Genomic DNA, 56253 nt, shown 5'->3' with positions numbered 1-56253 from the left:
TCCTTCTTTGTTGGAACAGTAATGTCCTCCCCGATTGGAAGCATAATGTCATAAATCGTTGAAGGGATATGTGCCGGAGTGATCCCAGCCACATCCCCAAAGCGACCGGAAAGGACCCCAATCTCCGCTTTTCCGCTGTTGATTGTAGGAATCAAATCCCTTGTAAGGCTGCAATATGCAGGCGTTGTCATCTTTTCCTGGCGAGGAAGATTAAGCCATAGCTGAAATCCCAGCATTCTTTCTGACTCTTTCGGCATCTCCTGATGTAAAATGCCGCGGCCGGCTGTCATCCATTGGCACTCTCCCGAGCAAATTGTTCCTTTATTTCCCAGAGAATCCTCATGATCAATTCTGCCGGAAATCAGGTACGTAATGGTTTCGATTCCCCTATGTGGGTGCATGGGGAATCCGGCAAGATAGTCAGAAGGGTCGGTAGAATCAAACGAATCCAACATTAAAAAAGGATCGAAATCTTTAACATCGTTGTTCCCGAGTACACGAACAAGATGGACCCCGGCGCCATCCACAGCTCTTTGTCCACGAATCTGCTTGATGATTTCCCGCTTAATCAAATCGTATACCTCCTTAAATTTCATATGCTCTGTGTCAAAAGCCGAAATGTATCTACAGAGCTGAACTAAATTCTTACGGTTCCTGGTGCGCAATTCGAGCAAATTTTATATCACAGCTTGTCTACATTAACAAGCAAGTTTTCGTAGTGGATTCCTCCCTACATTAGATATAAAAACAGTTGAAATTTACAAAATGCTGGTATAGTGTATTGGATAAGGTAAATGCATTAATAAGAAAAAGATATTGCGTGCATGGAGGAATATTTTGAAACAATTACGGACGTTATGTGTAATGGGCACATTTGACAATCACTTTAATGAAGAAATATGCTGCATTAAAGAAAAATTGAAAATACAAGGTATCACTATTGATGCATATGAACCCCATATATCGTTTGGCATCTATACAAATCTGAATGACGCAAATTTATTCAAGTGGATTTCCACAGTCGCAGTGCAACACAAAAAATTTGGGATTTGCTTTAACCATTTTGGATTTTTTCCGGATTCCCGCCTGTGTTTTATAGCTCCCTGTTCCAACTATAACCTTCTAAAACTCCATTCAGATATACATGGGAAATATGATACCTGTTGCACGGATAAAGGGTGTCTATATTCGCTTCAACAAAAAAACTGGACCCCGCATATGACAATCGCTTCAGTTGATCCCGGACAGGAACAGAGTTTGCTTTCAATTCTTTGGGAAGGTTTTTCATCACTTACAGCGGAACTTACGCGGTTAAAAATAACTTCGTCTGATACGAGCGAAGCTGCTGGGGCATTTGACTTGCAAGCATTGTGAGTCCGAGAAGCTAAGAAGGAATATGAATTCCATGAAAAATGCCGGCACTGCTTACTATGAATCTCTCCCAATTTCACATTATACCTATTAAGGTGGAGCATTTTAAGGCTTTGAAATACTCATTATGTTTATAATTGTGCCCGCATCAACAGGCGGCCTTCGGAAGAATTACTTCCGAAGGCCGCCTCGCTTTATGACCAAGAGCTTTGTTACCTACAGGAGGAAAGAAAAAGGATTGGGCTACTCATCCTCCACGTACTCCATCAGATCGCCCGGCTGGCAGTGCAGTAACCGGCAAAGAGTGTCAATCGTTTCTGTGGTGACAGTGCCACCGCTACGTAACTTTTGCATGGTGCTTTCTGGAAGCAGCTTTTCTTTACGAACTCGATATGTCGTGTATCCTGCCTCCAAAAGCTTTCCAAGGATGTCTTTGTAAACAATCACGAAATCCACCTCCTCTTGCCAGTATATCAGCTTTTATGAACATTTGAAAGTAGACAATATGAACGATTTAAGGTTAATAATTTGTAAGAACAATCAATTGAATATCAACTCTATATCGTGTATATTATGGTTATAGAGGATCGAATGAAAATTAGAGAGGGGTAATCAAATGGAACGTCTTTTCAAATATCATGGCACAGTATCGAGCATGGGCTTTAGCAGCAAGGGATGCTGCGTAGCGGATCTGATTCTGGGCGACATTACAGATTGGGACAAGCCCCCGGTACGTGTGGAGGCGCACGGTGCGCTGGCAAAATACATCAACGAGATTGAGATGACTGACGCCGAGGAGCGTTATATCCAGTCTGATTGGTACTATGACAGCAATCTGTACCTCTACCGTATTGAGGTTCCGAGCAGCGATGGACATGTCCCGGCAAAGGTCATCATGCAGGCAGACTTCCTCTCCAGCGAGCTGGTGATCTTCGGGCCGAAGGATTATATTGAAACGGATTCGCCGGAGCCGATGACGCGAGAACTGCACGCTGTGTGGCTCCACTGGAAGATCGATCACTGATCGAATGCCGCCCCTGAAGATTACGAGGATTGAGAGTCAGCCTGACCTACCGGGCAAACGTGGAGAAGGAATCTTCTTATGAGAGAGCAGACTGTAAAGAGCGGCGCGATCAATGGGCACCATTTTGAACTGAAGCGGCGGCACCCGGATCTGCTTCTGGCCGGAGCTGCCCCGTACATCCTGTATGTGGATGATGCATTTTACTGCACCAGCGAATCCCTCCATGCAGCGGACGACGAGATCAAAGCGCTCCAATGATGTCGCTTCTTCTATGCACGGTCGGCGCAGGAACGCTGATTGCGTGGTTATTCCGCCTTCTAGATTATATCGACCGGCCACGCCGCAAGGCAAGGCGGTAGATCACCGCAAGCGCAGAAGCAGAGTGGAAAAGATATTTTTCCTAATTTTTTTCAATTCCACATATTTCTTGCTATTTGTCCAGTTTGGCGTTAAAATGACGGGGTACTGCAAAGTACACACGGTTATTACGCCGAAGACGCGTCTTTCTGAAGGATTGCGTTGGTCGAATGACCCCCATCGGCGTTGTAACATAAATGTTTGAGGTAAAGTAAAAGGCCCTCCCCTTTCGGAGAGAACCCTTCACCTCAAACACCACTGCACCTTGAAAAAATCCAAAGTGCTTTATTCGATAATAGCCGTTGCACCGGCTATTGTCCACAATTATAGAAAAGTTGTTGCGCGAAAGCGCATTCTTTCTGGTTGTGTATAAACTCATGCTTTGGCCATACAGCGAAGAATTTAAACAAGACAATCGACGGGCCGTACCGCGAGGACGGCCAGCACTGGGAACGACGCCGGGCGAGGCGCAACGATTCCTAACAGGCAATCACGCCTAGAGATGAGCGTGACCTGAGAAGCTGCGATGAAACGCCGATTGATAATGATACTTCCTCACGGCCCCGCACAGACTTGACGGGGAGACTGCATCGGTGTGCAGATCTATGCGCCATCACTATGGCGGTTTCTTCGCTGTTTTTTCCTTTGGATAAGAATCCGAGGCAAAGGCACAATCCTTTGTACCTTTGCCTGAGATTCATTCTGGAGGTGACACCCGGATTTGAACCGGGGGTGAGGGTTTTGCAGACCCTTGCCTTACCACTTGGCTATGTCACCGTAGACTCTTATTATTATATGCGATCAACTCAAAAAAGTCCAGTAAAACCGCAAAATATTTTAAGGGAACCTGAATGCCCACACTCGTGTGTGGGCATTCAGATTTGGAGCGGGCAACGAGGCTCGAACTCGCTACCTCCACCTTGGCAAGGTGGCGCTCTACCAGATGAGCTATGCCCGCAAATGGTGCCTTCGATCGGAATCGAACCAATGACACGAGGATTTTCAGTCCTCTGCTCTACCAACTGAGCTACGAAGGCATATGCGGGAAGTGGGGCTTCCCGCAGGAAAATGGCGACCCGGAACGGGCTCGAACCGTCGACCTCTAGCGTGACAGGCTAGCGTTCTAACCAACTGAACTACCGGGCCATAAACTTTCCAAGAACTGCTCTTGCCGTCAGACACATGCCCAACATCCCCTAAACTTGTCCAAATACACTTGGCAAATCGGCAACGCAGACTGCATACTCCATTTAAACCCTTTGAATTTTAAATGGTGGGAACAACTGGACTCGAACCAGTGACCCCCTGCTTGTAAGGCAGGTGCTCTAACCAGCTGAGCTATGCTCCCGGATATCGTCCGCGTTTGTCAGACGGCAAAAGTTATTATACAAAAAGGACCCCGTTCTGTCAACCGAAATCGCGAAAATTTTTAAAAATATTTTTAAAATCGTGTAAAACCCTTGCGCGGTCAGCGTTTTGCTGAGGTGAGCAGTTCCTCTAATTCCGCCTTTGTGAAGGTTTGAACCCGATCACAGAAGCGGCAAGTCAACTCCGCACCGCCTTGCTCGTCGATCAAACTGCGCAGCTCCGCTGCGCCCATAGAGATCAGCGCCCGCTCCATACGCTCTCTGGAACAGGTGCAGCGGTACTCCACCGGACTCTCTTCCAAAAACTCCAGTTCAAAATCCGGCAGTGCCGCCCGCAGCATGTCCGCAGGGTTCGGATATTTCTCCATCAGAGCAGTGACGGCTCCGGCCGCCATCAGGCTTCCCTCCACCTTGGAGATCGTCCCCTCTCCCGCGCCGGGCAGAAGCTGAATCAAATAGCCGCCCGCTGCTTTCACGCTCTGATCCCGGTCCACCAAGACCCCAAGGCCGCAGGCCGTTGGAATCTGCTCGGACTCCACAAAATAAGCCGCCAGATCCTCAGCGATCTCGCCGCCCATCAACCCCACGCTGCCCACATACGGCTCTTTCATGTTCAGGTCCCGGATCACGGTCAGCGTACCCTCATGGCCCACGGCACTGCCCACGTCCAGCTTGCCGTCCGCCCGCAGGGGCAGATCTGTCGCCGGGTGATCCACGGTCCCTCGAACGTTGCCCTCGTTGTCGGACACGGCCAAAACCGTTCCCAGCGGGCCGCCGCCCTTAAATTGCAGCGTCACGCTGGCTCCGTCGCTCTTCAGGGCGTTGCCCATCATGGACGCGGCCGCCAAAGCGCGGCCCAAAGCCGCCGTGGCCACAGGCAGCGTGCGGTGAATATTTCTGGCCCGCTCCGTCAAATCGCGGGTGGAAACCGCCGCGGCTTTCACAAAGCCGTCGGCGGAAATTGCTCTTACGATCTTGTCGCTCATGTGTCGCTCCTCTATCCTTTTTCAGCGGTCTTCGGCTTCCGGCAGCGGAAGATCACGCGGTCCTCGTCAGGCCGGGGCGCGGTCTGGCGCAGGTCGCCGGTAACCCGGATGTCTCCAAAGCCCGCTTTTTCCAGCATGGCCCGCAGCTCGGCCTCCTCCCACGCCCGCTCCCGGTGCTCTTCCCAAGTGCGGTCCCACGTTCCGTCGGGGCGCAGGCGAAAAAGGTCTACCCCATAGGTGCAGACCCTCGTCTTCTCTGAAAAGCTCGTCCGCCATATGCAGTATGCGTCGTCCGTCTCGTCGATATACAGTTCCCCGTCCATCCGGCGCAGCTTATAGGGCGTGTTCACGTCGAACAAAAACACCCCGTCGGGGCGCAGCCATCTGTAAACGCGATTCAGCGTCTCCTGAAGGGCTTTCCCGCTGGTCAGGTAGTTCAACGCATCCAGCGTGGATACAACGGCGTCTACCGGCTCCAAAAGCCGCAGACGGGGCATAGACTGATGCAGCAGCAGCGGGCGCTGCTCTTCCGGCAGCGTTTCCGCCTTTTGCGCGGCTTGCGTCAGCATCTCTTCCGACAGGTCTACGCCGGTCATCCGATAACCCATTGCCGCCAGAAGGCAGGTAATCGTCCCAGTGCCGCAGCCTAAGTCCACCACGGTTTCCACCGGCTGCCGTTCCTTCTGCAAAAGCCGGTTCAGATACGCCGCCCGTTTCCGGTAGCCCACGTCCACCGTCAGCTCGTCATACGACCCCGCGAGAGACTGATAACTGCTCATTCCTTCTCCAGACGCTCAAAAACCTTTTCGTAGCCGCCCACGCCATAGCTCAAAGAGCGGTTTACCCGGCTGATCGTGGCGCTGGATGCGCCGGTGCGCTCCAGAATATCGTTATAGATCATTCCATCATGCAGCAGTGTTGCCACTTCAAAGCGCTGCTCCATGGCCCGCAGCTCCGAAACGGTGCACAGGTCCTGAAAGAAGTTGTAGCACTCCTCCTCGTCCTTTAGCAGCAAAATTGCCTTATAAAGCTCTTCGCTCTTTTCCTTTTTTCCAATCTTGACCATTGCAAGCTCCTTTCCGGAAATATGCGGCAGTCCGCCGCGCTTCCATCGGGTCGATTTTACTATTTTACAGCATGAAAGTAAAGGGGGTCACACTATTTTTCCAAACTTTTGAACAGGCTTCTCTTTCTTTCGTCCGGTTTTTGCGATATCTGCGCATCGTCACCTCCCCCGCTCCGGCGGCATACTCTGGAGCAATGATAATCGGGCCGGCGGGTAAATTCTGTCGGCCCCCGGACCTGTGAAGGAGGCTGGCATGCACGATCAGTTCAATCTGGAACCGTTTGTCGCCCGGCGAGAATGGACGGTGGACGGCATTCCGGTGCTCACCGCGGAGCTGTCTCTTCCCCGCCCCGTGGGTGAGACGGGACGGGCCGCCCGGCGGCTGGACCGGTACTATCAGCTCTATGCCCGGTCATATCTCCGCTATTGCGAGCGGTGGCTCTTTCCCCAATCTGCGGAGTCCTGCCGCGTGGCATTGGAAACCAGCGCACCCCTGCCGCAGGACTCCGCCCAGCTCTCTTACCGCGTCACATGCAACGGCGGCGGGATTCTGAGTTTGTATACAGAATCTTCGGAAATCTGCAACGGGCGGACGGAACGGCGGCGGCACGGCGACACCTGGGACCTGCTCACCGGCTATCCCATTCCCCTGTCCGCCTGTTTCCCCCGAAAGTCCCCTTGGCGCAAAGCACTGCTGCGCCGGACAGAAGCGGAGGTTGAGCGTCAGGAACGCGCGGGCGTGGCCCGGTACTACGAGGGCTGGAGGCGGCGGCTGCGCCGGAATTTGAATGTGGAGAATTTTTATCTCTCGGAAACCGAACTTTTCTGGTTCTGGCAGATGTTTACCGTGGCCCCATCGGCCGAGGGTATTCCGGTTTTTTCCATGCCCTATGGCGAAAACGATTGCTTTTTCCCCGGAATCCGTGATAAAATAGAAACAACAAACGAGGAAACAGCATCGCGGGAATCTTAACTTCCCGTTGGAAGGAGCATGGATATGGAACACAAAATGGTGTTAAACATTGGCCGCGAATTTGGCAGCGGCGGTCGGGAAATCGGCAAACTGGTGGCTCAAAAGCTGGGCATTCCCTATTACGACAAGGAGCTGATTGTGCTGGCGGCAGAGAAGTCCGGCCTCAGTCCGGAATATCTCACCAGCCTTGACGAACAATCTGTCAGCAGCTTTCTATACTCCTTCTCCGGGGCCAATTTCTCCATGGGAATGCGGGTAAACAGCGTCAACGTTCTGCCCCCCGCTGACCAGCTGTTTTTGTCCCAGTCCGAGGTCATTCGGGACATTGCCAAGCAGGGCGGCGCGGTAATCGTGGGCCGCTGCGCGGACTATGTGCTGCAGGAAAAATACAACCATCTCAACGTCTTCATTCAGGCCCCCCTGCGCCAGCGTGTGCAGCGGGTCATGGAGCGTCACGCTCTGGAGCGAAAGGCGGCGGAAAGTCTAATCGCCAAGACCGACAAGAACCGCGCCAACTACTATCTCCATTTCACCGGCGAAAAGTGGGGCGACCGGAAGTGCTTTGACCTGATTCTCTCCAGCTCCATCGGCATTGAAGCTGCGGTGGACATCATCACGAGCTACTATCTGCAGGTGGAAGCCGCATCGGAAAAGTAACCGTTTTCAGGAGGCCGCGCCATGCGTCTGGAAACCAAACGTCTGCTTCTGCGCCCATGGCGGGAGAGCGACGCGCAGAGTCTGTTCGACTATGCAAAAGACCCCCGGGTGGGCCCCATCGCGGGTTGGATGCCCCACGCCAGCGTGGAGTACAGCCGCCAAATCATTCGGGAAGTCCTCTTGGCAAAGGAAACCTACGCAGTGGTTCTCAAACGTGAGGGCGACCGGGCCGTGGGCAGTATCGGCCTTCTGCGGGGCAGAGCCAGCAACCTGCCGCTGCTGGAAAAGGAAGGGGAACTGGGCTTCTGGATCGGTGTGCCCTACTGGGGGCAAGGGCTGATTCCCGAGGCCGCCCGCGCGCTGATTCGCCATGCCTTTGAGGATTTGGGTCTTGAGGTTTTATGGTGCGGATATTTTGATGGAAATGAAAAATCCCACCGGGCACAGACCAAGTGCGGCTTTGTTTTCCACCACACCGTCCCGGATGTCTATTGGACTCCTATGGACGACATTCGGACCGAACATATCACCTGCCTGACAAAAGGTCAGTGGCAGGCGCGGCGGGCGGATGACTAATTCATTAAAAAGGGCAGCGGCTGGTCCGCTGCCCTTTTTCCGTCCCTTTCCGGTTGCATTTTTTGTCGAAACTGGTAAAATGACCGTATGCAAAGGCCGTTTCATTCCTATCTGTTGCAAACCCGTCATACGGTTTTATGGCGCTGCTGTCAAAACACCGGAAGGCGTTTCTGGGAAGAGCAGGATGACAGCGGCCGTCTCAAAAGGAGGACACCCATGGAAACCAAAATACAGCTGGAAAACGAAGCCCCACCCTGTGAGAAAAAACCCCGCTTTCGTCCCATCCGATCCCTGAGGCTGGTGATTTTCGGTGTGGCGCTGTGTGCTGCGGTGGGCGTTGTCTGCTTTTTTGCCGGGCGGGCCGGAGGCGGTGCAATCCGGCAATCTGTGGAACTGGACGCGGTCGTGCTGGAAAATCAGCTCAGTGAGATCAGCGAGCTGGCCAGCGTCAGCTGGTCGTATACGAACATGGCGCAGTTTGAAAGCAGCAACGAATTTTACGGGATGACGCTGCCGTTCACCACCAAAAAATTCATTCTCACCTATGACGGCGAGATTAAGGTGGGCGTGAATCTGCAAAAGGCGGTTGTGGACGTATCCGGTACGGAAGTCACCGTCCATCTGCCGGATGCGGAGATTCTATCCCACGAGATCGACGAGGACAGCGTGGAGGTCTTTGACGAGAAAACCTCCATCTTCAACCCCTTCACCGTGGAGGATTTCACCGCCTTTCAGGCGGACCAGAAGGCTGCCATGGAGGAAAAGGCCCTTGCCAAAGGGCTTTTGAAAGAGGGGCGGGAAAAAGCCGTCAGCAGCGCCAAGCTCCTTTTGGAAGCGGCTCTGCCGGAAGACTGTACGCTCCGCGTCAGCTGATGCGGAACATCCGCCGCAAGTCCGTCCGTCTTCGCGCGGTTTCGATCAGATGAGACAGGTGCTGTCCGCAGTCCTTTCCCCCTGCACCGCAGTTTCCGGCGCGGACGAAATTACGCCGAGGATTTTCGCTTCTACACTTCGATGATAAAAGCGGACGGCTCTTCGCAAACGCGGAGAGCCGTCCTTTTCCATCTATTATCAGTGGCAGTGCGGATTCCCCCGCATTCATTCAGCGCAGGAATCTGCGCAAGACGCTCAACAGCTCCTGCTGCTGCACAGGTTTGGAAAGATGGGCATTCATCCCCGCCGCGCGCGTCTCCTGCCGGTCCTTTTCAAAGGCGTTGGCTGTCATGGCAATGATGGGAATATCCGCCGCGTCCGGCCGTCCAGAGGTACGAATGGCTCTCGCCGCGTTAATGCCGTCCATCACGGGCATCCGGATATCCATTAAAATCGCGTCGTAATGCCGAACGTCGGCACTGAGATAGCATTCCAGCGCCGTCTGCCCGTTTTCCGCATGGTCAATTAACATCCCGTGGCGGGTGAGCATCTTTTTTGCAATCTCGGTATTAATCGGATGATCTTCTGCCAGAAGAATCCGTTTTCCTTCCAAGCAGACCCATGCGGCAGTTTCGGGGGGTTCCTCCTCTGCGTCGTCAATCGGCTGGCCCTTGGGCACCGTGATCTGGACGGTAAATTCACTGCCTTTCCCCAGTTCGCTTTTCACGCGGATTGTACCGTTCATCTGCTCCACCAGATTCTTCACAATCGCCAGCCCTAACCCCGTCCCCGACTGAGGGTTCTGATAAATGTTGTGTTCCTGTTCAAAGGGGTCAAAGATGCGTTTCAAGAAATCCCTGCTCATTCCGCAGCCCTGATCCCGGAACACCATGGTGCTGGTGACCTGATTTTCCCCGCAGAGGGCATGGTTCACCGTACAAAAGATTTCCGAGCCGGGCTTTGAGAATTTAACGGCGTTGCCCAAGATATTCACGTAGATCTGTTGAACGCGCAGCGGATCAATCACGACGAACGGTGCGGACGCACCGCTGATATCCATGTGAAAGCGGATATGCTTTTCCTCCATACGAGGAACCATCAAATCCCGAATTGTGCGGAACATCTTCTGCGCATTTACATTTTCCGGGTGCAGCTCCACGCGGCCCGACTCGATGCGGCTCATATCCAGCACATCGTTAATCAGACCCAGCAGATATTCGCCCGAGGTCTGGATTTTCGTCAGCATCTCCACAACGCCGGCCGTCATCGCATCTTCTTTTGCCAACTGGGTAAGGCCGAGGATGGCGTTCATGGGGGTGCGGATTTCATGGCTCATGCGGGAAAGGAACTCGCTTTTCGCCTGATTTGCCCGCCGGGCCTCTTCCAGAGCGGAGCGCAGCGCCTCGTTTCGGCGGCGCTCCTTGGCAAAGACATCCGTGGTATCGGTCATCGTGCAGCAAACTGTACCGCTGTCCCTGTCCAGCCAGTCAAAGGCATAGCGCAGCCGCCGAATATTTCCGGAGCCGCTGCGGCAATCGGTATAGACCACGTATTCCGTATTTTTCTCCAGTTGGGCGCGAACCTCCGTAAAACGCAGGCGGTCCAGCGTGTCCTCCATGTCGTCTCCGGCATAGGAATCCCGAACCGTACCCAGGATGGACTCCTCCACATGCGCGATCTCATGAATGAAATTCTGGCCGTCCTGAGAGGAGAAAATCCGCGCGGTATCCGACGCCAGATCAATCCGCAGGATCATCAGATATTCCCGGCGGATCACCGTGTCCATGATCTGCTCCATGGATTTCTGATCGTCGATATCAAAGGAATAGATATTGGCCTCCACGTCCCCGGTAGCGGGGTTTCGGGCCATATCCACCCGCAGCGTCAACCAGCGGCAGGCCCCGTTAATCCAGCAGCTCCGGTCAACGGATATCAGAGAAGTACCCCGCTCATAGGCGTCCAGAAGCGCCTGTCGGTTAAAGCGGGTAAAGAACATCTCCGCCTGCTCCGCATTTACGGCCCGCTCCTTCATTCTTCGGAACATGGCGTCTGCCGTACCGTCCATTTCCGCCAGCAGATTCGGATACAGGGCGGGACCGGGAATGCAGGTGTTTTTCGTCAGATTCATCTGCGCGGATGCCACAGCGTTGGGCAGCAGCGCCTGAATCTGCTGGTTCTGCCGCTCATACCGCTCCATCTCTCGGTGCCGCTCCGTACAGATCACACCGGTACACAGCACCTTTGTTCGATTCCCCTCTCCATCGTGCAGCGCGGTCATTTTGATCTCAATCCACTGCACCGTTCCGTTTGCCTGCCGCTCCCGCACCTCGCAGGCGGCATGTTCTCCGCCCGCGTCGATGATCTCAAACGCCCTGCGCAGCTCCGGCACGTCTTCTTCAAGGGTAATGTTCTGGGCATACCAGGAATCCGGGTAGTTTACCATTTTCTCGGGCAAATTGTACATTTTGCAGGAAAACTTGCTCTGATACGCAATTTGCTGCTCAGGGTAATAGATCCAATAGTCCACATTGGCGTGGGCCATGGCCGCCTGCAGCGTGCGCTCGTCCTCCTCCAGATGCTCTTGCAGCTGTTTAAGCGCATTTACATCGCTGAATACGCCGTAATAAGTCCGGCTGTCATTCTCCGTCTGGGCCAAAGCCGCCTGCAGAGACATCCAAATATAGGTCCCGTCCTGCCGGCGCATTCGAAAAGTTTCCTGCACATGCTGCGCACCCTGTCGGCAAAGGCTGATCTGTTTCCAGAAAGAGTCCCGGTCATCGGGATGGATCTCCCGCACCTGATGAGGGTCCCTGTCTTCGGGCGGGGACGAATAACCCAGCATCTGATAGAAGCCTGTGTTGAAATGGAGCATCTCGAAATCGTTTGCTCCGTCCACCCGGAACGAGCAGATGCCCCCCGGCACCAAATCCAGCACGTTTTGAAGCTGCCGCTCCCGCGCCTGAACCTCTCCGATCAGGACCCGGCGTCTGCGGTTGTCCCGCAGCACAATGACCAGCAGCGCAATTAGCAGGATGAAGACGCCCGCGCCGCCAAAGAGAAACTGCTGATACTGGTGCATGGCGTCCCGCACAGGGTCGTTGAGATATTCTGTACCTCTGGGCAGGGCACCGCGCGAAATTTGGCAGCGATCCATCACCTGCTTGTCAAACCGGGAGATCACCGGCATTTTTAAAAGCTCCATATCCGTGATGGAAGTCTCTCCGTCCAGAATCCGACGGGTGTACTGCCCGATCTGATCGGCCATATCCTCCACAGAAACCACACACCCGCCCAAAAAACCGGTTCCAAGACTGGCGGCGCTGGCAGAAAAAATAGGGCGGGGCGTCATGGCCGTCAGCATTTCTGCCGCCTGCAAATCGCTGTATGTATTTCCGCTGCCGTCAAGCCTCACCTGCGCGTAGATCAAAATTGTATCCTCGCCGTATCCCCCCATCACCTGACGGATTTCGTCCTGCTTCCTTGTACTCAAATCCAAGCTCTTGAAATCCAGCTGAGGGAACGTACTCTCCAAGCAGTAAAAGGTCCCCATCATCCCCCGTGCAGCGTCGGTTCCGTCCCCGATGCAAACCACCTGCTTTGCATTGGGATATAGGCGCGTGGCAAGCGAAATTGTCTCCCGGAACGGCAGAGAGCTCTCCGCGCCGGAGATCAGCTTGTCCTGTGCGGCGGTGGCGGCCAGAAGCGGCTGGCGAACATCCAGAAAGAGAATGGGCATACCAGCAAAGTAATCGTTTTGATATTCCAGCGCGAACTTCAGCGCCGCGTCTCCGCTGACGATTACCGCATCGATGGTGGGCAGCAGCCGCCATGTATCCAGCCTGTGGCGCAGCGCCAAAGACGCCGCCCGCTCGCTCTGGTTGCGGGTATCCATAAAGAGATATTTCACGCCGGCATCGCGGCCCAGCGCCCCGGAAATCGCCTCCAGTTGAATGGGGACGCTTTCCAGTTCATAGGAATAGGAGCCGATGTACAGCACCTGATGGTCGTCGTCCACGGCGTGGGCGCCGGGAGCGTATAAAAAAAGCAGCACGGCAAGGAGCGATAAGCATATCGCCCTCCGTCGTGCTGCAATCCAATCTCTCCGTCTGCCGCCCATATCCTTCCACCTCTCCCCGAATACATGGCTGCATCCGCCAAACCATTGAGTAGTATACTCTTTTTCAGGGAGCTTGGCAAGGAAAGTTGTCAATAACCGCCAAAAAATGATTTAGAATGACACTCAGAGTACGTAAAAGTACACCGCCGCATAGTGAAAAAGCGATCCCGCCAGAATCAGCAGATGGAACAGCTCATGAAACGTCCACTCCGCAGAAATATTGGGCTTTTTAATCGCGTAAAACACCGCGCCCAGCGAGTAGCTTACGCCGCCCAGCGCCACCAGCGTCATGCAGGGCTGGCCTACCGCCGCAAAATCCTTGGCCACGAACAGCACCGCCCAACCCATGGCAAGATAGACTACCGTGGACAAAACGCGGGGTGCATTGATCCAAATCAGCTTCATCAGGATTCCCGCCAGCGCCACCGCCCACAGCGTGATGCAAAACCGAACGCCCGTGGGCTGGGGCAGCATCACCATGGCAAATGGCGTGTAACTTCCGGCAATGAGGACATAGATCATGCTGTGATCCATCTTCCGCAAAAATCGTTTTGCTCCGGCGGTGAACTCATTGCCGGGATAGTAATGATAGACCGCGCTGGCAGTATACAACGCCAGCGCCGACAGGCAAAATACCAGCGCCGCCCAAAGCGTGGCCGCCGGAACGTTCAATCCCACGCCCCGCACCGCCATCACGATGCAGCCAACCAGCGCGCCCACCGCACCCAGAGCATGAGTTTCAAAGCTGACACGGTCCTGTGCTTTCGCCACTAAATCACGCATAAAACGAGACTCCCTTCGGTTATCTGTTAAATATCATTTTCAATATTATATTACATCATTTGAAAAATATTTCAAGTAGTTTTTAGAATTTTGTTTCGTCAATTTTCACAAAACACTGCCTAAAAATTTTTTTGCCCGCCTGCTTGCAATTTATGCGCAGGTCCGATACAATAAACTGACAAAAGAAAAATGATAGCTGGAACGAAGTGCTCTTGCGCACGGGCTGACACCTATCATTTCTTTTTGATGGGTGTTTCAAACCAAAAAGGGTTTGGAGCGCCTTTTCTTTTTATCAGACAGAAAAGCGGGAATATTGAAATAAGACAGGAAGACAGGAGGTTTTTGAAATGATTTTACTGGCAAACGGAAAGCTCATCACCCGTGATGGGGCAGGCACAGGGTTCTATCCGGACGGCGGCGTGGTCACCGACGGAGGAAAGATTGTGGCCGTGGGAACAACGGCGGAGCTGAAGGCACAGTATCCTCAGGCGGAATTTGTGGACGCCAAGGGCGGCGTGATTATGCCCGGCCTGATCAACGCACACACTCATATCTATTCCGCTCTGGCCCGGGGCTTGAGCATCGCCGGGAACAACCCCACCAATTTCTTTGAGGTACTGGACGGCACTTGGTGGGCCATCGACCGGCATTTGGATATGGAGGCCACGAAGGCTTCTGCCCAGGCGCTGGTGATCGACTCCATCAAGCAGGGCGTCACCACCATTTTTGACCACCACGCCTCCTTCTGTGAGATTCCCGGCTCCCTAATGAAGATCGCCGAGGTCACGCAGGAATACGGGATGCGCGCCTGCCTTTGCTACGAGGTGAGCGACCGGGACGGGGATGAGAAATCCATCCAGTCCGTGCAGGAAAACAAGGACTTCATTGACTACTGCGAGAAAAACCCCAGCGACATGCTCAAGGCCCTTTTCGGCGGTCACGCCCTGTTCACCATCTCCGACAAGACCTTTGACCGCATGGTCGCCGCCAACAACGGGCGGGTGGGCTTCCACATTCATGTGTCCGAGGGTATGAACGATGTGTATGACTCCCTGCAAAATTATGGCCGCCGCCCTGTCCAGCGGCTACAGGACCACGATATTCTGGGGTCGAAGACGCTTTTGGGTCACTGCATCCATGTGAACACCGCCGAAATGGACATCATCAAGGCAACGGACACCATGTGCGTCAACAATCCCGAGAGCAACATGGGCAACGCCGTGGGCATCTCCCCCATTTTGCAGCTTTGCCAAAAGGGCATTCTGGTGGGCATGGGTACCGACGCCTATACCAACGACATGCTGGAGTCCTTGAAAGTGGCGCTGTGTTCTCAGCGGCACAACGCCTGCGCCCCCAACGTGGCTTGGTGTGAGGTGACGGATATGCTCTTCCGCAACAACGCGAAAATTGCCAACCGCTCTTTTGAAACGCCTCTGGGTGTTTTGAAGCCCGGCGCGGCGGCAGACGTGATTGTTATGGACTACAAGCCGTACACCCCGTTTTCCGACGAAAATATCGATGGTCACATGCTGTTCGGCATGACGGGCCGCCAGTGCCAGACCACCATGATCAACGGCAAGATCGTCATGAAAGACCGCGTTCTGACCCAGATCGACGAGGAGGCTGTCAACGCCCACGTTCTGGAGAGTTCCAAGCGTCTGTGGGGGCAGCTTAATCACAGAGAGTATTAATTTTTATCAAATTGATGCTTTGTATTAAACAGACTGTATTTATTCGACGCAATACAACAAATTGTACAAAACTTAGCTGGGGCGCAGCCCATGGCAGGCGTGGCAGACAAGCCAAACTCCCCAGTTGAATCATGAGGAAATCTAAAAACGGAGGTAAGAGACATGAGCGAATTAATGACCCCCATTCCCTTCCGGGAACTGATGACTTGGATCACTACGGAGCACCAGAACGAAGGCTCTGTGTTCGGCGTCCATCGCCCCTATCGTGCCGGGACGAAAACGCTTCCCATTTTCGGAGAGAAAATCGAAACCCCCTTCGGCCCCGCCGCGGGACCTGCCACTCAGCTGGCCCAGAACATCATCGCCGGATATTACGGCGGCGCCCGGTTCTTTGAGCTGAAAACCGTTCAGAAGATGGACGGTGCGGAGCTGGCCGCCTGCGTCAACAAGCCCTGCATTTTGGCCAACGACGAGTGCTACAACTGCGAGTGGTCCACGGAGCTTTATATCCCGCAGGCATTCGAGGAGTATGTGAAAGCATGGTGCGCCTGCAAGATGATGGCTCACGTATACGGACTGGGCGACCCAGACGGGTTCGTATTCAACATGTCCGTGGGCTATGATCTGGAGGGCATCAAGGGAGAGAAGATCGACACGTTCCTCAACGGCATGATCGACGCGTCCGGCACGTCTATTTTCCGGGAGTGCATTGCCGTTTTGCGGCAGATGTTCCCCGGCGAGGAGGCATTTATCTCCACCATCACGCCCCACGTCTCCCGCAGCGTCACCGTCTCCACGCTCCACGGCTGTCCGCCGGACGAGATCGAGCGCATCGCCAGCTATCTCATCACAGAAAAGCACCTGCACACCTTCGTAAAGTGCAATCCCACCATTCTGGGCTACAAGACCGCCCGGACGGTTCTGGACTCTATGGGGTATGATTATATCGCCTTTGACGAACACCACTTCAACGAGGATTTGCAGTATGCCGACGCGGTGCCCATGTTCCATCGGCTGATGGCTCTGGCGGCGAAAAACGGGCTGGAATTCGGCCTGAAGCTTTCCAACACCTTCCCCGTGGACGTAAAGGGCAAGGAACTGCCCAGCGAGGAGATGTACATGGCGGGCAAGTCCCTCTTCCCCCTGACCACCATCATGGCAGCCCGCATCTCTAAAGAGTTCAGCGGCCGGCTGCGCCTGAGCTATGCCGGCGGCGCGGACTTTTTCAACATCGACAAGCTGTTTGCCTGCAACATCTGGCCCATCACCATGGCCACCACAGAGTTGAAGCCCGGCGGCTATCAGCGCTTCAAGCAGATCGGCGAAAAGCTGGAGAAGCTCACTTACGAACCGTTTACCGCTGTGGACGTGGGCGGGATCGAGGCGCTGAGCCTTGCCGCGCAGAGCGACAAGTACCATGTCAAGGCCGTGAAGCCTCTGCCTCGGCGCAAGCTGTATGAAAAGGTTCCTCTGCTGGACTGCTTCACCGCGCCCTGCGAGGGCGGATGTCCCATCCAGCAGGATATTCCGGAATATATCGAGCTGTGCCGTCAGGAGCGGTATGAGGATGCTCTGCGGCTCATCACCGAGAAGAACCCCCTGCCCTTCATCACCGGCACGATCTGCGCCCACCGCTGCATGAACAAGTGTACCCGCAATTTCTACGACGATCCGGTGCAGATCCGCGCCGCCAAGCTGGTGGCGGCGGAAAAGGGCTACGACGCGCTGATGCGCGGTCTGAAAGCCCCCGCCCCCGCCGGGAGCGGCGTGAAAGCCGCCATTATAGGCGGTGGCCCGTCCGGTCTGGCCGCGGCATACTTCCTGGGCCGCGCGGGCGTTCCCTGCACGATCTTTGAAAAGGCTGACCGCCTTGGCGGCGTGATTCGGCAGGTCATCCCCGGCTTCCGCATCAGCGACGAAGCCATCGAAAAGGATATCCAGCTGGTTTTGAAGATGGGCGCGGAGGTCAAGTGCGGCGCGCCCGCACCCTCTGTGGCAGAGCTGCAGGCACAGGGCTATACCCACATCTATTTTGCCGTGGGCGCATGGAAGGCCGGAACGCTGGCAATGGACGGAAACGTGGTCCCCGTTATCGGCTGGCTGCTGGACTTGAAGGCCGGGAAAGAGGTTTCTCTGGGCCATGTGGCCGTGGTGGGCGGCGGCAACACCGCCATGGATGCGGCACGGGCCGCCCTGCGGGCAGGCGCCAAATCCTCCACGCTGGTCTATCGTCGGACGAAGAAACAAATGCCCGCCGACGCGGAGGAGCTGGAGCTGGCCATTGCCGACGGCGTGCAGTTCTTGGAGCTTGTGGCCCCCGTGGAGCAGAAGAATGGAACGCTGCTGTGCAAGAAGATGAAGCTGGGCGAGCCGGACGCGTCCGGGCGGCGTGCGCCGGTGGAAACCGGTGAAACCGTGGAGATCAAATGCGACACCGTGGTTTCCGCCGTGGGCGAGAAGGTGGACAGCCAGCTGTTCGCGGACAATGGTATTGCGGTGGATGCCAAGGGCATTCCCGACTTCAAGACGAACCTTCCCGGCGTATACTGCGGCGGCGACGCTATGCGCGGCCCCGCCACAGTGGTGGAGGGCATTGCGGATGCACAGGGCTTCGCCAACGAAGTGCTGAAAGCGGTCCACACCGCTGCATACCCGGTCAATTCTTCCGCCTCCCGCCAAGACGCGCTGGCAAAGAAGGGCATTCTCTGCGAATCTGCCAAGTGCGAGGGCGAGCGGTGCCTCAGCTGCAATGTGGTGTGCGAGTGTTGCGCGGACGTATGTCCCAACCGGGCCAACGTGTCCGTCGAGACACCCGACGGGCGGCGGCAGATTCTGCATGTGGACCGGATGTGCAACGAGTGCGGCAACTGCGCGGTGTTCTGTCCCTATGACTCCGCGCCTTATCGGGATAAGTTCACCCTGTTCCACAGCAAGGAGGACTTTGACGAAACTCCCAACGCCGGCTTCCTGCCGCTGGGTGAACGCAAGGTGTTGGTCCGGTTGGACGGTACTGTTTTTGAAGCGGATCTGGATGAAAAGAACGACCTGCCTGCGGGCATTGAGTGTCTGATCCTGACCGTGTTCAGCAAGTACGGATATTTAATGGGATAAACCCCATTCTCTCAGAGGATTTCCTGCCCAACCTTTGCGGTCGGCATTGGAAAGTGCAGTTCACACAAATTAAACCCGGTCCTCTTCCCTTTCGGGAAGAGGACCGGGTTTTCGCTTTTGGAAACCGTCTTATGGGCTTTGCCGCGTATCCCATTTTAAGCAGCGAGGTTTGCATCCCGTCAGATTTTAAAGCACAGTTCGCACAAAAAGGAGGAACCGGGCGTCGGAGCGCTTGCTCGCTCCAACGCCCGGTTGAGGGATTGTGCTTCCCAAGCGGCGGGTCTACAAGCCGCCGCTCGAGTTCACAAAGCACACAATCTACTGGCGGCGTTCCGCCGCTCAGGGGGCCAGAAATCCCGGCAGCCATGTAGTCAGCGCGGGAATAAAGGTAATCAGCATCAGCACCACGATGGAAATCAGCAGCGTGGGCAAAATCGCTTTCAGCGTGCGGGACAGGCTGGTTTCCGCGATCTGATTGGAGATCAGCAGGCACAGCCCCACGGGCGGCGTCACAAGGCCAATGCACAGGTTGAAACTCATGACGATGCCAAAGGTCAGAAAATCAATGCCAAACGCCGTCAGCAGCGGAGTCAAAATGGGGGTCATCATGATAATGGCGGCGTTGGCCTCCATCAGCATACCGATCACCAAGAACAGCAGGTTCAACAGCAGCAGGATGACAATTTTGCTGCTGGTAATGGCGCTGAAGCCATCCAGCATCTGCTGAGGCAGGCCCGACGTGACCACCACGTAGCTGGATGCCTTGGACAGACCCACCATGACCATGATGGTGGCGGTGGACACCGCGCCGTCCACAAACAGGCCCGGCAGTTCCTTCCATGTCAGGTCCCGGTAAACGAACAGGCTGATAATCAGTGCGTACAGCACAGCTACTGCCGCTGCCTCCGTGGGCGTGAAGATGCCACTGAAAATGCCGCCCAGAATAATCACAGGCATCAGCAGCGCCCACACCCCGTCTTTAAAGGTCCGGGCCACTTGACGGGCAGGTATTTTCTTATGGGCAGGCAGATCGTGGCGCTTGCCGTAAACCAGACAGTAAACGATCAGGCTGCCCGCCAGAATGATTCCGGGAATCACCGAGCCGATAAACAGGGACGACACCGACACGTTGGTGATGCTGGCATACACAATCAGCGTAATAGACGGCGGGATAATCGGCCCCAGAATCGAGGCGATGGAAGAGATCGCCGCCGCAAAAGTGGGTGGATACCCCTCTCGCTTCATCGCCGGAATGGTGATGCCGCCAATGGCAGAGGCCGTGGCAACGCCGGAGCCGGAGATGGCACCGAACAAAGAAGAGGCCAGCACCGTCACCATGCCAAGACTGCCCTTAATGCGTCCAATCAGGGCGTTGGCAATGTCAATGAGCTTGGTTGTAATGCTGCGAGACATGATGTTGCCCGCCAGAATAAAGAACGGAATTGCCAGCAGCGATGCGGAGTTCATGCCGGCAAACAGCTTTTGGGGCAGCACCAGCATGGGCATTCCCGCCATATTCAGCGCCACCAGCGTACCGATGCCCAGAGCGATGTAAATGGGAATTCCGAGGAAAGCCAGCACCAGCAGCAAGACGATGACAACAAGACCAACATTCATTCCTCCTCCGCCCCCTTCCGCAGTGCGTCCACATTTTTCAAAACAACTTCAACAGAAGTTAAAATCATCAGCACCACGCCCGCCGGAACAGCGGCGTAGGGCACGGACATAGGGACCTGCAAGCCCACGGAGATATTGCTGCCGCCGGTACGTACCAGCCCCACGGAATAGACCAGCAGAAACAGCAGAAACACAATGCCTACCAAGGTGGAAGCGATGGTAAAAACACATTTCATCCGGGGCTTCAAGCAGTTGATCAGTACGTCGATCTGCAAGTGGCTGTTGCGCCGTACGGCGATAGCGGCCGCGATCATCACCTCAAAGATGAAGAGGTAACGAGCCAGTTCCTCGCTCCATGTATTGGCCGCCGAGAACACATAGCGCAGAACCACCTGATACGCCATGACCATCAGCATGGCGGCTACTGCCAACGCCAGCAGAAACTTTTCAATTTTCTCCAGAACATCCAGAAATTTTGAGTAGCCTTTCAGCATAGGAGCACCTCTTTCTCTGTTTCCGGCATGTCACTTATCCGGCGTTGTCCATAGCCTTGATCTGATTGACCCAGTCGGCCAGATCGGGATAGTTCTTTTCAGCAAAACCGTCAAACGCGTTAGAGAACGCCTTGGTATCCACCTCAATGATCTCGCAGCCCTTTTCCCGCAGCGTCTGCTCGGCGGCAGTATCCTTTTCGGACTGCACCTCGCTGATCTGCCGGCCGGCATACTCGGCGGCCTCCTTCACAGCGTCTTGAATCTCCTGAGGCAGAGAGTTAAAATAGTTGCGATCCATCATAAACAAGTTGCAGGAATAAACATGGTTGGTCTTGATCCAGTATTTGCAAACCTCATCGAAGGAGTAGTTCAGGTCGTCCACCATGGGGTTTTCCTGCCCTTCCACGGTTCCCTGCTGCAACGCGGTGTAAACCTCGTTCATCGCCATGGGCGTGGGGGACGCGCCGATCCATTGCCAGGTCTTGACGTACACGTCCAGATTGGGTGCGCGGAGCTTGAAGCCCTTAAAATCCTCCAGCTTTTCCATTCGCTTAGTGGCGGTAACAATGCGCGCACCGCGATAGGCCCCGCCCAACAGCTTGAATCCGGCAGCCTCTCCGATGGCAGTCTTCATCTCCTCGCCCAGATCGCTGGACCAGACGTTCATAAAGTGATCGTAACCGCTGTAAACATAGGGCATTGCGTCAATGTTGGCCAGTGTGGTGAAGGGGGCCAGTGTCCCCACGGACTCGCAGATAATGTCTGCAACGCCTACGCTCATGCCCTCCAGTACCTCAGTGGTGCTGCCAAGACTTGCCCCGCCGTACAGCGTCACGTTGACCTGTCCACCCGTCAGCTCGTTGACCTTGTCCGCAAAGATAGCCGCCGCGTCATAGGCGTTGTCTCCTTCCGTGGAATTCAGGGCACATTTCCAATTGTACGCGGCGCTGCCGCCGGAAGCTGCTGCGGAGCCGCCGCTCACTGTGGGCGCGGAGCCGCCGCATCCGGTCAGCAAACCGCTCAGAGTCAGAGTCGCGAGGATACCCGCCAAAAGTCTCTTTTTCATCGTAACTTCCTCCTTAATATTCGGTCTCTCTTTTTATTGGAGCCTTGCGGGGGAGGGGGATTCCCAAGTGTTGCTGCCCACGGTCACGTCCATCTTGTCCTCATAGTATTTGACCATGGCAGCCTGATCCTCGTCGATATGACCGTTGTCGTTCATCCAATCCATAACTTGGAGCACCACGTCGCCCATGGGCAGGTCCACGCCCAGCTTGTGGGCATAGTGCTTGACGTTGAGGATATCCTTGCGGTGAACCGCCACCCGCGCGCCTGGGGTGTAGTCCCGGCGGATAATCATGGGGATCTTGTTGTCATACAGCGGTCCGCCCACAAAGCCGCAGCGGGTGGCGTCAAAGGTGGTTTGCAGATCGATGCCCGCCTTGGCGGCAAAGGCATATGCCTCGCAATAGGCCACCAGCATGGCACCCGCCGCTAGATTGTTCACCAGCTTGGTAATGTCACCGCTGGCCGCGCCGCCCGTGTAAACCGGATGCCCCATGTACTTGAGGATTGGCTCCACTGCGTCAAACGCATCCCTGTCGCCGCCGGTCATGATGGCCAGCGTGCCTTCTATCGCCATGGGATTGCCGCCGCTGACGGGCGAATCCAGCAGATACATACCCGCTGCCGCCGTCTTTTCGTACAGGTCCTGAATGATGTCGGGCGCAGTAGAGCTGAGATCCACAATGATATTGCCGGCTTTTCCATACCGAATGGCCTGTTCCACCGAGTTGATGATGATGGCATGGGTAGGAAGCATCTGCAAAATCACGTCACAGGTCTTGTAAATCTTCACCGGATCGTCCACCGGTGTGCCTCCGGCCTGACGAAATGCCTCCCGCTGGGCTTCCGCCACGTCAAAGCCCAGAATCGACTGACCGGTGCCTTTTACGATATTGCTTGCCATGGGCAGTCCCATGACGCCCATACCTAAAAAACCGATCTTCTTCATAAACACATCTCCTACGCGTAACCCGTAAATTTCATTTAAAATTTTAAATTTAAAATCTTTAATTTGGATTCTAGGCTTCATTGGAACAAATGTCAATTCTTTTCTCTTGTTAAAATTAAAACTAGCGAGTTTGCCCAAAACATTTTTTTTTTGGATACTTTGTACGCTGTTGTTTTTGAAATTTCTCTTCTTCAGCTTAAAAGCCGACTGATAAAATGGTGGCTCTACCGAAATTTCTTCAGAGTAAAATGCAATTGCCGCCGGATGTTTGTCAAATTCTTGACATTGCTAATTTTTATGTTACTATATTAGCAAAACCAAGTTGCTATGGAGGCTTTATGGATTATCCCGAGTCACTGCAGGACTATGCGCTGGACGAGATCAGACGGCGCATTCAAACCGGCGTGTACCCTGTCAGCTCCAAACTGGCGCCCCAGAAGATTGCCGCAGATCTGAATATCAGCAGTACCCCCGTTGTGGCTGCTTTGAACCGTTTAGTCTCTCAGGGACTGGTGGAGCGAATTCCGCGCCGGGGCTTCATTGTCAAGCAGTTTTCCACACAGGATATCCGCAACTATTTTGACACCCGCATCATGATGGAGTGCTGGGCCGTCAACACGGCCATTCAAAATGTGGACAAGTTTCCGGATTTGATTGCGCAGCTGCAGGAAATCGTTGACCAGTTTGACAACATCTCCCCCACCGACCTGACAACGGCACGGGATCTTGAAACTCGATTCCACCTGCTGTTGATTCAAATGGCTGGCAACGATCAGCTGACTCGGCTGTATGAATTCAACTGGAGCGTTGGCAGTGTCTTTTTTGTTTACAGTGTAGGACGGGTCACGCCGGAGGATTTTCAGATTTCCCTGCGGGAACACCGCAAGATCCTCAACGCTCTGCTTCAGCGGGACGAGGCACGCCTGTTGTCCCTAATTCGGGATCATCTGCGGTTTTTGAACAAGGCCATCGGCTGGTACAAGTGAGGTTCCGTATGGAGCCGCTGTCCTCACAAAAAAAGCTCCCCACATCAGGTGCAAACCCGATGCGGGGAGCGTTCATTTTTATAGAAAAGTTTTGTCTAACACGCAGATATGTCCGAAAAGAGGCAGGGACTCTTTCGCGGGGACCGGCTGCTACCCGTCTTTCTCCCAACGCAGTCGGAGACAGCCCAACGCAACCCATGCTGCCGCCAGAACCAGAGCCAGCAGTTCCATGCCCACAGAGCCTCGCCCAATGATGGACACACTGGTGTTGGACGATTTCCCGCTCCACTCAGCATAGTATCGCTGAACCCGCGGCATCCAATAAGCATACCGCACCAGTCCCGTCATCCCCCAGCACAGCGCTGTCATCGCCCATTGGGGCAGAATCCATCGGCGAAAGCCCTTTTTTAGCAGAGGCAGCGTGAATACTACCGCCAGAACCAGCAGCAGCAACGCAAAACGAGGTCTGGCCTCCTCAATCTTTCCAATCGGGGGCGGCGTCAGATAGGCCAGAAACCAATATCCGCAAGCCAGCAGCGGGATCGCCGCGCCAATCGCCTGCCGCCAGCGGGGGCGCTGGCAGTAAGCCCGCAGCCGCGCGCCCTCGTGCTCCGGGGCGGAAAGGCCGCCCCGCCTGACCACTGCATATTGGGTTACCGCTGTCAGCGCCAGCGCGGGAAGCAGAGCCGCACCGAAACCCCACAGAAGGTTCGTCTGGAAATTTTGGAAGAACTGCATCTGTTCCAGTGCGTTTTCCCCATAAATCGCCCCCATGGCAAGCCAGCCAGCAACCAGCGACACCGCACGCACGCACAGCGACAGATTTACCGACGCATCCATGATGAGGTTCGCGCCGAGGAACCAGCGGCTCTGGTAGGTATAGTAGCGCTGGAGGTACACACCGTACGCCATGCAGCCAAGGTACGCCAGATAGCACACCGCCGACGGCATGAACAAATCCAGCAAAAAGAACAGCGCACCCCCGCCGAGGGCAAAGGCAAAGGACAGCAGATTCTGCCAGTCCGTCTGCGTTAACTGCCGCACGGGTCGTTCCCCGTCCAATAAATCGTCCACTGTAACGCCCAGTGCTCTGGCCAACGGGACCAGCAAGTCTACGTCGGGGTAGCCACCGTCCGTTTCCCAGCGTGAGATCGTCTTATTGCTCACGCCAATGGCGTCGGCCAGTTCCTGCTGAGTCAAGCCACGCGCCTGACGAAAACCGCGAAGCTGCTCCGCAAATTTCCGAGGCATCTCCTCACTTCCTTTCTTCATGAAAAGTATACCATAGGCCCTGTTGTGCCGCTACCCCACAAGGCGGGAATTCTGTCCCGTTTTCCGGGAAAGTGCTTGCATTGCAAGGAAATTCGGCCCCTGCCTTTCGGTTTTCCCCGAAGGCAGTTTCCCTGCGAGGATTGGTCTGCGCAGACGATCCGCCTGCGCAGACTTGGGGGCACATTCTTCCCAAATCCGAAACATGTGATCGTAAAGCGCCGGCGTCCATAAAGCGGACGCTGGCGCTGAATCAATTATGGGATGTTACCGCCTGCCATGCAGGCGAGTGATTTCATAAAAAAGCAAACTGCCGAAAAAGTCCAATGGACCTTTTCGGCAGTTTGAAAGCATTCAAATCATCTGAATGGCACGCTGTTAAAGCAATGCCTTTTCAGTGGATTCTTACTTCTCCTCGACTTCGATAACAGCGCCGGAACCAACGGTACGGCCACCCTCACGGATAGCGAAACGCAGGCCTCTCTCGATAGCGATCGGGGTAATCAGCTCAACGTCCATCTCGACGTTATCGCCGGGCATGCACATCTCAACGCCCTCGGGCAGAGAGATCACGCCGGTCACGTCCGTAGTACGGAAATAGAACTGAGGACGATAGTTGTTGAAGAAAGGAGTGTGACGGCCGCCCTCGTCCTTGCTCAGAACGTAGACCTGGCCCTTAAACTTGGTGTGGGGATGAATGGAACCGGGCTTCGCCAGAACCTGGCCACGCTCGATGCCGGTACGGTCAACGCCACGCAGCAGAACGCCGATGTTGTCGCCAGCCTCAGCGTAATCCAGCAGCTTGTGGAACATCTCGATGCCGGTAACGACGGTCTTCTTCTTCTCCTCGGCCATGCCGACGATCTCGATTTCCTCGCTCATCTTCAGGACGCCGCGCTCCACACGACCGGTAGCAACCGTGCCACGGCCAGAGATGGTGAACACGTCCTCGACGGGCATCAGGAAGGGCATATCTTCCTTACGGTCGGGAGTGGGGATATAGTCGTCAACCGCGTCCATCAGCTCCTTGATGCAAGCATACTCGGGAGCGGCAGGATCGGTGGACTCGCAGACCAGAGCATTCAGCGCGGAGCCCTTGATGATGGGCAGATCGTCGCCGGGGAACTCATACTTGCTCAGCAGCTCGCGGACTTCCATCTCAACCAGCTCCAGCAGCTCGGGATCGTCGACCTGATCGCACTTGTTCAGGAACACGACGATGGCGGGCACACCCACCTGACGGGCGAGCAGGATGTGCTCGCGGGTCTGGGCCATGGGGCCGTCGGAAGCAGCGATAACCAGAATTGCACCGTCCATCTGGGCAGCGCCGGTGATCATGTTCTTGATATAGTCGGCATGGCCCGGGCAGTCAACGTGAGCATAGTGACGCTTGTCGGTCTCATACTCAACGTGGGCGGTGTTGATGGTGATGCCGCGCTCTTTCTCTTCGGGGGCCTTATCGATGTTGTCATAAGCCTCGAACTGGGCCTTGCCCTGCAGGGACAGCCACTTGGTGATAGCAGCGGTCAGCGTGGTCTTGCCATGGTCAACGTGACCGATGGTGCCAATGTTAACATGGGGCTTTGTTCTTTCAAATTTCTGCTTAGCCATTTGAAAATCCTCCTATCAAATTCAAAAATCCTTGCGGGCAGCGCAGTTTTTATTCAGCACTGCTTATTTTACCGTAAAACGCGGGGAAAATCAATCCCCAATTATTCGGCCTTGTTCCCGTTTCGGGCAGCCACGATCTTCTCCCGAATGTTCTTGGGCATCTCCAAATAGTGGCTGGGCTCCATGGTGTACTGGCCACGGCCCTGCGTACGGGAGCGGAGGTCGGTGGCATAGCCGAACATGTCGGCCAGAGGCACATGCGCATCGATCTGCTGTGCACCGGGACGGGCTTCCAGCTTCACGATCTGTCCGCGGCGGCTGTTCAGATCGCCGATGACATCGCCCATATACTCGTCGGGCACGATGACGCAGACCTTCATGATGGGCTCCAGCAGCGTGGCGTCTGCCTTGCGGCAGGCCTCCTTAAACGCCATGGAACCAGCGATCTTAAATGCCATTTCAGAGGAGTCAACCTCGTGGAAGGAGCCGTCATACAGCGTAACCTTCACGTCCACCACGGGGAAGCCGGCGACCACACCAGCATTCAGGGCGCCCTGAATACCGGCATCGACAGCAGGAATATACTCCTTGGGAATCGCACCGCCAACCACCGCGTTGATGAACTCATAGCCCTTACCGGACTCGTTGGGTTCCACACGGATCTTAACGTGACCGTACTGGCCCTTACCGCCGGACTGACGAGCATACTTGGTGTCCTGCTCGACCTTCTTCTTGATGGTTTCCTTGTAAGCGACCTGAGGTGCGCCCACGTTGGCCTCCACCTTGAACTCGCGGAGCATACGGTCCACGATGATGTCCAGATGCAGCTCGCCCATACCGGCGATAATGGTCTGGCCAGTCTCTTCGTCGGTCCAAGTCTTGAAGGTGGGGTCCTCTTCCGCCAGCTTAATCAGGGCCATGGTCATCTTTTCCTGACCGGCCTTGGTCTTGGGCTCGATTGCCACGCGGATAACGGGCTCGGGGAACTCCATAGACTCCAAAATGATGGGAGCTTTTTCATCACACAGCGTATCGCCGGTGGTGGTGTTCTTCAGGCCGACGGCGGCTTCGATATCGCCGGCGTAGACCTCTTCGATATCCTCCCGGTGGTTGGCGTGCATCTGCAGGATGCGGCCAATGCGCTCCTTCTGGCCCTTGGTGCTGTTCAGCACGGTGGAGCCGGTGGTCAGATGACCGGAGTACACCCGGAAGAAGCTCAGACGACCCACATAGGGATCGGTCATGATCTTAAATGCCAGCGCGGAGAAGGGCTCGTCGTCGCTGGGCTTACGGTCCTCTTCCTCGTCGGTCTTGGGGTTCACACCCTTGATGGCGGGGATGTCCAGAGGAGAGGGCATATAGTCTACGATGGAATCCAGCAGCTTCTGCACGCCCTTGTTCTTGTAGGACGTACCGCAGGTGACGGGAACCATCTCGTTGTTGACGGTGGCCTTGCGGATGGCCGCGCGGATCTTCTCCACGGGCACTTCTTCGCCAGCCAGATAGCTCTCCATAATGGACTCGTCCACCATGGAAACAGCATCCATCAGCTTTTCACGGTACTCATTGGCCTGATCGAGCATGTCGGCGGGGATATCCTCCACGCGCAAGTCCTTGCCCAGATCGTCATAGTACACATCGGCCTTCATTTCCACCAGATCGATGATTCCCTTAAAGGTATCTTCGCTGCCGATGGGGAGCTGAATGGGAACAGCGTTGCACTTCAGCCGATCTTCGATCATCCGCAGGACGTTATAAAAGTCCGCGCCCATGATGTCCATCTTATTGACGTAGATCATGCGGGGAACCTTATAGGTATCTGCCTGACGCCACACAGTCTCGGACTGGGGCTCAACGCCGCCCTTGGCACACAGAACGGTCACAGAGCCGTCCAGCACGCGCAAAGAGCGCTCCACTTCCACAGTGAAATCCACGTGGCCCGGGGTGTCGATGATATTGATGCGGGTATCGGGGAACTGGTTCTTGGACCCCATCCAGTGGCAGGTGGTGGCGGCGGACGTAATGGTAATACCGCGCTCCTGCTCCTGCGCCATCCAGTCCATGGTGGCAGTGCCATCATGGGTCTCACCGATCTTGTAGTTTACGCCGGTGTAGAACAGGATACGCTCGGTAGTGGTCGTCTTGCCCGCATCAATGTGGGCCATGATGCCGATGTTGCGGGTATTTTCGAGTGTGTTTTTTCTCGGCATAGTCTTTCTCCTTAATAGCGGAAGTGCGCGAATGCCTTGTTGGCCTCAGCAGCCTTATGGACTTCCTCACGCTTCTTCACGGCGGCGCCGGTGTTGTTGGACGCATCCATGATCTCGCTGGCCAGACGCTCCGCCATAGTGCGCTCACCGCGAGAACGGGCATAGGCGGTCAGCCACCGCAGACCCAGAGTCTGACGGCGAGCGGGACGAACTTCCAGGGGGACCTGATAGGTTGCGCCGCCAACACGGCGGGCTTTGACTTCCAGGCTGGGCATAATGTTCTCCATAGCCTGTGCAAATACTTCAACGGGGTCCTTCTCGGTCTTCTCCTTGATCTGATCAAAGGCCGCATAGACCACCTTCTGGGCCACGCCCTTCTTACCGTCCAGCATCACGCTGTTGACCAGCTTGGTCACCAGAATGGAACCGTAAACGGGATCGGGCAGAACCTCTCTTTTGGGAACGTTACCTCTTCTCGGCACGATACTTCCCTCCTTCATAATAATATGATGTCATAGGTACTCAAAAGGCAAATCTGCCTTCCGTGAATGCCTGCCAAAGAGGTAAAATATATATAAACCTGTTCGGCAAAGCTTTCAGTTTGCAGTCCTTACTTGGACTTGGGACGCTTGGCGCCGTATTTGGAACGAGCCTGCATACGGCCGGAAACGCCCTGAGTATCCAGAGTACCACGGATAATGTGATAACGGACGCCGGGGAGATCCTTGACACGGCCGCCGCGGATCATGACGACGGAGTGCTCCTGCAGGGAGTGACCCACGCCGGGGATATAAGCGGTGACCTCGTAGCCGTTGGTCAGACGAACACGGGCGATCTTACGCAGAGCGGAGTTCGGCTTCTTGGGGGTGGCCGTTCTCACCGCGGTGCAGACGCCTCTCTTCTGAGGGGAGGGCAGATCGGTGTTCTTGTTCTTCAGGGTGTTCAGGCCAAACTGCAGTGCGGGGGATGCGGACTTGTAGGAGGCCTGCTCCCGTCCTTTACGGACCAGCTGGTTAAAAGTAGGCATATTGTTCTCCTTTCTACTAAATGTTCTGGCTGTGGAACACACAGCCTTTATTTTTTGCGGAAAGTCGGCAGACTATTCCGAAAAAAACGAAATTTTCCATCCTTATTTTAAAAGGACGGCCACAGCGGCGCCCACGCTGATGCGGCAGGCATCGCCAAGCTGCGCCATCGTGCACGTTTTCTCCACGGGGACGCCATTTTCGTCGCAGCTTTTTGCAAGGGATTCCAGCAGCTCCGGATCCGCGTCGCAGGCCAGAAACACCTTGGCGGCCTGCCCCTGAGAAATGGCTCTGCGGGATTGCTTGATGCCCACGACCCTGGACTTTCCTGTTAATTCCTCCAGCACGCGGTAGATCCCTCACATTCGCATGGCAAAATTCGCGGAATATCCGCGCAGGTTGAAATTGTACCATGATTTATGAGCACAGTCAAGCGTTTGTTCGGAATCTCTGCCGAATTTTTTCATATTCCGCCTTCTGCGGTTCAAAAAGGTGACACAGTACGGGAAATCCCCCGCAGCCAGTCGGCCGCGGGGGATAAAAAAGCTGAAAATCAGCGCTTGCTGAACTGAGGCGCGCGACGGGCGGCCTTCAAGCCGTACTTCTTGCGCTCCTTCATACGAGGGTCGCGGGTCAGGAAACCGGCCTTCTTCAGGATGGGACGGTTGTCCTCGCTGGCCAGCAGCAGAGCACGGGCGATGCCGTGGCGCAGAGCGCCGGCCTGACCGGACACACCGCCGCCGGTAACGGTGGCGACAATGTCCATCTTCCCGGTGTTTTCAGTGGCCTCCAGAGGCTGACGAACCACCATCTTCAGGGTGTCCAGACCGAAATACTCGTCGATGTCACGGCCATTGATGGTGATAGAACCAGTGCCGTTGGGGAACAGGTGAACGCGGGCGACAGAGGACTTTCTCCGGCCGGTGCCGTACAGATAGGGCTTCTTAGACTGATACATTCTGTTCTTCCTCCTTATTCCGCGTCGAGCGCCACGGGCTTCTGGGCCTGCTGCTCGTAGTTTTCATCGGCATAGATGTGCAGACGGGTCAGAGAAGCGCGGCCCACGCTGTTCTTGGCCAGCATGCCGCGGACAGCCTCGCGCATGGCGAGCTCCGGCTTCTCCTTCATCAGGATGCGGTAAGGAGTTTCCTTCAGGCCGCCGATCCAGCCGGAATGAGTCCGGTAGAACTTCTGGTTGCCCTTGTCGCCGGTCAGCACAGCCTTACCTGCGTTGATGATGATGACAAAGTCGCCGCAGTCGGCATGGGGAGTGAAGGTGGGCTTGGTCTTGCCGCGCAGGATGTCAGCAGCCCGAACGGCCGTCTTGCCCAAGGGCTTGCCGGCGGCGTCCAGGATGTACCACTTGCGCTCAATATTGGACGCGTTCGCCATAAAAGTGGACATATTTTTTCCTCCGTATATGAAATTCTTGATTTTCTTTACAAACCTGATGGTTCAGGGTAAAATCAGAGCAAGATTATTTATACCACCTGATGTCTGCAATGTCAACACGAATTTAATTTATCTCCACCATTGCTTTTGTTTTCTTTGTTTTTCTTTTAATATCTCTCGAATTCTAACTTTCCATTTTTATTTTTTTACACAGAAAAACGGAGGCGGCGTACCGCCTCCGCTGGGAATCGGACACCCTATATCATATGTAACCGCTACAAGATCCACTGCACCAGCAGCAACAGGATGAACCCCGGCAAGCCTAAGACCCCCACAATCAGGGCGTTCCATAGGTTCAGCCCCAGCGCAATGCCGGTCCACGGGGCCGCCAGCCCCGTCAGGTACAGGGCAAGGAACCCCAGCAGCGTGTTGGCAAGCAGCTTGAGTGCCAGCCGCAGCGGCGCTTTAAAAATGCGCAGAAGGGCCGCCAGCAAAAAGACCGCCAGCAGCCCCGCGATTACTTTTTGACTCAGGTCCATGTGGCGGCCTCCTCCGTCTTTGCCATCGCCGCCGTATCGGGGCAGCGGGCCTTGATCGCGCGGATCAGGTAATTGCACCGGGCTTTGGCAGCGCTGATTTGAAAGATGCAGGATTCCACCAACTCCGGGTCCGTGGCCAGATCAAACTGGCGGTACGCCAGAGACAGCTCGCCCTGCGCCATCCGCAGCTCCGCTTGCAGGGCCTCCAGCATAGAGTCCTGCGCGGGACGTTTGGAAAAGAACGCGCTCTTCATACGACTCCCCCATTTCCTTACGCTCTATATCTTACGGAGAGTTTGGACAATTATTCCAATTTCTATACAGGAGAGTACCATATGGAACATGAGAATTACATGCGCCGGGCATTGGCCTTAGCTCAAGAGGCGGCAAACGCCGGAGAAGTGCCGGTGGGCTGCGTCATCGTCCGGGACGGATGTATTGTGGGCGAGGGGCGCAACCGCCGGGAGGAGCTGTCCGCCGCCGCCTCCCACGCGGAGATGGAGGCCATCGCCGCCGCCAACCGGCATCTGGGCAGTTGGCGGCTGGACGGCTGCGCGCTGTATGTGACGCTGGAGCCTTGCCCCATGTGCGCCGGGGCGATTTTGAACGCTCGTATTTCCAAAGTATTCTATGGCGCGCGGGACCCCGCCTTCGGCGCTTGCGGCGGCGTGACGAATCTGTTCATGGAGGACTTCCCCAATCCGCCCGCGCTGGTAGGCGGCGTACTGGCGGAGGAATGCAGGGCCGTGCTGGCGGCATTTTTTCAAAAGCTGCGAGGCGGCGAAGATACAAAACGGTGAAAATTTGTTGGACAGGCGCGGGATTTAAGACTTTTGTAACAATTTCGGCTGGTTTTGTTAATAGAACTCCTGTATCTTAATACTTGCAAGAGACAAAACTTCTTTTCATCCAATCTTCCAAAGCAAAACAGGCCAGCCTGCCGGCTGGCCTGTTTTGCTTTTTCATTTACAAACGTGCATTGTGTTTCGGCCCTGCCATGCGAAAGGCGCAAACCAGCCGCCTTGGAACCTTAATCGGCAAGCAGCTTCATCCGTTGGATTCTTTCACATCCGCACCGCGCCTGCCTGCCGTGAACTGTGCCGCACATGGCAAAGCTCAGAGCGTCTCCGCCAGCGCCGCCGCCCGGGCACAGGCTTCCGCCACAAGGGCGTCCGCGTCCGCGCCGTCCAGATCCAGCCCGTCCGCCGCCACGCAGTCCAGCGCTCCGAAGCCGAAAAATTTCTGGATGGCCCGCAGATAAGGTAAGGCCTGCTCCATGGGGTCGCCGGGCGCATATGCCGCGCCCCGGGTGGTGAGGAACACGCACCGCTCCGCCCGGCAAAGGCCGCGCAGCCCCTCTTCCGTCCCGCGGAAGGTGATTCCCTCCACCGACACGTTTTCAATGTAAATTTTCAGCAGAGCCGGAAAGCTCATGTCCCAAAACGGCGCGGCGATCACCACCAGATCGGCCGCCGCCAGCTGCCGCGCCCGGTCAAACCGCACATCGTCGATTTTCCCGGTCTGAAGCAGTTCTTCCCGTCCCGCAAAAAATTCGCCGCTGAGTGGACGCAGGTCCTCCCGCATCAGATTTACCGTGGTCACCTTCCAAGTTTTCGGCAGCGCGGCAAGAAACGCCTCCGCCACCTTCCGCGTGCGGGACTGTTTGCCCCGAATGCAGCAGTCAATGTACAACGCCCGCTTCACAGCACCCTCCGTTCCTGCCCGCCGCCAGAGGCGGCTTTCCTCTTTGGCAGATTTCATTTTATTTTATATAAATAGTATACTAACCCCGAAAAGCCCCGTCAAGAGGGATCGCGCACATTGGCACAAAGTCCGCACCGGCGAGGAAGCCCCCTGCGCCTCGCATCACATCATTCGGCAAGCAATTCTTTCGTGGTCGTCCGCTCTCGTTTTTTCTCTTGACAGGTTCAGTCTATTGTTATAGACTGCATATAGTCTATGATAATAGACCAAGGAGGCCGCTATGACATATAAACTCTGTGACAGTGAGTATCGGTTCATGCAGGTGGTGTGGGACGCCGCGCCGGTTTCCTCCCCCGCGCTGGTGGAACTGTGCCAAGAAAAGCTGGGGTGGAAGAAATCCACCACCTACACCGTCCTGAAAAAGCTGTGCGGCAAGGGCTTGCTGAAAAACGAAAATACGCTGGTGAGCGTGCTGGCCCCGCGCGAGACGGTGACCGCCGAAGCAGCGGAGGATTTCGTGGAAAAGGCGTTTTCCGGGAGCCTGCCGTCGTTTTTGACCGCGTTTATGGGCGGGCGAACGCTCTCTAATCAGGAGGCGGAGGAGTTGAAGCGTCTGATCGACGCTCATAGGGAGGGTGCGCAATGACAGCTTTGACGGCGTTTTTTCAAGCCTTGCTGGACTTGAGCCTGACGGCTCTTCCGGTGATGGGAGCGGTGCTGCTGGCGCGGTTTTGTCTGCGCCCCGCGCCAAAGAAGTACAGCTATGTTCTTTGGGCCGTGGTGGCATTCCGACTGGTGTGTCCCGTGAGTCTTCCCTCCCCCATGAGCCTGTTCAACTCCGCGCCCGTGCAGACTGCGCAGGAGACGGCGCAGAGCGTCATCCGGGAGTTTGGACAAACGGCGATTCCCCTTCTATCGGATCACACGGCCCACTCCACCCCCGCTGCGCCGCAGAACGCGCCGGAGGCCATCACAACGATGCCCGTCTCCCCCATGGAGGTTCTGGCGCTGCTCTGGGTGGTGGGCCTGAGCGCAATGCTGGTTTGGGTGGTGATCTCCGATCTGCGAATCCGGCGGAACGTGGCACAGGCGGTGCGGCTGGAGGACGGCGTTTTCCAGTGCGACGGGTTGAAGACTCCCTTTGTGCTGGGGTTTTTCCGTCCAAAGATCTACGTTCCCTTCCGTATGGAACCGGGAGAACTGGCGCACATTCTGCTTCACGAGCGGACGCACCTGCGCCGGGGCGATCTCTGGTGGAAGCTGCTGGGATTTGGAATTCTCACGGTCTACTGGTGGAATCCGGCGGTTTGGCTGTGCCACAATCTGTTTTGCCGGGACATGGAAATGAGCTGCGACGAGGCGGTTTTGCGAAAGCTGGGGCCGGAAGTAAAACAGCTTTACTCCCTGTCTCTCGTCTCCTTCGCCGCCGGACGGCGCTTCCCCGCAACCGGGCCGCTGGCCTTTGGGGAAAACGACGCCAAGCCCCGGGTGAAAAACATCCTGCGCTGGAAGCGGGCGGCTCCCGCCGCCGCGTTTTTAGCGACGGCGCTGTGCCTTGTCGCGGCGGTGATCTGCGGCACGAATGCGCCGGTGGGCAGGGGCTGGGCCCAGACATCAGGAACTGTCAGCGCGGGAGGACGGACGGCGCTGGAATTTTCCTATTCCGTACCCGGAGACATCAACTCCTGCCTTTTTTACGAGGATGTATACGACCACGGGGAACTGGTTGCCCGAAACCCAGTGTGCTATTTTGATTTTAACGCCGAGACAAATCACGCGCCCCGGCGGGGAACCGCGTCTCTCGCCGGGTATATGGACACCGGATTTTCCAGCGGCGGGTGGCATTTCTCACTGCCGATTGACGGTGGAAACGCGGGCTACCCCTATCCTTCGGCACTTCCTCAGCGGGACTATTGTGCGCTGGTCGGCCCGGCCTATCCTGGTCAGAACGGGGACAAAACCCGCCGTGCGCTGAGCGAGCTGGACGTTGTGGGCGTGCTCAAACTGTCCGACGACGACGGGCGGCTTTCCGGAACCGGTTCCGTCTTTGAAAGCTTCTCCCCCGCCGCGCTGTTTGCCGATGGGTTCACAGACGTGGCGGCAGTCCTTCGAGTAGAGTTTTCCCGTCTTGGCGGCGAGGAGCTGCGGCAGGAGTTTTTATCCAACGGCCCCGGAGCCGGCGCCGCGCAGGACGGCAACCAGATCACGGTGAAAGGCGCCTCCGCCGGCGTAGGCGTGGATTTCGTGGCGGAGCTTGCAAAACCGGTGCGGTCTTGGGCCATCTATGAGGACGTCTACGACCATGGCGTTCTGGTTTCCAGCATACCCCGAATCTCAGACGGCTTTTTGGAAGACGGAACCGGCATCACCTCCCGGAATTTTTCCGGAACTCTGACCTGTGAAGTCTCTTATGACGGGACAGGTACGAATTTCGGCAATGCGCTTCATTGCAGCTACGGTGAAACCGGCTCTCCCGCTATGGCGGAGTGGACGGTCGGTCTTCCTGCGGCAGGGTATAACGGGGCGGGCATGATCCCCGGCTATATAGACTCGCTCGACGGCAGGAAATCCCCCACGAAAAAGACCTTCTCTCTGGCGGATGCCCACGAAGCTGTTCTGCTCACTTACCTTTTTTCGGAGACAAGCACCGGCTTCACGGCCTATCAGGCCGGGAAAGATCCCACCCAAATCAACGACGGAGCGGTGCGGTTCCGGCTGGTAACCTCCGTGGAGAGCGGCTCCGGCTCGTTATCCAGCAGCGCCATGCGGCTTTACGCCCTGAAAAATCCCTACATAGGCGATGCCGCGGCAGATGGAAAGCTGTTGAATGCGCTGGGAATCGGCGATTTCGGCGACTACAAGCTGGAACTGTTCACCGCCGAACGCCCCTATATACTTCAGATCAATTTCCAAAACGAACCGTCCAACCCGGACGCATTAGACGCAGCCATGTTTGAACCAGCCACACTGCTGCTGGCTCTGATTGACAATCTGGAAGAAGTCCGCTGGACCTACCCGAAGACACAAGACGACAAGCCCACGCTTGTCACTGTCTATTTTAAAGAGGACAACGCCCTCTGCCCCGCCGGGATGACAACCAAGGACTGCGGTGCAAACCTTCAGAATCTACAAACGCTTCTGGACTATCTGGGCGTGGAGACTAGCGTGGCGAACAGCGGGTCCTGAGCAAACGCGAGAGATTTCCCCATAAAACCATGTGGTATTTCATTTTGCGCTCTCTGCTCACTCCAATGAAATCCCGAACGGCAAAAAGCAGCCGCCATCCTTTCGGATGGCGGCTGCTGCATATTTTCTATTTTCACTTTTCCGCAAGCGAAGCAGATCGCTTTTGGGTACTTTTGCAGTTTCCCCGGCTCACAGCTCCTTGACGGTGTAAAATACGGCCAGAATGAAGACCACAATTCCCAGCGTCCACAGGGCATAATAGGCAATTGTGGCACTAAAGAGGGACAGCACGGTGGCAATGGCGGAAAGGCCGCAGGTGGCGAAGAGAATCGTGCAGTCCGCGTCCTTAGGGAGAATACGGACATTGCCCAGCATTCCGTCGGCCCGCTCGATCTTCCGGGCGGTCAAAGCAGCGGCAGCCAGCAGAACCAGATACACACACGCCCCCACAATTACATAGGTCTTCCAATAGATATTATCCACCCCGTGGCGGCAGACCCAAGTGGCAAACAATCCGGTTCCTAAAATCGTCATAGCATAGAAGCAGTCCCGCGCATACAAGCACCAAAGAACGCCCAGCAGCATCACCGCCGCCGTGACCACGCAGAGGATCGTCGTACCGGAGGGATAGACCGTTTTAACAAGCCAGTTGCCCGCAGAAAAGAACATTCCCGCAAAGATCACGGTCCAAGCCAGCGTCCGCTTCCACCCCGCCGTCTTCCGCCAGACAACGGCTAAAATCACGCCCAGCACAAGGACGGCGGCTCCGATTCCGATCATGGTGGGCATAGCTGCGTCCCAGCCCAGCATCTGATCCACATTGCCGTTGATATAATATTTCCGGACCATCAGCAGATAAATTTCCGCCAAGCATCCTCCAATGAAAAATTTAAGCGCACCGTTCAGGGGCGCGTTGTCCTTCTTGAGTTCGTCCGCTTTGTTCTTCTTCGGCATTTATTGCAACCTCCATGGGCAATTTTAGAATCAGCGCAAATATGTGCCCGCGCATATCGTGTTATTTTAGCAGATTGTTTGCGTTTTTGCAAGGGCTTTCCGTAAAAAAGGCGGCAAGGGGCGGCTGTGCCGCTTGTCCGGCGAACAAAACCGTGCTATACTGATAATTCACGGAACATTCGTCTTTTTTCCAAATTTTTAAAGCGAGGGAAACGATTCATGAAACGATTTTTAGCTGCCGTATTCTGCATGGCGCTTTTTTGCAGTCTGACGGGCTGTAAAAGCACCGGAGAAAGCTCGGCGGAATTTTATGCTATGGACACCACCATGAACGTCACCGCCTACGGTACGGGCGCGAAAAGCGCCGTGAGCGAGACGCAGGCAGAGGTGGACCGGCTGGAGGCCCTGCTCTCCCGCACCCGGAGCGACAGCGAAGTCAGCGCCATCAACAGCGGCGCGGCGGACGCGCCGGTGGCCGTCAGCATTGAGACAGCGGGGCTTTTGAACGCCGCTTGGAGTTACAGCCACACCACCAACGGCGCGTTCGATATCACCATCGCCCCTGTGGTTTCCGCATGGGGTTTTACCACGGATCATTATCAGGTACCGACCCAGCCGGCGCTGGACGCGCTTTTAAACGCCGTGGATTACACGGGCGTTTTGGTAGAGGGCATTTCAAGCAGTTCTGCGCGGGTGACGCTGCGGAAGGGGCAGGCCGTCGATCTGGGCGGCATCGCCAAAGGATACGCCTCCGACTGTGTGGAGGCGATTCTGTCCGAAAACGGTGTGGAACGTGCTATGGCCTCCCTCGGCGGCAACATCTATGTCCGGGGAACCAAGCCGGACGGGAGCGCATGGCGCGTGGGGGTGCAGGACCCTGACCGTTCCGGCGGCTTTGTGGGGGTTCTGTCCCTGTCGGACGCCTTCGCTGTGACCTCCGGCGGCTATCAGCGGTATTTTGAGCAGGACGGCAAGCGCTATCACCATATCATCGACCCCGCCACCGGCTATCCGGCGGAAAGCGGCCTCACCTCCGTCACCATTGTGGCGGATGGAAACAAGACGGAGACACCGAATACTCCCGGAAACGGAACCATGTGCGACGCATTTTCCACCGCCATGTTCGTCATGGGCGAAGAGAAGGCTGCGGAATTCTGGCGCTCCGGCGCATATAATTTCCAGATGGTGTTGGTGACAGAGGACGGCCGGGTACTGGTGACGGACGGCCTTGCGGACAAATTTGAGCAGGAGGATGGCAGCGGCTATGCCTATGAAACAATCTCCCGCACTCCGTCCTAAACCTGCGGACGCGCTGGTGGTGCTGGCGGTCATTCTGCTGGCGTGCGCCATGGTGGCGGCTGTTTGGGGCGGCGGACGGGGCCTCACCGCCACCGTCTCTGTGAACGGTCAAGTGACGGAAACCGTGGACCTCTCCCGTCTAAGCGATCCGGTGGTGCGAGAACTGAGCGCAAACGGTTATACGCTCCATGTCCGCCTGTTCTCCGGCGGGGCGGAGGTTGTGGATTCTACCTGTCCAAATCAGGACTGCGTTCACACCGGGCACATCACCCAAGCGGGGCAGAGCATTGTGTGCCTGCCCGCGCGGATTTCGGTGACGCTGTCCGGCGGGGCAGAAAACGGCGTAGACGCCGTATTGGGGTGAGCGCATGAAGCTGACGACAAAGCAATTGACGCTGTGCGCCGTGCTGACGGCGCTGGCGCTGGCACTGAGCTACGTGGAAAATTTTCTTCCGCTCTCTCTGGCGGTACCCCTGCCGGGAGTAAAGCTGGGCCTTGCCAACATTGTCACGGTCTTTGCGCTGTATGCGCTGGGAGCGGGGCAGGCATTTTTGATTCTGATTGCCCGGTGTACGCTGGGCGCACTGTTCGCGGGAAATCTAAACGCGCTGCTGTTCTCCCTGTTCGGGGGGCTTTCGGCCATGGCGGTCATGGCGCTGCTGTCCCGCTCCAAACATCTTTCGCTCTACGGCGTATCCATCGGCGGCGCGGCGGCCCACAACTGCGGACAAATCGCCGCGGCGATGCTGACGCTGGGCAACACGGCTCCGCTTTATTATCTCCCCCTCCTGCTGGGGGTATCCCTGTTTACCGGAGCCTTGACGGGCTTTGCGGCGGGGCTTTTGTTCCGGGCACTGGAACACACTTCGTTAAGGAAAGCGTGAGCGTATGGAAAGAAAGGACATCAGCAAAAAAGATCAGATCATTTTGCAGCAGCTGGACGTGATCCGCACCATGACGGAGAACAATTTGAACCGGATGGGAACGGATTTCTGGGGCCACCCCGCCACCCCGCCGGAGCCGACCCAGCCCCAAACACCATCCGCACCTCCCAGCCCGCCCCCGCTGAAAACCGGCGGTGAAAGCAGCGGCTTCGGCAATTCCGCCGCCTCCACCGGAAACGACGACACGAAAGCCCCGGCGCAGACTGCCCCGCCCCCGGAGAAGATCGAGGATCTGCAAGCGGAACTAGACGGCTATATCGGTCTTTCCTCCATTAAAAAAGAGGTAACAAATCTCATCAATATGGTAACGGTCTACAAGCTGCGCAAGGATCATGGTCTGCCCACCACGGACCTCTCTCTCCACATGGTTTTCTCCGGCAATCCCGGCACCGGAAAAACCACCGTGGCCCGGCTGATGGCCCGCATTTACCACAGTCTCGGCATCCTCTCCAAGGGCCAGCTGGTGGAGGTGGACCGCAGCGGTCTGGTGGCGGGCTACGTCGGGCAGACCGCTATCAAGACCACTAAGGTCATTGACTCCGCCATCGGCGGCGTGCTGTTCATTGACGAGGCTTACGCCCTCAACGGCAGGGCGGAAAATGATTTCGGGCAGGAGGCCATCGACACCCTTTTAAAGGCCATGGAGGATCACCGGGACGATCTGGTGGTCATCGTGGCGGGGTATGACGGACTGATGGACGACTTCATACACTCCAACCCCGGACTTGAATCCCGGTTCAACCGCTTTTTGCATTTTGACGACTACAATTTGGAGGAAATGCTGTCCATTTTTGATCAGCAGTGCAAAAAGGGGTGCTATGAGCTGGATCAGGAGACGCGGGAGATGGTTCGGGACTTCATTCAGGAGGAAAACACAAATTCCATCTCTTTTGGCAACGCCCGGGGCGTACGCAACATCTTCGAGCAGATTTTGGTGAATCAGGCCAACCGTCTGGCCTTGCAGGAACAGGTGTCCAAAGAGGATCTGATGCAGATTACTCCCCGGGATATTCTCATGGCCCGGGGTATGGAGGAGAACGCAAATTTCCCCGCTCCAGCCGAAGAAAAAGCCTCCGCGTCAAAAGAAAACCAGCCATTGCAAGAAGGAGAAGATACCCCATGAAAGTTCTGGTACTGGCCCCAAAGTCCCGCTACGATACCTATGGGCCGGAGACGCCCACCAGCAAAGCCGCCCAACTGATTTTTTGCGACCGGGAGGGAACGGAGGCCGAGTGGCTGGCCGCCGGAGGGGATGCGGACGCGCTGTTTGTCACCCCGGTGACCGCGATTTCAGCAGCGTTCATCGCACAAATGCCCCATCTAAAACTGATCCACTCCGAGGGCGTGGGCTTTGACCGCATTGATCTGGAGGCCGCCAAGGCCCGGGGCATCTATGTGTGCAACAACGCCGGGTGCAATGCGGCGGCAGTGTCCGAACTGAGCATCACGCTGATGAGCATGCTGCTCCATCGAGTCCTCTGGGGCGACCGGATGGTACGTCAGGGCCATCAGGGCGAGGCCGTGCGGCTGATGGAACAGGACATTCCGTCAGACCTGTCCCTTTCTACCGTGGGTTTGATTGGCTTTGGCGCGATTGGGCAGGCCGTGGCGGAGCGGCTGCGGCCCTATGGCAGCGAGGTCTTTTACTTCGCACCCCATCGTCGGGATGAGGAGACAGAAATCCGGCTGAACGCCCGCTATCTACCTCTGGAGGAATTAGCGGCCCGGTGCGACATTCTCAGTCTCCACCTGCCCGCAAACACTGCCAGCCACCATTTGGTAAATGAGGAATTTCTCTCCTGCGTGAAACCCACGGCGTTTCTGGTGAACACCGCCCGGGGCGCAATTATCGACGACGAGGCCCTGTGCGCCGCCCTCCGGGAAGACCGGCTGGCAGGCGCGGCGGTGGATTGCTATGAACCGGAGCCTGCGGGGGCGGATCATCCGCTGGTTCGTCTGGCGGCAGAATACCCGGACAAGCTGATCCTCTGCCCCCATTACGGCGGTCTGTCCAAGTCTGCCTTCCGCGCGGCTCACCGAATGCTGTTTGAGGATTTGGAGAGCGTGATGGCGGGTCGGCGGCCCCAGCGGGTCGTCAACGACCTGTAAGCCGCAGAGGAATATCCTGCCATCAAAATTTGGCCGCATCCTGAAGCCAAAAGCGCCGACGCAGCCTTTCGGTTTCAAGACGGGGAGAGGAGTTTTCCATGAAGGCTGCGCTTATTCAGTTGGCGGGCGGCTCCGGCGCCAAAGCCGCCGACATTGCTCTGGCCTGTGAAAAAATTCGAGAGGCAGCGGCAAACGGCGCCGATCTTGCGATCCTGCCGGAGATGTTCTGCTGTCCCTATGACAACGCCTGTTTTCAAGCGTTCGGCGAGGAGTCGGGCGGCGAGGCCCAAACCGCCCTATCCAATCTTGCAAAAGAATTGGGCATTTACATCGTGGGCGGCTCGGTCCCGGAGCTGGCGGACGGAACGGTTTATAACACCTCCTATGTCTATGGCCGGGCCGGTCAGGAGCTTGCCCGGCACCGGAAGGTCCATCTTTTTGACATCGACGTGGCGGGCGGACAGCGTTTTTTTGAGTCCGACGTTCTCTCTCCCGGCGACCAAATTACCACATTTGAAACAGAATTCGGCATGATGGGCCTTTGCATCTGCTTCGACCTGCGGTTTGAGGAACTGAGTCGGTGCATGGCGCTGCGGGGCGCGAAGTGCATTTTCGTCCCAGCGGCGTTCAACATGACCACCGGCCCGGCCCACTGGGAGCTTTTATTCCGTCAGCGGGCAGTGGATAACCAGTGCTTTACTGTGGGAGTCTCCCCTGCTCGAAACGCCGCCGCGTCTTACGTGGCTTACGGCAATTCCATTGCTGTGGACCCTTGGGGAACGGTGCTGTGCCGCGCTGGAGCGGAGGCGGAGATTTTGTACGCCCAGCTGGATTTGGACCGTGTGGAGGCAATCCGTGCTCAACTGCCCATCCTCTCCGCGCGGCGGACCGACCTGTATGAACTGCGGGAGCTGTGACCTTACAGCGTCCTCTTTTTTTCGGAGCAGTTGGATGTGCGCTGGACAAAGAACTCCCACACCGGAAAACCAATCAAAAAAGACCCGATGCGGCTAAAGCCGCATCGGGTTCTCTTTTTTATACGGAACGTCTCAGTGATTCAGATGCGTATTGTCAAATCCGTAAGGCAGCAGTTCTTTCAGCGGCAGTGCCAGCTCATCTCCCGCGCCGTTGAGGCAGATGACCTCCAGCTCCGGCGCAAATTCCTGCATGAACTGGCGGCACATGCCGCAGGGGACACAATAGTCCTCGCTCCGCCCAGCCACCACAATGCGGACGAAGTCCCGGTGGCCCTCGCTGATGGCCTTGCTCATGGCGGTGCGTTCCGCGCAGATTCCCACGGGGTAGGCCGCATTTTCAATGTTACAGCCGGTGAAAACCGTACCGTCGGCGCACTCCAGCGCCGCGCCCACCGGAAAATGGGAATAGGGGCAGTAGGCCCTGTCCAACATCCCGATTGCCGCAGCTTTCAACTCCTCGCGTGTCATAAAAATTCCTCCTTATGATGCTTTGGGCGTCCACTTGACGCCAAGGTCCGGCCGGACACTCAAATCAATGATGTCACGGGCATCATAGAACTGCGAATACCAACCCAGCACCTTGTCGCTGCCCCGCAGCGTGGTGCCATCCGGGTGGAGCCGGTCGCAGATAACGGCGCAGGTGTCGCTCTTGATTTTAGAGTAGGAACTGATCCCCACGGAGGCAAACACCTGAAATCCCTGAGACTGCAAATATTGGAAAATAGGACCGGTCTGCTTCACGTCGTCCCCGTCGGGTCGGGCGCCGTGGGGATAGAAAATGATATTCGTGGGTCCCACAAGACTTCCCACCTCGTCCATCCATTTCTGGGTGTCGGCCTTCACGGTTTCCAGTGACTTGGTCGCCAAATTAATATGCCCCCAAGTGTGGCTGCCAAAGGTCCAGCCGGTGCGCTTCAGCTCCGCGATAATAGGCTTCACCGCCTCGATCTCCTTCTGGCGGTTGGCTTCGTGGGCGGCGGAGGTGTCTTCCCGTTCCGTCTGTGTCCGATAGCCAAGAATGCCGCAGTATCCCGTGAGGGAGAAACAGCCCTTGGCCCCAAAGGGAGAGAAGTCCGGGTGCTCACGGACGAATTTATCCAAAATCGTGGTGGCATCCAAATCCTGCGAGATGACCTCGTTGCCCTGCGGGTCCTTTCCCTCCGTCCAGATCAGGCCGTCGTCTCCGATAATCAATTTATATGTGAAGCCATCCTCCAGCATGTAGGGATAGTAGTTCACATCGTCAAAGGACAGGACCAGCGGCTTTTTTCCCTCGGGAACATAAAGGGTGTTTTTGACCATGACAGGGTTTCCGGACGCATCCGTGGACTCCGACCAAATATCGTGCATGTCCACGAGAATATAGCCCTTTTCATACACGCTCTGCAAAATTTTGTTATACTCGCCCACGGTGACCATCCAGTCGTCCAAACCGTTGGACTGTGCGTCTCCGTCAAAGGCCAGCTCCGGATAGGCAATGACCGGGTGGAAAAACAGATGCTCCACCACACCGTCCCATGCGACATAAGGGACGCCGTCCTTTTCCCCTCCGGCGGGTTCCACCTTGGGGTCCGAAATCTCATACGGTTCAAGCTGGGGCTTTTCCGGCTCGCTGGCGGCGGAGGAGGATGCGGCTGAACCGGAGGCGCTGCTTCCACCGCCGGAACCGGCGGAGGCGGAAGGGGCCGCGCCGCAGGCGGCCAGAGATGTTAACAGGGTAAATGCCAATAAAATCGGCAGGAATCGACGCATAGAAAAAGACATCCTTTCTGAAATTTTTGCTTTGTATAATGCAGTATACCAGTTTATTCGACGAAAAAAAACACAAAAGGGTGACAAATTACTATTTTCCGCTGTTTTACAAGAATCATTCCATTGTCTCGGTTGATCTATCAGGGCAAAAAAGTCCATGGGGTAAAGAATTTGGATAACCCCCTAAATCATACTTGACAAATAGGAAAAGTGTGATATATTCAAATCATAGTAATTGAATATGAATTAGAAGGAGGACCTATCCATGCGTGTTTATGCGGATAATGCGGCTACCACCGCTGTCAGCGATACGGCTCTGGCCGCGATGCTGCCCTGTTTTCAGGAGTTTTATGGCAATCCGTCCAGCCTGCACACCGTCGGCCAGCAGGCGTCGGAAAAGCTGTCTCTGGCCCGGCAGGTTTTTGCCAAGAGATTGAATTGTGAGCCCAGTGAGATCACGTTCACGTCCGGCGGCAGTGAGGCGGACAACCAAGCCCTGCGTTCCGCCGCCGCCGCGGGCGCCAAAAAGGGAAAAAAGCATATCATCTCCACAAAGTTTGAGCATCATGCCATTTTGCACACGCTGGAACGGCTGGAAAAAGAGGGTTTTGAAATCACTCTGCTGGAGATTCCGAAATCTGGCGTGATCTCCCCGGAGCAGGTACGCGCAGCGCTCCGGCCGGACACCTGCCTTGTCAGCGTGATGTTTGCCAACAACGAGATTGGCACCATTCAGCCCATTCCCGAGATTGGGAAGCTGTGCCGCGAAACGGGGGTTCTCTTCCATACCGACGCGGTGCAGGCGGCGGGCCATCTTCGTATTGACGTAAAAGCCATGGACATTGATATGCTGAGTCTTTCCGCCCACAAGTTCCATGGGCCGAAGGGCGTGGGCGTTCTGTATGTCCGCAAAGGCTGCGTCCCTCTGGTAAACGTGATCTGCGGCGGCGCACAGGAGCGTGGCAAGCGGGCCGGAACCGAAAACATTCCCGGCATTGTCGGCGCTGCGGCGGCATTTGACGAGTCCTGCGCCAACATGGAAAAAAACGCGGCCAAGATGACCGCTCTGCGGGATAAGCTGATCGACGGACTGACCAAAGTTCCCCACAGCATCCTCAACGGCGAGCGGGAGCATCGCCTTCCCGGCAATGTGAACCTGTGCTTCGAGGGGATTGAGGGCGAGTCGCTGCTGCTGCTGTTGGATCAAAAGGGCGTGTGTGCCTCCTCCGGCAGCGCCTGCACCTCCGGGTCCTTGGACCCCAGCCATGTGCTGCTGGCGCTGGGTCTGCCCCACGAGGTGGCCCACGGATCGCTGCGGTTGAGCCTGAGCGAATATAACACCGAAGAGGAAATCGACCACATTCTGGCGGTAACGCCCGGAATTGTGGAGTATCTGCGAAACATCTCCCCGGTGTGGGACGAGCTGGAACACGGCCAGCGCAAGCATGTTATTTAAATTTGAAGGGAGCGTTTGAAGATGCTGTACAGTGAGAAAGTGATGGACCACTTCCAGAATCCCCGGAATGTTGGCAAGATGGACGATGCCGACGGCGTGGGCGAGGTGGGCAACGCCAAGTGTGGCGATATTATGCGGATGTATATTAAGGTGGACAAGGACAGCCAGACCATCAGCGATGTAAAATTCAACACCTTTGGCTGCGGCAGCGCCATTGCCACCAGTTCCATGGCCACCGAGATGATTAAGGGCAAGCCTGTCAAGGACGCGCTCACGCTCTCCAATCGGGCCGTCGTGGAGGCGCTGGACGGTCTGCCGACCCACAAGCTCCACTGTTCCGTTCTGGCGGAGCAGGCAGTAAAGGCCGCCGTCAAGGACTATTATGATAAGAACGGCATCGCCTACGGCGACGAACTGAACGTCTGCGACCACGACTGCGAACACTGCACGGGGGAATAAACCCACAAAAAAGCGAAGCCGGCATTGCCGTCCCGCCTTATAAATCAAAACGCGCCGCAGAACGATGTGTTCTGCGGCGCGTTTTGCGTTATTCTTCTACTCTGCCGGCTTCTCCGCTTTGAGATTCTGCGTCTGCGGAGGCCGAGGCGGTATGCTTCACTTTGTCGTCCGGGTTCACATCGGAGGGAGGATAGCAATCCGCGTAAGATTCTTCGTAGTTTTTCTGGTTCTGCTCATTGCTGGGCGACATCCGCTTCAGATCCAGCGCAAACGCCAGAACGAAGCCCAGCCCATAACCCGTAATCACAGCGGTGGAGCCAAAATGAATCACCAGCGCGGTGATCACGCCGCATAGAATAATCGTTAGGCTGGAAACCTGCGCAATCCGCAAAAACGCCACGCGGGCGTTAAATCCGGGACAAGTCTCTTTATGCCGCCGGGTCAGAGGAATGGAAGAAAACAGGGCCACGGCAGCCTGAATGCCAACAGCAGCCATCAGAATGAATCCACCTGCGGCGGAACCGAAAAAGAAGGGAAGATCGTTGAAACTCATAATTGAAACCTCCTGAATTGAAAAGGGCGCACAGGGCCGTGCTTCGCCGCCGGACGGTACCTGGGCCAAATGCCGTTTATTTCCAAGGCGTTCACCGTTTTGGGATATGTACGTTGTATCATACACCGTTTTTTAAGGATGCACAAGTTTTTTCCCACCGTCCGCTCGCCCCCTCCCCTCCTTTCCCTAAATCTTCGCAAAAAATCTCCCCGCTGTAACGACTGTCCGCCAGCGTTTCGGGGTGGGCGCATCGTCCCAGATGATTAATTCGCGAACACAAATCGCGTATAACCGCATATATGTATGCAGGGGGCAATTGCTTCGGCGGTCGGTATCTCCCCCATCAAATCAGCCGAACCGATATCGGGTCGCGCAATCGCACAGATTTTATGCAGAGTCTTGCAGCTTTCGGCCCGTTGGAAAGGAGCTATTATGGATATGAACACCTTGGGGCTTGCCTCCGTGGCGGCAATCACCGTCATTTGTTATCTGGTGGGCCTTGTGATCAAGGCCACGCCTTTTCGCAACGATCAGTATATTCCCGTTGCCTGTGGTCTAACAGGGGGCATTCTGGGGCTTGTGGCGCTGTATACGCATATGCCTCAGTTCCCCGCCGCCGACCCGCTGACCGCAGTCGCCGTGGGCATTACAAGCGGCCTTGCGGCCACGGGCGTCAATCAGGCAGTAAAACAATTGGGCGGAGGAAGATAGCTTCCAACGCATAAAATATTTTACCGGGTTCGGGCCCCGCCCTGTAAACAACGTTATTCACAATAGACCTCCTTTTTAGAATTTCTCACCTTTTTCTGATTTTCTAAGATCGATTAGGCAAATATATTTCAATATAAAAAGTGCCGGCAATTGCTTCAAAAAGCAGTTGCCGGCACTTGTCAAGTATAAACGCTTTAGAGCCGTAATTTTCACTTCATTTTTCAGTCAGCATCCGCTTCAACTTACCGTTTTCGTTGATAGAATCCTTCTCAAGAAGCGGTGGGCCTGCCGTGCATAGAACATGGCCCAAAGCGCAGCGGCAATTTCCTTACGGTATCCCGCATGGTTTTTTTGTCTTTATTTCGGTCCACGGGTTTTCAGCCGCGCCATTGCCCGTGCCAGCGCGGCCTTGGAATTATAGTATTCCACCACGCTCTGCTTATGGCGCAGGCGCTCTTCGGCGCGTTCCCGTGCCGCCTCCGCCCGTTTAATGTCAATCTCCTCAGGATGCTCGACAGAGGCGATCAGCACAACGGCATACTCCGGCGTGATTTCGGCAAACCCTCCCGAGACGGACGCCGACTGCCATTCCCCGTTTACCTTGTATTTCAGTTCACCCGGTTCTATGGCGGTCACTGTGGGCTCATGGCCGGCCAAAACGCCGTACTGACCGTCCTGAATCGGCAAAATCAGTCCTTCAGCAGGACCGATGTAAAACTGCCGATCTACGGAGATGATCTCCAGATAAAAGGTCTTTTCCATGAAAAAGCTATCCTTCCTTCACGATGACAGGGATTGTCAGACGGCGCCCAGTTTTTTTGCCTTTTCCATCGCTTCGTCAATCGTACCCACGTTGCTGAAGGCGGCCTCCGGATACCGGTCGGTCTCGCCGCCCAAAATAGCCTCAAAGCTGCGGAGGGAGTCCTCCAGCTTTACATAACAGCCCTTCAGCCCGGTAAAGGGCTCTGCAACAAAGAATGGCTGGGACAAAAACTGCTGGACCCGGCGGGCCCGCTCCACGGTGAGGCGGTCCTCCCCGGACAGCTCCTCCATTCCCAAGATAGCGATGATGTCCTGCAGCTCGCTGTACCGCTGCAAAAGCTCCTGAATGGCGCGGGCGGTTTTGTAGTGGCGCTCGCCTACCACCTCGGGTTCCAGAATTCGAGAGCTGGACTCCAGCGGGTCCACGGCGGGATAGATTCCCATCTCAACAATCTTTCGGGACAGCACGGTGGTGGCGTCCAGATGGGCAAAGGTGGTGGCGGGCGCGGGGTCAGTCAGATCGTCGGCAGGTACGTAAACGGCCTGAACCGAGGTGATGGCCCCGTCCTTTGTAGAGGCAATCCGCTCCTGAAGAGAACCCATCTCATTGGCCAGCGTGGGCTGATAGCCCACGGCAGAGGGCATCCGTCCCATCAGAGCCGAAACCTCGCTGCCGGCCTGCACATAACGGAAAATATTATCGATAAAGAGGAGCACATCCTGCTTCTCCCGGTCCCGGAAATACTCGGCCATGGTCAAACCCGTGAGAGCCACCCGCATCCGCGCTCCGGGAGGTTCGTTCATCTGGCCGAAGACCAGAGCCGTCTTGGAAAGGACGCCGGAGTTGGTCATCTCGTGCCACAGGTCGCTGCCCTCCCGGGTGCGCTCTCCCACGCCGGTGAAGACGGAGTAGCCGCCGTGTTCCGTGGCGATGTTATGAATCAGCTCTTGGATCAACACGGTTTTCCCCACACCGGCACCGCCGAACAGGCCGATCTTTCCGCCTCTTGCATAAGGAGCCAGCAAGTCGATGACCTTGATCCCCGTTTCCTGAATATCCACCACGGGGCTTTGATCCTCAAACCGGGGCGGCTGGCGATGAATGGGCCATTGTTCCTTTGCGCCCACCTCGCCCTTTTCATCGATGGGCTCGCCCAGCACGTTGAACATGCGGCCAAGCGTTTTTTCACCCACCGGCACTGCAATCGGGCCGCCGGTGGAGGCTGCTTCCATTCCCCGGCCCAGCCCCTCGCTGGGTGAGAGCATAATGCAGCGGACGGTGTGATTGCCCATGTGCTGGGCGACCTCCATCACGGCTCTTTCGCCGTTTAACGGGACCCAAATCGCGTCCAGAATGTGGGGAAGCTCTCCGGCGGGAAACTCTACATCTACCACCGGTCCCATAACCTGAACGACGGTCCCCTTATTTTCAGACATAAGAATCACTCTTTCTTGACTTGTTCACAGGCTCCTGCCGTTATTTTCCGGCGGCCTGCGCGCCGCCCACCACCTCGGTGATTTCCTGCGTGATGGCGGCCTGACGGGCACGATTGTACTCCAAACTCAGCTGCCGCAGCAAATCTCCGGCGTTTTTGGTGGAGGCGTCCATGGCCGACATCCTTGCCTGCTGCTCGGAGCAAAAAGACTCCACCAGCGTGCTGAACATCATGCCGTTCACATAGTGGGGCACAAGAGCGGAGAGCACCGCGGTTTCGGATGGAACGTAGCTCACGGTCCCTGCGCTCTTATCCCGGCGGTCCCATGGAAACGCATCCCGGTCCAACGGCAGCAATTTCACCTCACGTGGCTCCAGCCGAAGCGGCGTCACCATTTCGGTGTAAATCACCCGCAGTTCGTCCAGCCGCTCGCAGCGATACTCCTCCACCAAGAAACGGCCGATTTCACGGGCCCGGTGCATGTTGGGATTTTGAGCGGTATATTCAAACTCCATTTCAAAAGGAATTTTCCGCTCGCGGCACCAGGCCACGCCCACCTGTCCCACCAGAAACAGGCGGCAGCCGGGATGCTCCACCGTAGCCTTCTCCGTCAGCTTCAGGACATTATGGTTATAGGCTCCGGCCAGCCCCTTGTCGCCGGTGATCACCATATACCCAACCTTCCGTTCTTCCTCATGCGCCTTGGACCGTGTATCCAGATAAAGATTCGACATCTCCGGAGAGCGGTGAAGGATATCGGTGATGGTGGTTTCGATTTTTTCAAAATAGGGCTTTACATCGCTCAACTGCTTCCGGGCCTTGCGCAGGTTGTTGGAAGAGATCAGGTACATGGCGTTCGTGATCTTCCGGGTTTCCTGCACACTCCGAATATGGGTGCGGATTTCCTGCATGTTCGCCACGGGAGATCACCGCCCTTTCTCTTGCGCGGGTGATAGGACGCGGTGCTTGTAGGATTCCAGTTCCGTGCGGATCGTCTGTGCCGCAGCATCCGAAATGGTTCCGGTTGTCTGGATATCCGTCATCACATCGGAATGGACAGCGTCCATCTCGTCGGCAAAGCCCTGAACAAATTCCCTTACCTGCTCCAGAGGAACGTCGTCCACCAGCCCTCCTGTGGCAACAAAGAGGATGACGGCCTGCCGGGATACCGGCAGGGGGTGGTAGAGCGGCTGGCGCAGCAGTTCCATCATGCGCTTGCCATGGTCCAGCAGCCGCTGGGTGGCCGGGTCTAGATCGGAGGCAAACTGATTGAATACCTCCAGCTCCCGGAATCGGGCCAGATCAATCCGCAGGGTTCCGGCCGTCTTTTTCACGGCCTTTGTCTGCGCGTCTCCGCCCACGCGGGATACCGAAAGTCCCACGTTCACGGCGGGCCGCTGTCCGGAGAAAAACAAGCTGGTTTCCAGATAAATCTGGCCATCGGTAATGGAGATTACATTGGTGGGAATATAGGCGGACACATCGCCCGCCTGCGTCTCAACGATGGGGAGTGCGGTCATGGAGCCGCCGCCATATTTTTTCGTCAGGCGGCAGGCCCGCTCCAAAAGCCGGGAGTGCAGGTAAAACACGTCGCCGGGATACGCCTCGCGACCGGGGGAACGCTTTAAAAGCAGGGACAGCGTACGATAGGCCACCGCATGCTTGGACAGATCGTCATAAACGATTAAAACATCCTTCCCCTGCCCCATGAAGTACTCACCCACAGCCGCACCGGCATAGGGGGCGATATACTGCAGCGGCGCCGGGTCGCTGGCCGTGGCGGCAATAATCACCGAGTAATCCATGGCTCCGAATTTTTCCAAGGTATTGCGCACACGGGCCACGCTGGACGCCTTTTGTCCAATGGCCACGTAGATGCACACCACATTCTGTCCCTTCTGGTTGATGATTGCGTCCACCGCGATAGCGGTCTTTCCGGTTTGCCGGTCTCCGATAATCAGTTCCCGCTGGCCCCGACCAATGGGTACCATGGCGTCTATGGCCAGAATGCCGGTCTGAAGGGGCACCTTTACCGGCTCACGAGTCACAACGCCGCTGGCCTCGTGCTCAATGGGTCGGGTTTCGGTGGTTTCGATTGGCCCGCGCCCGTCGATGGGAGCGCCCAGCGCGTTCACCACGCGGCCCAGCATCGCGTCGCCCACGGGCACGTCGGTGGCGCGTCCGGTCCGCCGGACCGTGGAGCCTTCGCCCAAGCCGTCTTCCCAGCCCAAAAGCACACAGCCCACGCTGTCCCGTTCCAAATTCATCACCATGCCGCACACGCCGGTTTCAAATTCCACCAGCTCACCGTAAACGGCGTTATTCAGGCCGTAGACCGTGGCAATGCCGTCGCCCACATCCAGAATAGTGCCGGTTTCACTGCGCTGGGTTCTGTTGTCAAAACCTGAGATTTCCTCGCGCAGAACGGAGATAATCTCATCCGATTCCATTTTCATATCATTCGCCTCTCTTGCAGCTGCCGAGCCAGACTGCGGAGCTGGCCGCGGACGCTATGGTCATAGGTGACTCCGTCGATCTTCAGGAGAAAGCCGCCCAAAAGGTCTGGGTCTGTCGTAATTTTCAAAAAGATTCGATCCCGGTGGTGCAGTTTGCACAAGGCCGCTCGAATTTTTTCCTGCCGCGCCTCATCTGGAATCCGGACGCACCGCATCTCGCACACTGCGGTATTATGCCTTTCCAAATCCAGCGTTTGAAAGGCTTCCGCAATCTCCGGCAGGAGTTTCATACGGCCCTTTTTTGCCAAGAGCCGGTAAAAGTCCAACAGCCGGGGATCATCTGAAAACAGGGGCAGGCGGATAAGCACCCGCTCTTTTGCCCGCCAGTCGATGGTAGGGTCCTCCAGCGTCTCCCGCAGTGGAGTGCAGCCGCCGATGAACTGGGCGGCATCCGCAAAGCGCTCTGCGTCCGGAACGAGATCATAGCAGGCCGCAGCATAGCGGCGGGCAAGCTCACTCATTCCCGTCACCCGTTTCGGAGAGGAACGCGTCCACCATAGCCAGATCGCTCTGGCTGTCCAGTTCCTTTTGCGCCACCTTGGCAGCCGCAATCAAAGCCAGCTGGGCCACCTCTTTCCGAGCGCCCCGGAGCATACTTTCCCGCTCTGCCTCCAGCTGTTTCCGCGTTGTATCCACCAGCTGCCGGGCATCGGCCTGCGCCGCATCCAAAGTGGACTGATACTTCTGCTGCGCCTGCACCTTTGTCCGGGCCAAAAGCTCCGCGCTCTCCTGCCGAGCCTGTCCGAGCTTTTCTTCATACTGCCGGTGCAGCTGCTCGGCTTGCTCCTTTTCCCGCGCAGCGCCGTCCAGTTCATTCTGGACCGTCTGTGCCCGCTGGTCCAGAATGGCCGTGACCTTTCCAAACAGAAAGTGCCGGAGAAACAGCCAGAGCACCAGTAGATTCAGAATCGTAAATACAATCGTATAGGGGTTAAAGTCCAACACAGGGATCGTCCCCTTTACTTCAAAATGATGATTGCCAGACCGATGACAAAGCCGTAGATTGCGGTGGCCTCGGCAAGCGCGCAGCCAAGCAGAAGGTTGCTTCTGATCTGACTGGCGGCCTCCGGCTGACGGGCGATGGCCTCGGTGGCCTTGCCGGTGGCGATTCCAATGCCAATACCGGCTCCAATTCCTGTTAATACGGCGATTGCTGCTCCAATTGCGACGAACATAATAAGTTCCTCCTTCAAATAATTCCGCTGAAATAAATAGATTTACGCTTCCTGCTCCAGCGCCTCTCCGGTAAAGAGGGCGGTGAGGAAAACAAACACAATGGTTTGAATGAACCCATCAAAAATATCGAAATAAAGGCTGAACGCCACAGGCACCGCGACGGGAACAAGCGCCTTGATCAGCTCCATGATCACAAAAGACCCCAGCACATTGCCAAAGAGCCGCATACACAGCGACAGCGGGCGGATTGCAATCTCCATCACATTGATGGGCAATAACAAAGGCAATGGCTCCGCGAATTTATGAAACCCTCCGCGCAGACCCAGAAAGCGGAACGAGCCTCCATAAATCAAAAAGACGCTGGTAATGGCCAGGCCCGCAGTCACGCTCACATCCTTGGTGGGCGGCGTAAGCCCCAGAATGCCGCTCAGGTTGGCACAGGCAATATACACAGCCACCGTACCCAGCCAAGGGGCAAAGGAGCGCCAGTGACGACCGATGTTCTCCTCGGCAAAGCGGTTTAAAAAGCTCACCGCCATCTCCAGCAGCGACTGAACCCGCCCCGGCCGGTCCGGTTTCAGCCTTCGCACGGTCAAAAGCACACAGATCATGATGAGCGCCATTAAAATCCAGCTCGTCAGAACCGAATCCGCCACCGGAATCCCACCGAACACTGGAATGGTAAAGGCGATTCCGTTCTGAAGCTTCGCCGTCAGCATATTTTGAATCCCAGACAAAATAAACATCACCTCCTATAAATTTGACAAAGTTGCACCTCTTTTGCAGCAGATGGAATAAAATTTTGCCGCCTGTCGGACGGTATCCGGCAAGCGGAGGACAGCGCCATGCAACGTGTCTGCTGGACTCCGGAACTTATCCGCCATATCACGCACATATTCGGCGGACTTCCCCCTCAAGCGAACCCACCGTCCTTTTGCTGCGTCTCGGGGCTCCCTTGCTTTTGTTGCAAGAGCACATTATAATGACTCAAGCGCAACTTGTAAAATGTATATTTGAAATATTTGCCATATCAAAATAGTATGGCAATTCATACGATTGTGAGGTGTATTTTATGTCAGTTAACTATGATTATTACCGAACTTTCTATTTTGTTGCCAAAAGCAGGAGCTTTTCCCGGGCTGCCGAAATTATGCTGAGCAGTCAGCCGAATGTCACGCGCGCCATGAACAATCTGGAGCAAGAGCTGGGCTGCCGGCTCTTCGTCCGTTCCAATCGGGGCATCACCCTGACGCCGGAGGGGGAAAAGCTGTTTGCTCATGTGTCTGTGGCCTATGAACAGCTGCAGGCGGGTGAGACGGAATTGGCAAACAACAAGAGCCTGCAGAGCGGGACCGTCTCTATCGCTGCCAATGAGACGGCGCTTCACGGCATCCTTCTGCCAAAGCTCCGCCAGTTACATAAGAACTATCCCGGCTTTCGCATCCGCATCGCCAACTATGCAACGCCGCAGGCCATTCTGGCCCTCAAATACGGCCTTTTGGAGTTGGCTGTGGTTACCACGCCCACCGGCGTAAGAAAACCTCTCCGGGAGGTTCCGTTAAAGCCCTTTCAAGAGATCTTGATAGGGGGGCCGGAGTTTTCCTTTTTAAAGGGTGAGACGCTGTGCCTCAAGGACCTGCAGAGTTATCCGCTCATCTGCCTTGGGGCGGACACCAAGACGTTTGAGTTCTATGACCGCTTCTTTTGGGAGCATGGCCTCGCGCTGCATCTGGATATGGAAACCGCTACCACAGATCAAGTGCTGCCTTTGGTGAAAAGCGGCTTGGGTCTTGGGTTTTTGCCGGAAACTCTTGCTGCGGAGGCTCTTGAGCGCAAGGAGGTTTTTCAGATCCATCTGAAAGAATCCATTCCGGAACGAAATATCTGTCTGGTAAAGGACACGCTCCGCCCGCTCAGCATCGCCGCGAAGGAGCTGGAAAAACTGCTGCGGCAGCCTTGATTTGATTCAGGCATCATTAACTCGATTCACCCTAGAATTTGATGGGCCAAATCGGTGGTATAGCAAGATCATACGCTGAATACAGACGTCTTGTGAGGGATATGGATACTTGTTATAGACAGAGCCAGATGAATATATGATAGGATCAAGAAAACCACTCGCCCCCTATGGGGTGAGTGGTTTTACTTAT

The 56253-nt window shown here is 56.0% G+C and carries 57 protein-coding genes and 5 tRNA genes (1 of these 62 only partly in view); 23 read left to right on the top strand and 39 right to left on the bottom strand.

Features of this window, described 5'->3' with window-relative positions:
- Positions 1–572: the 5' portion of a pirin family protein gene (locus tag ON16_RS14620; protein WP_040664224.1), read on the bottom strand. Its footprint begins 265 nt before the window's first position; only the first 572 of its 837 coding nucleotides appear in the window; it begins with the start codon at positions 570–572; its stop codon lies off the left edge, out of view.
- 265 nt (positions 573–837) lie between these two features.
- Between ON16_RS14620 and ON16_RS14615 the strand changes: the two genes are divergently transcribed.
- The gene (locus ON16_RS14615; protein WP_144032141.1) at positions 838–1374 is read left to right on the top strand and encodes a 2'-5' RNA ligase family protein; all 537 of its coding nucleotides are present in this window, start codon (positions 838–840) and stop codon (positions 1372–1374) included.
- A gap of 240 nt (positions 1375–1614) precedes the next feature.
- Here ON16_RS14615 and ON16_RS14610 read toward each other — a convergent pair whose 3' ends face one another.
- A complete protein-coding gene (locus ON16_RS14610) occupies positions 1615–1818 on the bottom strand; it encodes a helix-turn-helix domain-containing protein (RefSeq protein WP_040664218.1) in 204 nt (67 codons plus the stop codon).
- A gap of 169 nt (positions 1819–1987) precedes the next feature.
- On the opposite strand from ON16_RS14610, the gene ON16_RS14605 reads away from it, so the two are divergent.
- The gene (locus ON16_RS14605; protein WP_040664215.1) at positions 1988–2395 is read left to right on the top strand and encodes a hypothetical protein; all 408 of its coding nucleotides are present in this window, start codon (positions 1988–1990) and stop codon (positions 2393–2395) included.
- A 78-nt stretch (positions 2396–2473) separates the two neighbouring features.
- Positions 2474–2653: a hypothetical protein gene (locus ON16_RS14600; RefSeq protein WP_040664212.1), complete on the top strand. Its 180-nt coding sequence runs from the start codon at positions 2474–2476 to the stop codon at positions 2651–2653.
- An 802-nt stretch (positions 2654–3455) separates the two neighbouring features.
- On the opposite strand, the gene ON16_RS14595 is transcribed toward ON16_RS14600, so the two are convergent.
- From ON16_RS14595 to ON16_RS14560, 8 genes are all read right to left on the bottom strand, one after another.
- Positions 3456–3529 (bottom strand) — tRNA-Cys (locus ON16_RS14595).
- A 105-nt stretch (positions 3530–3634) separates the two neighbouring features.
- A tRNA-Gly gene (locus ON16_RS14590) sits at positions 3635–3710 on the bottom strand.
- A gap of 3 nt (positions 3711–3713) precedes the next feature.
- A tRNA-Phe gene (locus tag ON16_RS14585) sits at positions 3714–3789 on the bottom strand.
- A gap of 32 nt (positions 3790–3821) precedes the next feature.
- Positions 3822–3898, bottom strand: a tRNA-Asp gene (locus ON16_RS14580).
- A 125-nt stretch (positions 3899–4023) separates the two neighbouring features.
- Positions 4024–4100, bottom strand: a tRNA-Val gene (locus ON16_RS14575).
- Between the two features lie 120 nt (positions 4101–4220).
- Entirely contained in the window at positions 4221–5105 is an 885-nt protein-coding gene (gene hslO, locus ON16_RS14570; RefSeq protein WP_040664211.1) for an Hsp33 family molecular chaperone HslO, read from the bottom strand.
- Positions 5106–5116: 11 nt separating this feature from the next.
- The gene (locus tag ON16_RS14565; RefSeq protein WP_040664209.1) at positions 5117–5884 is read right to left on the bottom strand and encodes a class I SAM-dependent DNA methyltransferase; all 768 of its coding nucleotides are present in this window, start codon (positions 5882–5884) and stop codon (positions 5117–5119) included.
- Positions 5881–6171: a YerC/YecD family TrpR-related protein gene (locus ON16_RS14560; RefSeq protein WP_040664208.1), complete on the bottom strand. Its 291-nt coding sequence runs from the start codon at positions 6169–6171 to the stop codon at positions 5881–5883. The genes ON16_RS14565 and ON16_RS14560 overlap by 4 nt, the downstream gene beginning before the upstream one ends.
- Positions 6172–6424: 253 nt before the next feature.
- Here ON16_RS14560 and ON16_RS14555 point away from each other — a divergent pair, with 253 nt between their 5' ends.
- The 4 genes from ON16_RS14555 (at position 6425) to ON16_RS14540 (ending at position 9250) form a co-directional block, all read left to right on the top strand.
- A complete protein-coding gene (locus ON16_RS14555; RefSeq protein ID WP_040664206.1) occupies positions 6425–7144 on the top strand; it encodes an RsiV family protein in 720 nt (239 codons plus the stop codon).
- A 24-nt stretch (positions 7145–7168) separates the two neighbouring features.
- Entirely contained in the window at positions 7169–7801 is a 633-nt protein-coding gene (locus tag ON16_RS14550; protein WP_040664204.1) for a cytidylate kinase-like family protein, read from the top strand.
- A 21-nt stretch (positions 7802–7822) separates the two neighbouring features.
- Positions 7823–8377: a GNAT family N-acetyltransferase gene (locus tag ON16_RS14545; RefSeq protein WP_040664201.1), complete on the top strand. Its 555-nt coding sequence runs from the start codon at positions 7823–7825 to the stop codon at positions 8375–8377.
- 216 nt (positions 8378–8593) lie between these two features.
- Positions 8594–9250 carry a DUF4230 domain-containing protein gene (locus ON16_RS14540; RefSeq protein ID WP_040664198.1) on the top strand — a complete coding sequence of 219 codons (657 nt, stop codon included), beginning with the start codon at positions 8594–8596 and terminating at the stop codon, positions 9248–9250.
- A gap of 229 nt (positions 9251–9479) precedes the next feature.
- Here the strand turns inward: ON16_RS14540 and ON16_RS15205 are convergent, their stop codons facing one another.
- Positions 9480–13265 carry a PAS domain-containing hybrid sensor histidine kinase/response regulator family protein gene (locus ON16_RS15205; RefSeq protein ID WP_158441635.1) on the bottom strand — a complete coding sequence of 1262 codons (3786 nt, stop codon included), beginning with the start codon at positions 13263–13265 and terminating at the stop codon, positions 9480–9482.
- A gap of 225 nt (positions 13266–13490) precedes the next feature.
- Positions 13491–14150 (bottom strand): PAQR family membrane homeostasis protein TrhA, encoded by a 660-nt coding sequence (trhA, locus tag ON16_RS14530; protein ID WP_040664197.1) that lies wholly within the window; start codon positions 14148–14150, stop codon positions 13491–13493.
- Positions 14151–14497: 347 nt separating this feature from the next.
- On the opposite strand from trhA, the gene ssnA reads away from it, so the two are divergent.
- A complete protein-coding gene (gene ssnA, locus ON16_RS14525; RefSeq protein WP_040664194.1) occupies positions 14498–15841 on the top strand; it encodes a putative aminohydrolase SsnA in 1344 nt (447 codons plus the stop codon).
- A gap of 162 nt (positions 15842–16003) precedes the next feature.
- Positions 16004–18952, top strand: coding sequence for a putative selenate reductase subunit YgfK (gene ygfK / locus ON16_RS14520; protein ID WP_040664191.1), 2949 nt, complete (start codon positions 16004–16006; stop codon positions 18950–18952).
- Positions 18953–19291: 339 nt separating this feature from the next.
- Here ygfK and ON16_RS14515 read toward each other — a convergent pair whose 3' ends face one another.
- From ON16_RS14515 to ON16_RS14500, 4 genes are read right to left on the bottom strand one after another with little or no spacing between them, the layout of a single operon-like run.
- Positions 19292–20569, bottom strand: a complete 1278-nt coding sequence (locus ON16_RS14515; RefSeq protein ID WP_040664188.1) for a TRAP transporter large permease — start codon at positions 20567–20569, stop codon at positions 19292–19294.
- Positions 20566–21063 (bottom strand): TRAP transporter small permease, encoded by a 498-nt coding sequence (locus ON16_RS14510; RefSeq protein WP_040664186.1) that lies wholly within the window; start codon positions 21061–21063, stop codon positions 20566–20568. Before ON16_RS14510 ends, ON16_RS14515 begins: the two co-directional genes overlap by 4 nt.
- A gap of 34 nt (positions 21064–21097) precedes the next feature.
- Positions 21098–22129: a TRAP transporter substrate-binding protein gene (locus ON16_RS14505; RefSeq protein ID WP_040664184.1), complete on the bottom strand. Its 1032-nt coding sequence runs from the start codon at positions 22127–22129 to the stop codon at positions 21098–21100.
- A gap of 33 nt (positions 22130–22162) precedes the next feature.
- Positions 22163–23077: an NAD(P)-dependent oxidoreductase gene (locus ON16_RS14500; protein WP_040664181.1), complete on the bottom strand. Its 915-nt coding sequence runs from the start codon at positions 23075–23077 to the stop codon at positions 22163–22165.
- Between the two features lie 338 nt (positions 23078–23415).
- Here ON16_RS14500 and ON16_RS14495 point away from each other — a divergent pair, with 338 nt between their 5' ends.
- Positions 23416–24063 carry a GntR family transcriptional regulator gene (locus ON16_RS14495; protein ID WP_040664178.1) on the top strand — a complete coding sequence of 216 codons (648 nt, stop codon included), beginning with the start codon at positions 23416–23418 and terminating at the stop codon, positions 24061–24063.
- 150 nt (positions 24064–24213) lie between these two features.
- On the opposite strand, the gene ON16_RS15200 is transcribed toward ON16_RS14495, so the two are convergent.
- The 10 genes from ON16_RS15200 to ON16_RS14445 all read right to left on the bottom strand — a co-directional run bounded on the left by ON16_RS15200 (position 24214) and on the right by ON16_RS14445 (position 32363).
- The gene (locus ON16_RS15200; protein WP_051131805.1) at positions 24214–25314 is read right to left on the bottom strand and encodes a helix-turn-helix domain-containing protein; all 1101 of its coding nucleotides are present in this window, start codon (positions 25312–25314) and stop codon (positions 24214–24216) included.
- Positions 25315–25737: 423 nt separating this feature from the next.
- A complete protein-coding gene (tuf, locus tag ON16_RS14485) occupies positions 25738–26943 on the bottom strand; it encodes an elongation factor Tu (protein ID WP_040664176.1) in 1206 nt (401 codons plus the stop codon).
- Positions 26944–27044: 101 nt separating this feature from the next.
- Positions 27045–29153, bottom strand: a complete 2109-nt coding sequence (gene fusA / locus ON16_RS14480) for an elongation factor G (RefSeq protein WP_040664174.1) — start codon at positions 29151–29153, stop codon at positions 27045–27047.
- A gap of 11 nt (positions 29154–29164) precedes the next feature.
- Positions 29165–29635: a 30S ribosomal protein S7 gene (rpsG, locus tag ON16_RS14475; RefSeq protein WP_193372966.1), complete on the bottom strand. Its 471-nt coding sequence runs from the start codon at positions 29633–29635 to the stop codon at positions 29165–29167.
- A gap of 128 nt (positions 29636–29763) precedes the next feature.
- Positions 29764–30180, bottom strand: coding sequence for a 30S ribosomal protein S12 (gene rpsL / locus ON16_RS14470; RefSeq protein WP_040664170.1), 417 nt, complete (start codon positions 30178–30180; stop codon positions 29764–29766).
- A 102-nt stretch (positions 30181–30282) separates the two neighbouring features.
- Positions 30283–30492, bottom strand: coding sequence for a ribosomal L7Ae/L30e/S12e/Gadd45 family protein (locus tag ON16_RS14465; RefSeq protein WP_243441841.1), 210 nt, complete (start codon positions 30490–30492; stop codon positions 30283–30285).
- Between the two features lie 239 nt (positions 30493–30731).
- A complete protein-coding gene (rpsI, locus tag ON16_RS14460) occupies positions 30732–31136 on the bottom strand; it encodes a 30S ribosomal protein S9 (RefSeq protein WP_040664165.1) in 405 nt (134 codons plus the stop codon).
- A 14-nt stretch (positions 31137–31150) separates the two neighbouring features.
- Positions 31151–31582, bottom strand: coding sequence for a 50S ribosomal protein L13 (gene rplM / locus ON16_RS14455; protein ID WP_040664163.1), 432 nt, complete (start codon positions 31580–31582; stop codon positions 31151–31153).
- Between the two features lie 263 nt (positions 31583–31845).
- Positions 31846–32109 (bottom strand): pro-sigmaK processing inhibitor BofA family protein, encoded by a 264-nt coding sequence (locus tag ON16_RS14450; protein ID WP_040664161.1) that lies wholly within the window; start codon positions 32107–32109, stop codon positions 31846–31848.
- Entirely contained in the window at positions 32100–32363 is a 264-nt protein-coding gene (locus tag ON16_RS14445; protein ID WP_040664159.1) for a DUF2508 family protein, read from the bottom strand. The genes ON16_RS14450 and ON16_RS14445 overlap by 10 nt, the downstream gene beginning before the upstream one ends.
- 81 nt (positions 32364–32444) lie before the next feature.
- Between ON16_RS14445 and ON16_RS14440 the strand changes: the two genes are divergently transcribed.
- Positions 32445–32909 (top strand): nucleoside deaminase, encoded by a 465-nt coding sequence (locus ON16_RS14440; protein WP_040664157.1) that lies wholly within the window; start codon positions 32445–32447, stop codon positions 32907–32909.
- Positions 32910–33225: 316 nt separating this feature from the next.
- On the opposite strand, the gene ON16_RS14435 is transcribed toward ON16_RS14440, so the two are convergent.
- Positions 33226–33813, bottom strand: coding sequence for an NAD(P)H-dependent oxidoreductase (locus ON16_RS14435; RefSeq protein WP_040664155.1), 588 nt, complete (start codon positions 33811–33813; stop codon positions 33226–33228).
- A gap of 280 nt (positions 33814–34093) precedes the next feature.
- On the opposite strand from ON16_RS14435, the gene ON16_RS14430 reads away from it, so the two are divergent.
- Positions 34094–34459, top strand: coding sequence for a BlaI/MecI/CopY family transcriptional regulator (locus ON16_RS14430; RefSeq protein ID WP_040664153.1), 366 nt, complete (start codon positions 34094–34096; stop codon positions 34457–34459).
- The gene (locus tag ON16_RS15195; protein ID WP_051131804.1) at positions 34456–36999 is read left to right on the top strand and encodes a M56 family metallopeptidase; all 2544 of its coding nucleotides are present in this window, start codon (positions 34456–34458) and stop codon (positions 36997–36999) included. Before ON16_RS14430 ends, ON16_RS15195 begins: the two co-directional genes overlap by 4 nt.
- 189 nt (positions 37000–37188) lie before the next feature.
- On the opposite strand, the gene ON16_RS14420 is transcribed toward ON16_RS15195, so the two are convergent.
- Positions 37189–37953 carry a hypothetical protein gene (locus ON16_RS14420; RefSeq protein WP_040664151.1) on the bottom strand — a complete coding sequence of 255 codons (765 nt, stop codon included), beginning with the start codon at positions 37951–37953 and terminating at the stop codon, positions 37189–37191.
- 219 nt (positions 37954–38172) lie between these two features.
- Between ON16_RS14420 and ON16_RS14415 the strand changes: the two genes are divergently transcribed.
- The 6 genes from ON16_RS14415 (at position 38173) to ON16_RS14390 (ending at position 43222) form a co-directional block, all read left to right on the top strand.
- Positions 38173–39252 carry an FAD:protein FMN transferase gene (locus tag ON16_RS14415; protein ID WP_051131803.1) on the top strand — a complete coding sequence of 360 codons (1080 nt, stop codon included), beginning with the start codon at positions 38173–38175 and terminating at the stop codon, positions 39250–39252.
- Positions 39218–39616 (top strand): NusG domain II-containing protein, encoded by a 399-nt coding sequence (locus ON16_RS14410; RefSeq protein ID WP_158441634.1) that lies wholly within the window; start codon positions 39218–39220, stop codon positions 39614–39616. Before ON16_RS14415 ends, ON16_RS14410 begins: the two co-directional genes overlap by 35 nt.
- Before the next feature lie 4 nt (positions 39617–39620).
- Positions 39621–40136 (top strand): Gx transporter family protein, encoded by a 516-nt coding sequence (locus ON16_RS14405; protein WP_040664148.1) that lies wholly within the window; start codon positions 39621–39623, stop codon positions 40134–40136.
- A gap of 4 nt (positions 40137–40140) precedes the next feature.
- On the top strand, positions 40141–41319 hold the full coding sequence (locus ON16_RS14400; RefSeq protein WP_040664145.1) for an AAA family ATPase: 1179 nt from the start codon (positions 40141–40143) through the stop codon (positions 41317–41319).
- Positions 41316–42305 carry a 2-hydroxyacid dehydrogenase gene (locus ON16_RS14395; RefSeq protein WP_040664142.1) on the top strand — a complete coding sequence of 330 codons (990 nt, stop codon included), beginning with the start codon at positions 41316–41318 and terminating at the stop codon, positions 42303–42305. The genes ON16_RS14400 and ON16_RS14395 overlap by 4 nt, the downstream gene beginning before the upstream one ends.
- A 98-nt stretch (positions 42306–42403) precedes the next feature.
- Positions 42404–43222, top strand: coding sequence for a carbon-nitrogen hydrolase family protein (locus tag ON16_RS14390; RefSeq protein WP_040664138.1), 819 nt, complete (start codon positions 42404–42406; stop codon positions 43220–43222).
- A 132-nt stretch (positions 43223–43354) separates the two neighbouring features.
- On the opposite strand, the gene cdd is transcribed toward ON16_RS14390, so the two are convergent.
- A complete protein-coding gene (gene cdd / locus ON16_RS14385) occupies positions 43355–43750 on the bottom strand; it encodes a cytidine deaminase (RefSeq protein ID WP_040664135.1) in 396 nt (131 codons plus the stop codon).
- A gap of 12 nt (positions 43751–43762) precedes the next feature.
- A complete protein-coding gene (locus tag ON16_RS14380) occupies positions 43763–45034 on the bottom strand; it encodes a polysaccharide deacetylase family protein (RefSeq protein ID WP_193372965.1) in 1272 nt (423 codons plus the stop codon).
- 265 nt (positions 45035–45299) lie between these two features.
- Between ON16_RS14380 and nifS the strand changes: the two genes are divergently transcribed.
- Positions 45300–46490: a cysteine desulfurase NifS gene (gene nifS / locus ON16_RS14375; protein WP_040664129.1), complete on the top strand. Its 1191-nt coding sequence runs from the start codon at positions 45300–45302 to the stop codon at positions 46488–46490.
- Positions 46491–46511: 21 nt separating this feature from the next.
- Positions 46512–46949 carry a Fe-S cluster assembly scaffold protein NifU gene (nifU, locus tag ON16_RS14370; protein ID WP_040664126.1) on the top strand — a complete coding sequence of 146 codons (438 nt, stop codon included), beginning with the start codon at positions 46512–46514 and terminating at the stop codon, positions 46947–46949.
- A gap of 88 nt (positions 46950–47037) precedes the next feature.
- On the opposite strand, the gene ON16_RS14365 is transcribed toward nifU, so the two are convergent.
- Positions 47038–47502 (bottom strand): hypothetical protein, encoded by a 465-nt coding sequence (locus ON16_RS14365; RefSeq protein ID WP_040664123.1) that lies wholly within the window; start codon positions 47500–47502, stop codon positions 47038–47040.
- A 432-nt stretch (positions 47503–47934) separates the two neighbouring features.
- On the opposite strand from ON16_RS14365, the gene ON16_RS14360 reads away from it, so the two are divergent.
- Entirely contained in the window at positions 47935–48213 is a 279-nt protein-coding gene (locus ON16_RS14360) for a phage holin family protein (protein WP_040664119.1), read from the top strand.
- Between the two features lie 357 nt (positions 48214–48570).
- On the opposite strand, the gene atpC is transcribed toward ON16_RS14360, so the two are convergent.
- The 8 genes from atpC to ON16_RS14320 are packed head-to-tail and all read right to left on the bottom strand — an operon-like array spanning position 48571 to position 54849.
- Positions 48571–48975 carry an ATP synthase F1 subunit epsilon gene (atpC, locus tag ON16_RS14355; RefSeq protein ID WP_040664116.1) on the bottom strand — a complete coding sequence of 135 codons (405 nt, stop codon included), beginning with the start codon at positions 48973–48975 and terminating at the stop codon, positions 48571–48573.
- A 36-nt stretch (positions 48976–49011) separates the two neighbouring features.
- Positions 49012–50412: a F0F1 ATP synthase subunit beta gene (gene atpD / locus ON16_RS14350; RefSeq protein WP_040664113.1), complete on the bottom strand. Its 1401-nt coding sequence runs from the start codon at positions 50410–50412 to the stop codon at positions 49012–49014.
- Positions 50413–50452: 40 nt separating this feature from the next.
- Positions 50453–51322, bottom strand: a complete 870-nt coding sequence (gene atpG / locus ON16_RS14345) for an ATP synthase F1 subunit gamma (RefSeq protein WP_369384324.1) — start codon at positions 51320–51322, stop codon at positions 50453–50455.
- 15 nt (positions 51323–51337) lie between these two features.
- Positions 51338–52867, bottom strand: a complete 1530-nt coding sequence (gene atpA / locus ON16_RS14340; RefSeq protein ID WP_040664107.1) for a F0F1 ATP synthase subunit alpha — start codon at positions 52865–52867, stop codon at positions 51338–51340.
- On the bottom strand, positions 52864–53388 hold the full coding sequence (gene atpH, locus ON16_RS14335; RefSeq protein WP_040664104.1) for an ATP synthase F1 subunit delta: 525 nt from the start codon (positions 53386–53388) through the stop codon (positions 52864–52866). Before atpH ends, atpA begins: the two co-directional genes overlap by 4 nt.
- Complete coding sequence (gene atpF / locus ON16_RS14330; protein WP_040664101.1) at positions 53381–53872, bottom strand: F0F1 ATP synthase subunit B; 492 nt, start codon at positions 53870–53872, stop codon at positions 53381–53383. Before atpF ends, atpH begins: the two co-directional genes overlap by 8 nt.
- 14 nt (positions 53873–53886) lie before the next feature.
- Positions 53887–54102, bottom strand: a complete 216-nt coding sequence (atpE, locus tag ON16_RS14325) for an ATP synthase F0 subunit C (protein ID WP_040664098.1) — start codon at positions 54100–54102, stop codon at positions 53887–53889.
- A 42-nt stretch (positions 54103–54144) separates the two neighbouring features.
- The gene (locus tag ON16_RS14320; RefSeq protein ID WP_081579732.1) at positions 54145–54849 is read right to left on the bottom strand and encodes a F0F1 ATP synthase subunit A; all 705 of its coding nucleotides are present in this window, start codon (positions 54847–54849) and stop codon (positions 54145–54147) included.
- 326 nt (positions 54850–55175) lie between these two features.
- Here ON16_RS14320 and ON16_RS14315 point away from each other — a divergent pair, with 326 nt between their 5' ends.
- On the top strand, positions 55176–56063 hold the full coding sequence (locus ON16_RS14315) for a LysR family transcriptional regulator (protein ID WP_040664095.1): 888 nt from the start codon (positions 55176–55178) through the stop codon (positions 56061–56063).
- The last annotated feature ends 190 nt before the right edge of the window (positions 56064–56253 follow it).

Origin of the sequence: Oscillibacter ruminantium GH1, assembly GCF_000307265.1 — a bacterium.
Lineage (GTDB): Bacteria > Bacillota > Clostridia > Oscillospirales > Oscillospiraceae > Oscillibacter > Oscillibacter ruminantium.
The sequence above is the reverse complement of the archived record's forward strand: the minus strand, read 5'-3'. Positions and strand labels throughout refer to the sequence as shown.

Coding starts and splice junctions, on each gene's coding strand:
- ON16_RS14605 (WP_040664215.1), top strand. CDS start 1,988: ATGGAACGTCTTTTCAAATATCATGGCACAGTATCGAGCATGGGCTTT.
- ON16_RS14600 (WP_040664212.1), top strand. CDS start 2,474: ATGAGAGAGCAGACTGTAAAGAGCGGCGCGATCAATGGGCACCATTTT.
- hslO (WP_040664211.1), bottom strand. CDS start 5,105: ATGAGCGACAAGATCGTAAGAGCAATTTCCGCCGACGGCTTTGTGAAA.
- ON16_RS14565 (WP_040664209.1), bottom strand. CDS start 5,884: ATGAGCAGTTATCAGTCTCTCGCGGGGTCGTATGACGAGCTGACGGTG.
- ON16_RS14560 (WP_040664208.1), bottom strand. CDS start 6,171: ATGGTCAAGATTGGAAAAAAGGAAAAGAGCGAAGAGCTTTATAAGGCA.
- ON16_RS14555 (WP_040664206.1), top strand. CDS start 6,425: ATGCACGATCAGTTCAATCTGGAACCGTTTGTCGCCCGGCGAGAATGG.
- ON16_RS14550 (WP_040664204.1), top strand. CDS start 7,169: ATGGAACACAAAATGGTGTTAAACATTGGCCGCGAATTTGGCAGCGGC.
- ON16_RS14545 (WP_040664201.1), top strand. CDS start 7,823: ATGCGTCTGGAAACCAAACGTCTGCTTCTGCGCCCATGGCGGGAGAGC.
- ON16_RS14540 (WP_040664198.1), top strand. CDS start 8,594: ATGGAAACCAAAATACAGCTGGAAAACGAAGCCCCACCCTGTGAGAAA.
- trhA (WP_040664197.1), bottom strand. CDS start 14,150: ATGCGTGATTTAGTGGCGAAAGCACAGGACCGTGTCAGCTTTGAAACT.
- ssnA (WP_040664194.1), top strand. CDS start 14,498: ATGATTTTACTGGCAAACGGAAAGCTCATCACCCGTGATGGGGCAGGC.
- ygfK (WP_040664191.1), top strand. CDS start 16,004: ATGAGCGAATTAATGACCCCCATTCCCTTCCGGGAACTGATGACTTGG.
- ON16_RS14515 (WP_040664188.1), bottom strand. CDS start 20,569: ATGAATGTTGGTCTTGTTGTCATCGTCTTGCTGCTGGTGCTGGCTTTC.
- ON16_RS14510 (WP_040664186.1), bottom strand. CDS start 21,063: ATGCTGAAAGGCTACTCAAAATTTCTGGATGTTCTGGAGAAAATTGAA.
- ON16_RS14505 (WP_040664184.1), bottom strand. CDS start 22,129: ATGAAAAAGAGACTTTTGGCGGGTATCCTCGCGACTCTGACTCTGAGC.
- ON16_RS14500 (WP_040664181.1), bottom strand. CDS start 23,077: ATGAAGAAGATCGGTTTTTTAGGTATGGGCGTCATGGGACTGCCCATG.
- ON16_RS14495 (WP_040664178.1), top strand. CDS start 23,416: ATGGATTATCCCGAGTCACTGCAGGACTATGCGCTGGACGAGATCAGA.
- ON16_RS15200 (WP_051131805.1), bottom strand. CDS start 25,314: ATGCCTCGGAAATTTGCGGAGCAGCTTCGCGGTTTTCGTCAGGCGCGT.
- tuf (WP_040664176.1), bottom strand. CDS start 26,943: ATGGCTAAGCAGAAATTTGAAAGAACAAAGCCCCATGTTAACATTGGC.
- fusA (WP_040664174.1), bottom strand. CDS start 29,153: ATGCCGAGAAAAAACACACTCGAAAATACCCGCAACATCGGCATCATG.
- rpsL (WP_040664170.1), bottom strand. CDS start 30,180: ATGCCTACTTTTAACCAGCTGGTCCGTAAAGGACGGGAGCAGGCCTCC.
- rpsI (WP_040664165.1), bottom strand. CDS start 31,136: ATGTATCAGTCTAAGAAGCCCTATCTGTACGGCACCGGCCGGAGAAAG.
- rplM (WP_040664163.1), bottom strand. CDS start 31,582: ATGTCCACTTTTATGGCGAACGCGTCCAATATTGAGCGCAAGTGGTAC.
- ON16_RS14450 (WP_040664161.1), bottom strand. CDS start 32,109: ATGGACCTGAGTCAAAAAGTAATCGCGGGGCTGCTGGCGGTCTTTTTG.
- ON16_RS14445 (WP_040664159.1), bottom strand. CDS start 32,363: ATGAAGAGCGCGTTCTTTTCCAAACGTCCCGCGCAGGACTCTATGCTG.
- ON16_RS14440 (WP_040664157.1), top strand. CDS start 32,445: ATGGAACATGAGAATTACATGCGCCGGGCATTGGCCTTAGCTCAAGAG.
- ON16_RS14430 (WP_040664153.1), top strand. CDS start 34,094: ATGACATATAAACTCTGTGACAGTGAGTATCGGTTCATGCAGGTGGTG.
- ON16_RS15195 (WP_051131804.1), top strand. CDS start 34,456: ATGACAGCTTTGACGGCGTTTTTTCAAGCCTTGCTGGACTTGAGCCTG.
- ON16_RS14420 (WP_040664151.1), bottom strand. CDS start 37,953: ATGCCGAAGAAGAACAAAGCGGACGAACTCAAGAAGGACAACGCGCCC.
- ON16_RS14415 (WP_051131803.1), top strand. CDS start 38,173: ATGAAACGATTTTTAGCTGCCGTATTCTGCATGGCGCTTTTTTGCAGT.
- ON16_RS14410 (WP_158441634.1), top strand. CDS start 39,218: ATGCCTATGAAACAATCTCCCGCACTCCGTCCTAAACCTGCGGACGCG.
- ON16_RS14405 (WP_040664148.1), top strand. CDS start 39,621: ATGAAGCTGACGACAAAGCAATTGACGCTGTGCGCCGTGCTGACGGCG.
- ON16_RS14400 (WP_040664145.1), top strand. CDS start 40,141: ATGGAAAGAAAGGACATCAGCAAAAAAGATCAGATCATTTTGCAGCAG.
- ON16_RS14395 (WP_040664142.1), top strand. CDS start 41,316: ATGAAAGTTCTGGTACTGGCCCCAAAGTCCCGCTACGATACCTATGGG.
- ON16_RS14390 (WP_040664138.1), top strand. CDS start 42,404: ATGAAGGCTGCGCTTATTCAGTTGGCGGGCGGCTCCGGCGCCAAAGCC.
- cdd (WP_040664135.1), bottom strand. CDS start 43,750: ATGACACGCGAGGAGTTGAAAGCTGCGGCAATCGGGATGTTGGACAGG.
- ON16_RS14380 (WP_193372965.1), bottom strand. CDS start 45,034: ATGCGTCGATTCCTGCCGATTTTATTGGCATTTACCCTGTTAACATCT.
- nifS (WP_040664129.1), top strand. CDS start 45,300: ATGCGTGTTTATGCGGATAATGCGGCTACCACCGCTGTCAGCGATACG.
- nifU (WP_040664126.1), top strand. CDS start 46,512: ATGCTGTACAGTGAGAAAGTGATGGACCACTTCCAGAATCCCCGGAAT.
- ON16_RS14365 (WP_040664123.1), bottom strand. CDS start 47,502: ATGAGTTTCAACGATCTTCCCTTCTTTTTCGGTTCCGCCGCAGGTGGA.
- ON16_RS14360 (WP_040664119.1), top strand. CDS start 47,935: ATGGATATGAACACCTTGGGGCTTGCCTCCGTGGCGGCAATCACCGTC.
- atpC (WP_040664116.1), bottom strand. CDS start 48,975: ATGGAAAAGACCTTTTATCTGGAGATCATCTCCGTAGATCGGCAGTTT.
- atpD (WP_040664113.1), bottom strand. CDS start 50,412: ATGTCTGAAAATAAGGGGACCGTCGTTCAGGTTATGGGACCGGTGGTA.
- atpG (WP_369384324.1), bottom strand. CDS start 51,322: ATGCAGGAAATCCGCACCCATATTCGGAGTGTGCAGGAAACCCGGAAG.
- atpA (WP_040664107.1), bottom strand. CDS start 52,867: ATGAAAATGGAATCGGATGAGATTATCTCCGTTCTGCGCGAGGAAATC.
- atpH (WP_040664104.1), bottom strand. CDS start 53,388: ATGAGTGAGCTTGCCCGCCGCTATGCTGCGGCCTGCTATGATCTCGTT.
- atpE (WP_040664098.1), bottom strand. CDS start 54,102: ATGTTCGTCGCAATTGGAGCAGCAATCGCCGTATTAACAGGAATTGGA.
- ON16_RS14320 (WP_081579732.1), bottom strand. CDS start 54,849: ATGTTTATTTTGTCTGGGATTCAAAATATGCTGACGGCGAAGCTTCAG.
- ON16_RS14315 (WP_040664095.1), top strand. CDS start 55,176: ATGTCAGTTAACTATGATTATTACCGAACTTTCTATTTTGTTGCCAAA.